Raw genomic sequence first — 56,617 nt, 5'->3', positions numbered from 1 at the left:
GTCGCTTTTATCAACAAGGTATGCGGGCTGCAACCCTTATTCGGTCTATCTCCTAGACCTCTTTGTCACCCCCCCAGAAAAAAAACTCTTTCCAGTAGGGATTGATACTGCCCCATACAGCCAAAAAAACTCAAATTTCCATTGATGCTTCCCCATGGGCTTTACGCCTGAAAGCGTCAGCTTGCGCCGACTTTATTGTATGCAGCCCTAGCCGCGTTTCATCACGCTCACCAATAAGTAACTTTTTTATATTTGTTTACTTGAGGTAAAGCTTTGTCTAGTAAAGCTTTTATCTGTTGCTGCAAGTTATTTTTAAATTCATTAATTGCCGTAGATTTCTGAGAAATACTGCGAGGTCTTGGAATTTTTAATTTACTTTTTAATTCCCCTCTAACTAAAGAATATACAGCCGGGTAACTACTGGCTATTCCTTTAATCAACAATAGCCAAAGATGAACTTCTTTATAACTCTTAAATCCTTCGGGATCTCTCAACTCTTGTTGCAAGGTCGGTGCTATTTCAACTGAGAACTTTTTTGGGCGACCGAAAACCTGCCTATTTTTTAACAAATTTTCCAGACCGCCCTTTCTATATTGGGAGAGCCAGCGATGAATCGTTGCCTCACTTTTACCTAAAACTGCGGATACTTCCCGCACAGTTTCTACTTGTTTTGACTGAAATAAATAAAGCATTTGGACTTTATTATAAGCTAGGATTCTTTTTTGTTTTTTGAGTATTTCTCGCAAATTTTCTCCAGATTCAGTAATCTTTATATGAGGACGACCAGACATTGTAATTCTCTCCTTTACTTTTTACACAAGTCTATCACATCTTTAAAAAAATGGTATTACCCTGTTCCACAACGATTCAAACGTCTTAGAACTATGATCTCCTAATACCCATCCTAAAATTCCTGGTTGAAAGTGGTCAACCGCTGTCGACAACCAGATTTTGTCTGTTTTTTTTTACATAAGTTTGTAATTCATCGAGTTCACCAACTTCTGGAATCACTTCAGGGTCATAAACATCTGGTAACAGTTTTCCAACTTGTTTTACCCAATTGATTACCGTGGTATGATGAACTCCCTTAACTCGTTCTATCGCCCGTAAACCCATACCATTGACGTACATTTTTAGGCAATCACGTTTGATGCTCTCGCTATAACCTCGATGGGGTTCATACTGATTAATGAATTGACGACCACATTGGACACAAATGTGATTTTGTTTTCCTTTCTTCTTGCCGTTTTTACGGATATGGGTTGATTTACATTCTGGGCAGTGCATAAATTATCCCTCCTATTCATACTCTAACTCAGCAACGCCCGAATTTTTTCCCCCTGCAGTAATTTTATGACCATTACCGGGAGGCCCGCCCAAGTAAGGCTTGAAAGTCTCAAGTTTCGGCTTGCCTCGAAAACCATAAGCGGTCGGGTGTTGCGACTAATACTGAATAGAACACAAGATCCACTAATCTTCAAGCCATCAAGCTTGATGGCTTGGATTACCTTCTGACCGAGGTCATAGCTGTAGGGTTTGAAGATGGGTTTTGCGATCGCACGGCAATTGGGACTACTTACAGTTTATGCCATAACCGCCAAGGCGGTTGCTATAATTGCTGGCTAAAATTCAATTATTTGCGAGTACATCAGCTAATTGGGCGTTAATTTAAGATAGGCTTTGCTCGAGTTCAATGGAAATGTTTAATGATTGTTTGAGTGAGTAAGAGCGATCGTACTCTCACATCGCCACCAGTTCGTCTAACTTGTCATGAGCCTCAGAAAAATTTGGGTTTAAATAAACCGCCCTGCGGTAACACAAGATCGCCCGCTCCTGCTTACCTTGCTGTAACAGAGTATGGCCAAGGTTAAAGTATTCCTCTGCCGTTGTTTTGGGTTCCAAAATCACGGCTGCATAACAACACTCGACAGCTTCATCTGGCTTGCCAATTTGCGAAAAAACCTTAGCCAAGTTGCGGTAAACACCAGCAAAATTCGGTTGAACCGCGATCGCCTTTTGGTAACAGGCGATCGCCTCTTGCCACTGTTGCTGCTGTGCGTGAATAGTCCCCAGGTTGGCTAAAGCTTGAGCAAAATCAGGTTGAACTTCCAGAGCGCGAATGTACCAACTCTTTGCCTCATCCAGTTTACCCTGAGCTTGCAAGACATTACCCAAAGTCTTGTACGCCGGAGCAAATTTGGGTTTAATCTTTAATACTTGCTCGCAAACTGCGATCGCATCTTCTAACTTTCCTTGAACCAAATACAACTCTGCTAGTTGATTTAACGGAGCAGCAGCACCCTCCATCTCTTGCAGTTGAGTCTTAACTTCGATTAGCTGAGACTTAGTTTGTTCGAGTTCTTCCTGAGTTTTGTGGTATTGAATCTGCCTGAGTTCAAGTTCTTCTTTAATTGGTTGCAGTTCTTCTTGAACTTGTTGCAGTTTAGTTGTAAATTGCTCAAATCCCCCTGCATTTTGGTGAATTTTTGTCTGAGATTGCGCTAATTCTTCGCGAGTCTCCTCTACCTGATGATCGAACTGTTCGTCTTCTGCTGTTTTGACCAAAATTCCTGCATCTAGCTCTTCAATTTTTTCGTAAGTGAATTGCCAAATTTCCGTGTTTAGCCAATAAAAACCATTACCAAACAGCAGAGAACTCGCAGGTGCTGTTTTACTCCTGATCTCTTCTGCTTGAGTGGGTTTTGGCCCGTGAAAATGGATAATTTTTGCTTCCGGACTAAAATCCCAGTAGGATTTCCAATTTAGCTGGATATCCAACCTATCCCACTTGTCTTTGAAAAATAAGTTATAGGCTCCTTGGTCATAAGCTAGCTGTAATATTTGATCCATGTTTCCGTCAATAAAATCGTCAAATTCTTTCTGGATTTTTTGAAGATTTTTGACATTCATGTACAGCACACCACTATTTAAGTATTCCCAGTTGGTGGGTTCGTGCTCGGGGGCGGCAGCAAAATATTCACAGGTTATACCCTGCAAATAATCCACCACATCGCCAAAAAACATGACATCGCAGTCAGTATAAAAAACATACTCATCCGGGATATTGTAAATTTCTACAATTGTGGGAATTTCAATTCTCAAAAATGCACCGCAAGCTACGGTTGAACACCAAGGATATTGAGTTTGCAGTTTCTCATAATGAGGTGTTCTGTAGTAAATAATCTTAACACCATTCTTTTGCAGCCAATCTGTTAATTCATTGTCTGCGCCATCATAAATGCAATATGGTTCTAGCGAAGTATTTTGTAGAGCAGTATAAACTGCTACTTTAATCATTTGCGAATAAATTTCAAAACCAGGACTAGCTTCATTAATTGCAAAAAACCATTTCATCCGGTACTTTTGTTTCTGATTGCCGAGAGGGAAATGATATACCACTTCCTGCAATCGAACCAGTCCTAACTTGACGCGAGTTTCATCGGCTAAAACTGCTTGGATTAACACCTGAGATTCCCCCTGCTTCCCTGAAATTTCCAGCTGAGCTTTGTAAGCGCTACGTGCTGCTAGGGGTACTCCTGGAAAAGCACTGGCTACATCCGATCGATACCCGCCAACGGGGGTTGTACAGACAGTTTCGCCATTATAAATAAACTCAACTGCCACAGCTCGATCCTTCTTGCCCAAAACCCAACCCGACATCAAAATTTTACTCTTATCTACTTTACCGAGCGCGGGCGAATCTATATTAAATGCCTGCAGCCATTCCAAAGCTTCAGGGTAAGCCGGTGCAACATCCACAACAGCCGCAATTTTCAGTTGCAGGGGATTTGATTCGTTTTCTAAATATTGATTAGCTGTCACTAAACCGTACCCGCTTTCATCTTCTTCCCAAGTTCCCGATCCGTGCCAGTATAGCGGTTCGCTATCCCAAGGATCGAAAGGAATTAATTTTTTCGACGGCAAGTGAGGGCGGAAGAAAAACTTGCACCGTTCATTTAGCATTGATGCTGCCACAGAAAAGGTACTGTTTGAAATAGCCAAAACATCGCACTGGCTCAATATATAAAAGTCTGGATAGAAAGGAGCCTCTGGCATTTCTACACCCAAATCTTTGACAGTTACCGGGTAATAATCGGCAAAATCATCTACAACCTCTTCAAGTTCATCGCTGGCAATAAACAGTACCGGCTCTTCCAAAGTTTCCCACAACCCCTGCAACCATTTTTTGTAGCAACTATTGGGAGCAATAAACATAAATTCGGCATAAGGCCCCCAGTAATCGCCGCGCCGCAAATGCAAGCCAACAATAGTTTTTCCGCGTTGTCGGAGGCTGCTGACTGCTGCTGCTACCTTCGCTTCTACTTCTGGCATTGGTTGGAAGAGCGATCGAAATAACTCTTTGTGTGGCGCGTAATACTTAGTGGGTATCTGATAGGTTGGGCCGCCAAATTCTACATTGCCCAAAGGTGCTTCTGCATTAATTATTCCCAATCCCGAATCATGAACGACAGGCAACCTTTTAGAAATAGGTGGCTCACTGTGTCCGAACAAATATTGTCCGATCCACTGTGACGTCTCCACCCGAATATTTTGCTGTTGTTCATGAATTTTAAGCATCGCATACAAAAATATTTGATTGCCAAACCGCGCCCTACTAAGGATAGACATAGTAACGAGCGGCTTTTTCACATAAAAACCATCGCCCCAAGATGGGTGGGGAGTTGTGGTAGCTACCCGCTCGAAACCGTGCCTGTCTAAAAACTCATCTAAATCATGAACGAGCGCGCAACCTTCATAGAGTTCTTGGTAATTAACTTCCGTATTAATCGCATCTACATATTGCAGCCAATTGGTTGCTCCTTGCAAAGCCAAAAGTTCTGCACCTTGAATATCGATGTTTAAGATATTAAAGTCAGCCGGGTTTAAGTCCAATTCTTGCAGCAGCGTATCCAGAGTTTTTGAAGGCACTGTTACTTGATGTGTTTCCACGATATCGGGATAGATATCCTGATGATGCTTCAGCGGCAAAATTGAACTGCTTTGATCGTAAGAAGTAACGTGCAAATTAATAGTACCGTTGCGATCACTAATCGCGCAATTCACCGCTTGCGCGTTCTGGTACCCAGCTAAATTAGCTTGCAAGCGTTCAAAAACAGCGGGATTAGCCTCTACAAAGAGTATCTTTTGCGCTCCAATTGCTTGGTAATATCCCACTTCCGTACCTTCATGAGCACCTACATGAATAATGCCTTTAGGAGTAATTGAATGCTGGTTGCAAAGTTGCGGTACATCCAAAAGTCTAGGAGGTTCTCCCAACACATTAGCTCGGAAGCGCTCGTTGACTGCTAAGAAGTTGCTCCATTCAAAAACTTCATATTCGGGCTGAAAATTAGGTCTGTATTGTAAGCCCTGTGGCAAAATCTTAAAAATCGAGTACCGATACTTTTGCAGATACTCACACACTTCTTTTAAAGTGATATTGGCCTCGCGATAAGTTGTACCGTATTCAAATTGAATGTAATCGATTTGGCCATATTTCAGTAAATCGCTTGCACCGTACAATACATCTAATTCTGCGCCTTCAACATCAATTTTTAGAAAATTAATCCGCTTGATACCCAAACGCTGACAGTAACGATCAACAGTTGTAGTGAAAACCGTACACTTTTGGGGAGGCTGAATCCAACCTTGACTCTCCATCCAACAACTACGATAAAACGTACTCAAGGTGGAATGATCGTCGTACTGATAAAAAGTCTTAATTTCTTCTCGACTCCCCGCAGCCATATTTTGGGCTAGGATTTTTACATTATTTTCTCCCCTTAAGCTATCTACCAAATTTTTATGAACATGAGCCAAAGGTTCAAAAATGTGCATTTCTGCTACATCTTGGTGTCGTGTCAAAACCTCTTTTGCCCATTCACCGATATTAGCACCCAAATCGAAAACGATATCCCCTGATTTAATGTATTGGGCAACTACTTGGCTTTCTCCCGGCAACAGATGAGAACTCGTTGAACTAATATGGTCTTGAATCCAGTACGGTATAATCATCGGTTGTGGCTCTACTATTTCTGGCTGTGCTTCTACTGCGGGCTTACTCTCTATTCCCGTCCTTAAAGAAATAGGACGTTGATTTATATTTCCGTACCAATTATCTTTACCTTCACCGCACATATATTGCCAATCTGCATCAGCAATCAGATGAGCAAAAGGAGCGATGATGTCTGTCAAAATTAACGACCAGTTATTACTTTTTGAAAATCTGACCAAATAAGATTCAATGCCTTGCCGATGGCAATAATAAGTATTCGGGAGCGTCAACATTTTAGAACCCGTCGCTAACTGCCGGAAACCAAATGTGTGAGTGTCTAGCGCCCCGGAAGATTCAGAATAACCTCCCCCTCTCAGCCAGCTTTCTTTGGTAAACAGATAGTTGCCGCTCGCTCCCGGCACGTCGTGCCGCGAGAAAAAGTCCGCTAAAGTAATTTGGTCTTGATAAATCCATTTATTAATAATATTTTCCTGGGATCCTTCAAAGAAATGAATTTCTTGGAATGCAGCTACATCTGCACCGGAATTCACTAAAAACTCTTTTAATTTTGGGATACTTCCTGGAACTAAAATATTATCTGAATCCAAGCAGAACAGCAAAGGATGCCTGGCATTTTGGACGGCAGTATTTCTCGCTGCTCCGCCCCCTTTGTTAGTTTCGTGACGGAAAATATTGATAAATGGATACTTAATTTTGAGTTTTTCCAGTATGCCTTCCGTATTATCCGTAGAGCAGTCATTAACAATAATTAACTCATCCCCCTGTTCACAATTTCCATTTAATATCGAATCAACGGACTCTTCGATAGTTTCTTCGCAGTTGTAAGCAGGGATAAAAAAGCTAATATTAGTGGGTTGCTTTTCTACCCACCAGACACTTTCTCCTGGGGTATGAACTTGACTTTGAAATCTTCTAAAAAACTCATCAACAGCCTGCTTTATGCCGGGAAAATCTGCACGGTCGTAGCCACATCCGCCAATAACAGCACCGCTTTTAACTTTGCCGTACCAGTTGCATAGCTGGTTCCACAAACCTTGATAGGAAAGTTCGTCAATGTAGGCGACATCGAAAGCTTGTCCTGTTGGTGTTCCTGTATTTAACTTTTTGTTTTCAACGATTGTGCAAAACAGATTGTAGGCGTTTTCCTGCCAACCGGGAATTTCTTGACTGATATTCACCGATTGCTTTTCTACCCACCAAACGCCTTCCCCTTCCGCGTGAACTTGGAAGTTTAACGGTGTGAAGAACTCATCAATAGCTTGTTTTACCCCCGGAAAAGCAGGATGCTCGTAATCGTGTCCGCCAATAATACCGCCTATTTTAACTTTAGGATACCAAATGCAAAGATCGTCCCAAACACCTTTGTATGAATGATCGGCATCGATGTAAACAAAATCGACCTCTCCAACTATTTCATTAATAGCTTCTCTCGATAATTTGCGGATGTGCTGGTATCTTTCGCCGAAAACAGTAAATCTTTGCTGAATGTAATTGTACAGGGCATCAAATTCTTCTTGAGGAAGATTCATTGGGTCTTCGTAACCTTCCATGTGAAGGTAGGGGTCTACTCCATATAATTTTTCTACAGATGTATGTTGCAGAAGAGATTCTGAATGACCTCCAAAAGCCACTCCTATTTCTACCCCGATTTTTAGGTTTTTATTGGCTATAGCTTTGCCAAATAATGGGTAAGCTAGTCCCCACACTGCTTCCGCCTCTTTTGCGTGTCGGTCGATTTTATCTAAAAATGAAACCATATTAGTGCTTCCCGCATAGGTTCTGAGTGATGCCAAATATTCCAAAATATATTTGCACCATTTCTGATAACATAACTTTTCTTGATAAATTTTTTCTGCTCTTTGACCCATTTCTAAGAGTTCAGATGTATTTAAAGAATCTAGCAGACTATTTAAATTGGTTGCCGAGCTAGTAAATAAACTAATTTCGTGCCAATTGATAAACTCCTTAAACGGTCTTGTGTCGATATCACTAAGCATTAAGGGTGCTACCCCCAGTTGCATTGCTTCAAAAAACCGAAAAGAGCTACCCCCATATCCTCTAGGGCAGAGTGCAACATAAGACTCTAGAGTTTTCTCGACAAATAATTCTGTGCTGCCACTAGCCATACACAGATCGTTTCGATATTTGATGGTATCAAACATCTCTTGTCGGATACTGTGATTGGGAAGAAGACCAATAAAGGTACTTAGGTACTTTTTCGATGGTTTAACTTCAGGAATTCTATGCAATGAGCAAAGTAAAGGAATATCTACACCCGTTTCTGTTCTGCGAGAGGATAGAAAATTTATTGTTGCTCCTAAATTTACCAAAGGCCCATCATCATATTGACAGATTGTAAATGTTTTGCTGTCAGACAATATCGAAAGATTAACTGATAGTTGAAGATCAGACAAATCAGTTTTTTCAAAATGATGATTGATGTAATATCTTGTCCAATAAACTGGTAAATAATGCCAGTCGGCTTCGTTGGGATTGTCTGTGACAAGGTGAGGATTACTGTGAAGATATTGGAAAAAATCTTGCTCTACACCGTAGTCGCTGTTATGAGCAGGATGGACTATCCGTGCAGAGCCAGGCTGAAATCGACTGTCAATAGGTAAAATGTATATCTTCATAACTATTTCACTAGGTCGGCAAAAATATTTCCGTTTTCAGGTCTGTCATTGGGATCGGGACGGTATTCAAGAGGAACTAAAGGAGATAGACTTTGATTTCTACCATTGAATAGCACTTTTGAATAACCAACCATTAAAGCCAACTCTTGTAGCAAACACGGAGTTAAAACATTTAAGTGCTGGTGAGTTTCCCATTCACCAATATATACCCCTTTGATTCCTTTTGTAAAGTCTGAATAATCGCGCATTGATGAAATAAGATTGGGAGTATTGACTCGGTGTACTCCTCCTTTTTTCAACACTCGCCAAGCTTCTGCTAAGAGAATGACCTGAGATTTCTGATCGATATGTTCAATAAAATCTTCGTGGAAAATTACCTCAACCGAATTATCAGCAAAGGGGAGACCGGTTCTTAAATCCATAGCCAAGAAATCTGAGCTATCACCCCGCATCTCTTCTGGATAATACTTGTCTGTGTAGTGCTTCAAGTGGTGGTGATAAGGTTGGTAATTTAAATCCATATTTCTCCAACCTTTCAGAACTCTGGGCCCGCAGCCCAAATGTAGCTTTAAGACTTGACCTGCTGTGTCTGGCGGGGTAGAATGTAGTTGTTCTAATTGCACTTTAACCTCCATCTAATTTCTCTTATTTGGCAACTTGATGTAGCAAACCCCAAAAATAGACCGATCGCCCCTTCTTACTACCTCCCTCATTCCCACATCTTCCAAGGATCTCTCCATTATTCCACAGCTCGTTCAAATACTTATATTCCCAGTAAGTATCCATCGCGACAAAGAAACCGCCGTGGCGGTAAGCCATCACTTGCCCCTCCGCAGCCAAACGAACTGTCCCCAAACCCCCAGTTAATATAACTACTTGCATTGTTTGATATAATTTATCCTATCGCTTTAGCACAGCCTAAATCCCTCCATAATTTATTGGTGATAAACTGACTTCAGGACTAGAATCAACAAGCATTTTCACTGTTACTGCGTTCAGACACTCCAGTCTTAATTCATACTTAGGTTGCCAATCTTGAGCTTTTAATGTCCTCATTCTCACAGGATAAAAGCGCAGAGGTTCTACAAACTAGCTTTCAAATATACGCTCAATTACTTAATCTAAGCTTGATGAGCTTGGAGCGACACCTTCCTTCATTTTGTCATAATCGCGATCGTGACTAATCACCCCTTTGTTAGTATAAGCTATCCACTCGCCTCGATTTTTTTTATCACGGTGATTAGGATGATACCACTCATTAGCCGTGGGAGATTATGCCTCCATATTTTCACCCCATACTTTTCCCTCAAACCATCCTCGCTTCCACCATCATCCGCACCACATCGGGCATCTTATACTTCGCCTCCCACCCTAACTTTTGCTTCGCCTTACCCGGATTTCCCCTCCCAACTGCAATCTCCGTCGGTCTGTAAAGACTCGCATCGGTTACTAAATGTTCCTGCCAATCCAAACCTGCAGCAACAAACGCTGTCTGCACAAACTCCTCCAAAGGATAACTTACACCCGTTGCAATTACATAATCGTCCGGTTCTTCCTGCTGTAACATCAAATACATAGCCTCCACATATTCCGGCGCCCAACCCCAGTCCCGCTGCACTGAAATATTACCTAAATGCAGTTTTTCCGAACTACCCGCAGCAATTCGGCACACCACAGATACTATTTTTTGGGTAACAAACCTCTCCGGCCGCAGCGACGACTCGTGATTGAACAAAATACCAGAACACGCAAACAAATTGTAAGCTTCCCGATAATTCGCTACTTCCCAAAATGCCGTTGCTTTCGCCACTGCGTAAGGACTTCTGGGGCGAAAAGGCGTATTTTCATCGGCTGGATTGCCTCGGGTATCCCCAAAACATTCGCTGGAACTGGCGTTGTAAAGTTTGATTTTTCCGCCTGTAAACCGAATTGCTTCTAACAAATTCAATGTGCCTGTGGCAATGCTTTCGAGGGTTTCTACGGGCTGTTCAAAAGACAGACCGACGGAACTTTGACCTGCTAGATTGTACACCTCATCTGGCTCTATTTTGGCAAGCACTTGCAAAACGCTACGAAAATCGTTGAGAGACATGGATTCTAGTTTTACTCTGTCTCGAATGCCCAAACGGGCCAGGTTTCCGAAACTCGACATTTGGGCGTCCCTGGATGTGCCGCAAACTTCATAACCTCGATCGAGTAACAGTTTAGCTAAATAAGCTCCGTCCTGACCTGATATACCACTAATTAACGCTTTTTTCATACCACATTTTGCTTCCAAAACTCTACCGTAGCTGTTGCTATTTTTTCAGGTTTTTAACTTTTATAGTCGGAATTTTTATTTTTTTAATATTTGGGATTTTCCGAGAACTTAACCACAGCAATTTTAAGCGCTTACTACAAACACACAACAAATTTATCATTCAGCAGACCCGAAAGCCCGATCGAAGTATTATTGCATAAACTTCGATAGCTGGGAGTAGCAGCATAAGGATATCGTAGGGACACGGCACTGCCATGCCCCTACCATCTTTCATTTTGTACTCGCCAACTATCGCGACTGCCAAAAGTCTCTACCGCTCGAAAACAGAAATAACCAGTCAGCTAGAAATCGACTCAAAAGTACAAAATATTAGCCTTTTTTACCTTCTGCCGAATGACTAAAGCCTTCTGCCTTCGGATACTAGGCTTCCCAACGTTCGGCGACCAATTCAGCCAAGTCCACAACCCGCTGACTGTAGCCCCACTCATTGTCGTACCAAGCCAACAGCTTCACCATGTCGCCATCCATCACCAGCGTCAAGCTGGAATCCAGAATCGAAGAAGCATCACTTCCGCGATAGTCGCATGAAACTAAAGGCAAATCGTTGTACTCCAAAATCCCTTTCATGGAGCCAGAGGCAGCTTCTTTGAACACTTGATTTACTTGCTCGGTAAAAGTCTTTTTCTCTACCTGAGCCACAAAATCAACTACCGACACATTCGGAGTCGGCACGCGCATGGCGATACCGTTTAACTTGCCCTTCAATTCCGGAATCACCAAAGCCACAGCTTGGGCTGCTCCGGTAGAAGTCGGCACAATATTCATTGCTGCAGCCCGCGCCCGCCGCAAGTCGCGGTGGCTGGCATCCAGCAAGCGCTGGTCGCCAGTATAGCTGTGGGTAGTGGTCATCATGCCTTTGACGATGCCAAAATTTTCGTGCAGCACTTTCAGTACAGGAGCCAGACAGTTGGTAGTACAGCTAGCATTGCTGATGACTGTGTAGTCACTGTGCTTGTAGTTGTGGTGGTTGACTCCCATCACATAAGTGCCAACTTCAGAACCCTTGCCGGGAGCGGTAATTAGCACTTTTTTAGCGCCGGCAGTGATATGCTTCGATGCACCAGCTTGGTCAACGAAGACGCCGGTCGATTCAATAATCAGATCAATACCCCAATCTTTCCAAGGCAAGTTTAGCGGGTTGCGATCGCTCACGCATTTAACTGTCTTGCCGTTGAGAGTAATGGAATTTTCATCCGCACTGATGTCCACATTCTTCAACGTTCCCATCATGGAATCGTATCTCAGCAAGTGAGCATTACTTCTGGGATCGGAAGTGTCATTAATAGCTACCAACTCTAGCTGGCTGTTTTCTCTGCCCAGCCAGCAGCGCGCAAAACTGCGCCCGATACGTCCAAAACCATTGATCGCGACTCTAATCACCTTGTACCTCCTAACGATGGCAGCCTCTAGCTCAGGCTTAAATTTTGAAAAAATTTAAGAATTGACTTATGAGACAAGATCATATCGCAAAGGTCGATCCTTTCTAACTTTTTGTGTCGATCAAAAAAGCTTGAACTTTTCTAGAAGGCTGAAATTGCAAGGCCGAAGGCATTAGGCTTTCTGCCGCTGGTTACTGGTAAAGCTGATGGGCTGCAATATAAGTCCCGACAACTTCCGGGACTAGGTACCGGAGGTCGATCCTTTCGGCGCAGCAGCGGCGGATGTGGCTCGACGAAATCTCGATCGCAGGCATGGACAGCACCTCCCAGCGAATCTCCACGTCCAAAAGAGCCATTTGTTCGGCAACTCGTCGGCCCACAGCATTTGCCTGAACCTGCATCCTGTCCCCTGCGGAAGCGAGGGGTTTTCCACCAGGACAATCTCCCCACTCGGACAGTTCCCCAACCTCCCCGCTTTCTGCAGTCTCTCGATCTCCCTGAGTCGGACGTGGGGCCACCAACCAGTCGCACAACCCGGCAATTTCGCAGCACCGGTGCCATTTGGGGAGAGTAATGAGTGCGTCACTACCAATAATCCAGTACCAGCGATGATCGCCTGGATACAATTTTTGCAAATACAGCAGGGTGTCGATCGCAAAAGAACTGTCGGAGGGATTTGCCGACTGCGGCGAAATTAGGAAGTCGGGGCGATCGGCGATCGCCAGAGCGAGCATTTCCCGCCGCTGCTCAAAACTTGCCAAATCCGGGCGCCACTTGTGAGGAGGAGAGCGATCCGGTACCCAAATGACTCGATCGAGAGCAAATTGACTCGCAGCCGTCTCGGCTACCAACACGTGACCCCAGTGAACCGGATCGAAAGTCCCCCCCAAAATCGCTATTTTCCCCATATTTCTCCAAAATCAGGATTAATACAGACATCGCGCCAATTTTATGTTTATACACTTTTAACCATAAGCTCGTTTATTAGAAAACCCTCGCTTCACATTGGGGACAAACCCTTGGACGACCCTAGTTTCGACGATCGTCCCGGACGCTAAAACCGATTTTGTTAACCCCCTTAATTCGTTCAAACCCTCAGAACCGAGTTCAAAAACCCGGTTCTGAGGGTCGGAGTGCTTCCGGGACTCGGTGATTAACCTTGCCAATATTAATCCCAACTTGTTTTGATTGCGCGATCGACCCCCTGAGCATTCGTTGGTTGGCGGGTCAAAAAGTTTTGACAGTAGATATTTTTTAGCGCAGTGGTAAAAACTTTTAGGGCTGCCAAGAGGGTTCATCGGCTTCTCGATCGAGCCCATGATTTGGTTGGCTCAATGGCTATTCGACTATTCCGACTAACTACATAACTTATATATACAATATAGTAAAAATATATACTATAGCTCCGCTCGTGTCAATCTCTGACTTGGGCGAGAAAATGACAGTAAAGGTAGATTTATGACTGTAAAAGGAGCGAAATTTGGTCATACGTGGTAGTGTTTGTAAATCCTTATGGGTTTTACCCTCAATCTTGGTAGAAAGGTTGTGGGGCTTTTGCTACCGTATCCGAGCACAGCAGGCGGATAGAAATAGAAAGAATGCAGGAGTATGCAAGCACCCAAAATTAGTCTGTTGGGCCAGACCCCAGACCGCGTTTTCTGTTACCTGCTATTTTCGAGCTGTGACTGTTCCGGAAAACTACTCGGTACTAAGTCATATAGGATACAAGACAAACATCTCTACAAGTCCCGCAAATCTAGGGACGCGCAGAGAATTTTGTACAAAATCTCTAGCGAACTGTATCCTGAAAAAACAATTCTTGATATGATATCGCGTGTTATTGGCGTGGTGTGGTGTGTGAGGAGCGAAGATGCCGAGTTCTGTTGATTTCAGCGGTAGACCATTTCATTTCATCGGCATTGGTGGGATTGGGATGTCAGCCCTAGCCTACATTCTAGCTAAACGCAAGTTGCCTGTGTACGGCTCCGACATTAAATCGAGTCACATAACCGAGCGCTTGCAAGGAATGGGAGCTCATATTTTTTGGAGTCAAGACGCCAGCAATTTTGAACTATTTCAAACGGCCCTCAACGGTAGCAGTCCCGACCGCGGGCAACAGGAAAAAACCGTATCCTCGGCAGTCGCGGGTACGGTAGGGACTTCTGTTGCGACAGCCAAAGCTCTCCAATTGAACGGCAACGGTTCAAGCGCCCAAGCAATTCCGGGATTGCCTCAAGTAGTATGTTCGACGGCTATTCACCCAGCAAATGCTGAATATCGAGCTGCTCTAGATTTAGGCTGTCCGATTTTTCATCGATCGGATGTGTTGGCAGCCTTAATTCAAGATTACCAAAGCATAGCGGTAGCCGGGACTCACGGCAAAACTACTACTAGCAGCTTAATCGGCTTCATGCTGATGGCTGCGGGCCTAGACCCGACGATCGTAGTAGGAGGCGAGGTAAATGCTTGGGAAGGCAATGCCCGTTTGGGAGAAGGCCCCTACTTAGTTGCCGAGGCTGATGAATCGGACGGTTCTCTCGTCAAGCTGGTTGCCAAAATTGGCATAGTGACGAATGTAGAACTGGATCATCCAGACCATTACGATACTTTGGACCAAGTAATAGACACATTTAAGGTGTTTGCCCAAAACTGTCAAACCTTGGTGGGCTGCATTGACGACCAAATCGTCAAAGACTGCCTTCAGCCTCATGTCAGTTATAGCTTGCAGCCGGACAGCGGTGCTGACTACACGGTTTCGGGCGTGGAGTACGGAGCAGAAAGCACCAAGGCACGGATTTGGGAGCGAGGAACTTTCCTAGGGGAAATCGAGTTGAAGTTGCTGGGCACACACAATCTCAGCAATGCACTAGCTGCGGTAGCAGTGGGCCGATTGTTGGGGTTAGAGTTTTCGGCGATTGCCAAAGCGATTGCTGGCTTTGAAGGAGCTCGCCGCCGTTTTGAGGTGCGGGGTTTTCACAATGACATCCTGTTTGTGGACGACTACGCCCACCATCCTAGCGAAATTCGCGTTACCTTGGCGGCCGCTCGCTTGCGTATCGAAGGTAGCGAAAAAAATCCCAAATCCCGAAGAGTGGTTGCAATTTTTCAACCCCACCGTTACAGCCGGACTCTGACATTTTTGCCACAATTTGCTCAATCTTTTGGGGATGCTGATTTGGTTGTGGCTTGCGATATTTATAGTGCTGGGGAACCAAATTTAGGAGAGATTAGCGGGCAGCAGGTTGCTGATTTGATTGCTAAAGAAGGGCGACAGGTTGAGTTTGCGCCTTCCCTGGAGTCAGTCACTAAGTTTTTAACCCAAAATCTGCAAGCGGGGGATTTGGCTCTGTTTTTGGGCGCTGGTAATCTGAATCAGATTATTCCAGAGGTTATGGCTTTTTATCAACAAGCCGATCGCCCCGATTAGCTCGCCAACTGAGTAGAGTCGATCGACATTATGGCGTTGCACGTTGTGCCGAAACTTCTGTCGGGCGGCTCGCTCAAAGCGGCCACATAAGTTAGCTAAATGGATTTTCAACCACGTCTTTGAGCGAAGGTATTTTTAAGGATTTTCAAGATGGTGACTATCTCGAATGACTCCTCTGTTAAGGACAATCGGCGAGTGTATTCTCCTATTTCTTTGCGGGGAACTGATTGCAAGATTAATTCCCAAGTTTCGCTGGCGGGCCTGACTTCCTTCCGAGTCGGTGGCCCTGCTGAGTGGTACGTTGCTCCCCGCAGTATGGAGGCTTTGCAAGCGAGTTTTGCCTGGGCACACGATGAAGGAGTGCCGGTGACTCTGCTGGGTGCGGGTTCTAATTTGTTGGTGAGCGATCGGGGTTTGTCCGGTTTGGTCGTCGCCACTCGCTACCTGAAACAGGTGAATTTTAATGCAGAAACAGGTCAAGTGACAGCGGGGGCGGGAGAGTCAATTCCCCGCCTCGCTTGGTTGGCCGCTAAACGGGGCTGGAAAGGTCTAGAATGGGCAGTCGGCATACCGGGTACAGTGGGAGGGGCTGTGGTGATGAATGCAGGCGCTCACAGAGGCTGTACTGCTGATATTCTAGTCAACGCTCGCGTCCTATCCCCTGGTGGTAAGGTGGAAATTCTGACTCCCCAAGAGTTGGAGTACCGCTACCGGACTTCGGTGCTGCAAGGGGGCGATCGGCTGGTGACGGAAGCGACTTTCCAGTTACAGCCGGGATTCGACCGATCGCAAGTAATGGCAGAAACTAATGACCATTTCAGTCAGCGGCGGACAACTCAACCTTACCACTTACCGAGCTGTGGCTCAGTCTTCCGCAACCCCGGCCCCAAGACGGCAGGTTGGTTCATCGAACAAGCGGGACTGAAGGGATATCAGATCGGTGGCGCACAAGTGGCTCAGCGCCATGCTAATTTTATTCTTAACTGCGGGTCGGCAACGGCCAATGATATTTTTCAAGTGATCCGCCACGTTCAACAGCAAGTCGAGCAGCGGTGGTCGCTGTTGTTGGAGCCAGAAGTTAGAATACTGGGAGAGTTTCCCTTCTAAGGCATCATTGAAGTAATACGGAAACGGCAGACTGCCAGCCCACACACCATCACAAAGTAGTTATGACAAAATCAGGACAAGGATTTGGCTTCGGCCTTGGAAAAATGAAAGAACTGACTGAAGCTTTCAAAAAAGCTCAGCAGGTTCAAGAAGGAGCTAAAAAGCTCCAAGAAGAGTTGGATGTAATGGAAATTGAGGGAACTGCCGGCGGCGGCTTGGTCAAGGTTTTTCTCAGCGGCAACCAAGAACCCCGCCGCGTGGAAATCTCACCGGATGCCCTCGGTGAAGGTGCTGATGTGGTTTCTGAACTCGTCACGGTGGCGATGCAGGATGCTTACGCTAAGTCCACGATGACGATGCGGGAGAAAATGGAAGAACTCACCGGTGGACTAAATCTCCCCGGTTTCGGTTAATCATGAGTCATCAGTCATGAGTCATCAGTCATTAGTGGTTAGCTATCTGTGTTTAAAAAGGAATCTATAGCTAATGACTGATTGATTTCTATCAAGCACGAAAATTTTGGAAAAAGGGGAAAGGAAAAATTTTCTTTCTTCTTTCCCATTAAAAATTACCAATTACTAATTATCAATTAAATGTCTTATAAATTATTGTTTGTCTGCCTCGGAAACATCTGCCGATCGCCCTCAGCAGAAAATATTATGAATCACTTAATTAAAGAAGCTGGTTTGAGCGATCGTATCACCTGCGATTCGGCCGGAACTGCTAGCTATCACATTGGCAGCCCCCCTGACAGGCGGATGGCATTGGCGGCGAGAAAGCGAGACATTGAATTGCTAGGCGAAGCCCGCCAATTTGCCAGGAAAGATTTTGAAAATTTTGATTTGATTCTAGCCATGGACCTGGAAAATTATCGCAATATTCTTGCCCTGGATGCGGCTGGAAAGTATAAAGATAAAGTGCGACTGATGTGCGATTTTTGCCAGAAATACGACCTTAAAGAAGTGCCTGATCCTTACTACGGTGGCCCGGAGGGATTTGATCGAGTAATTGATTTGCTGCTGGACGCTTCAGAGGGTTTGTTAGAGTACGTTGTCAGTCGGAAAAATTTAACCGTTGGCGGTCAGCAATCAATTTAAATTAAAAAAGTGCCTTTTTCCGGCCGAATATTAGCAATGCTGTAGGGGGGACAACGCTAACAAAGCTCGTAATTAGGGATATGACAGTTGTTCCAGATCCCGCTCCCAAAATGATACTGGGTGACACCCAAAAAGTTAAACTTGTCAATACAAAATGGGGAGAATTGATACTCAAAGCAGCAATTGGCAGCAAAATAGATGGATACCAAGGCATTAGCCAAGGTGTAGCAAACAAAAACAAAGTCAGAGTCGTCCATCCAATATCTGATACCAAATTAATTTCCGAGTCTTTTTTGCGGAATAATGATTTAATCAACGTCCCTGCATAGTAAAAAATCCAGCTTAAATAGGCAAAATATTTTAGGAATGATAGAATACTTTCCCTAGTTTCAACACTTACATTGGGCCAAAAATTCATCAATAAATTGATCGCATGGTGAAAAGATCGAGCAGTCGCCCCGGCGGTTCCCGGATTTAAAAGACTTCTCCAAGCTGAAACTGTTGGCATAAATGTATAAGTTATCACCGCGATAATTAATAAAGAAAGCAAGACGGATGCTGCTAAATCTCTCCACCGACGCTGCTTGCAGAGGAAAGCAAAAACTAAGGGAAACCAAATTATAGGTAAGGTTTTTACTAGAAAACCCACCCAAATTGCTAAAATTGCAAAAACATAACGTTGGTAATAAATACATCCTATTAAAACTATCAATGTATTAGCCAGAAGAACGTCAAGGTGAGCATTAGCTACTTGCTCGTTCAATAGCATGGGATTGACTAAATAGGCCATTGTTATGAGGTTACGGTTTTCAGCCTTTGTTAGCAACCGCCAAATTAAGTAGCCATTGAGCGTGTGTACCAACACGCAGATTATTTTAAAAATATAAACTCCCAGTAAAGGGCTAATTGGTACCGCCAGTGCTGATAGGGCAAAAAAGAATAAAGAAACTGGGCCGTAGGTAGAAGTTTGCAACCATTGGAAGAAGGGAGATACGTTAGAAATGAAGGTATCGGGATTATTCAGATAAGGATTAATTTTATGTAAGCTCATTGCTCCGTAATGCAAGTACATATAAATGTCACTGCTTAGGGGATAAGCTATGAGGGCAAGTGCCAGAAAGGGGATTGCATACTTGCAAATATCTAGAAAGCTGGAACTTGTCTGTTTTTTTTTAATTAACCAGATAATATATGTAACTGTTGCTATCAAGTAGGAACCGTTAATTAGAACTCGGATGAGGCTGAAACCGCTGGTAGGGAAATCGTTATAGTTGTCTCCACCCTGTAAAACGCTGTAATACTTGCTGATTCCCATTGATGTCATGGCAATACAGAAAATTATGGAAGCTGCTAATGCTGCAGCATATAGAATTTTCTGATTTTTTAAGTAATTGTTGACCATGATGTTATTTATTCAGCGTGGTAAGTGCAGGTAATTTTCTTGCCCAGAGCGTTGGCGGTTATCTGACTAAATGGTGTTCCATCGCAAAACGAACGAGTTCTGCACGGTTGTTGCTTTCTGTTTTTCTGAACAAGCTGCTGACGTGCTTTTCGACGGTTCGGGGGCTGAGGTGGAGCCGATCGCCTATTTGAATATTAGAAAGACCTTCTGTCAGCAAATCTAGCACTTCTCGCTCTCGCTGAGTCAAACTCGGAGCATTTTGGCTTGGAGATGCGCGATCGTCCGTTTCTGGCTTTTGAGTGAAAAAATCCGCTTCAGGCTGGCCATTGGCTCTGCTGCGTGCCTCTGTTGGCGTCGGTTCTGGTTTTGGGGAATGAGACGGTGCCTGAGCGATTAGAGCGTAGCGATCGAGCAAAGAGCGAATTACCGCCCCCAACTCTGGGAGTTCAAAAGGCTTAGCCAGATAATTGTCGCACCCCATCTGATAGCCGCGAATCCGTTCCTCCGTGCTCGTGCGTTCCGTCAAAAAAATCACCGGCAGCAAGCGAAAAGCGGGACGAGTCCGAACTCGCCGCACGAATTCGTAGCCATCCATCTCCGGCATTGTAATGTCGGTAACAATCAAGTGGGGCTGAAATTCCTCTACCAAACCTAAAGCTTCTTTGCCATTCTCAGCAGGGATTACAGAGTATCCGGTAATTTCCAGATAATCGGTAATCGACAAGCGAGTCGCGAAATCGTCGTCAGCAACCAGAATCGTCAAGGGCATGAGGGGAATTTAAAAATTAAACCTTAAAAATTAAAAGTGACTAATTTCACTTTTAATTTTTAATTCTACTGTTTAATTCTGTTTATAACTTGCTGTTAAAGTAGCAGGCTGCCCTAATGTTCCCTCGAAAGCTACGCCGCGCCCGTTGGCTGCCAAATGCCGCAGAGTTTTGTAAATTGTCTCAATTTGCTCTGGCTTTCCTGTTTTTTTGGCTATTTCTGCGACAGAAAGAGGTTTTTGGGCGTCTTTTAGCACTTGCAGTACCCGTTGCTGCAAGTCCAATACAGCAGCGGCCGCTTTTTTGCCGGCTTCGACGCCCGGTTGGTGATAAGCATTGACATTCACCAAGGAACCGTAAAAACCTACGGCTCTTTCGTAGAGGGCGATTAATGCTCCTACTGTCCTAGGGTTGACTTGGGGAATGGTGACAGTAATGGAATCTCGGTGATTTTCGTACAAGGCTTGTCGAGTTCCCTGCAACAAACCAGACAAATAATCTCCGGAAGTGACGCCGGTTTCTACTTCTGGGGAAATACCTTGCCTGTCTTCCAACACTTCGATAAATGTTAGGAAGAAATTCGGCACGCCGTCTCGCAGTTGCTGGACGTAGGCGTGTTGGTCGGTGCTGCCTTTGTTGCCGTAAACTGCGATTCCTTGATGAACTGTGTTGCCGTCTAAATCTTCCTGTTTGCCGATCGATTCCATGACTAATTGCTGCAAGTAGCGGCTGAACAATAGTAGTGAATCTTTATACGGCAAAACTACCATATCTTTTTCGCCCCGTCCGTTGCAGGCAAAATACCAACTCATGGCTAAAAGGGCGGCGGGATTGTTTTTAACGTCGGGAATTCTGGTAGCTTCGTCCATGACTTTAGCGCCGTCGAGCATCGCCAGAATGTCGATGCCTTGCAAAGCTGCTGGCAAAAGTCCTACTGCTGAGAGTTCCGAAGTGCGACCTCCCACCCAGTCTGCCATCGGGAAGCTGCCAATCCAGCCTTCGGATTTGGCTAAGTTGTCTAGTTTGCTGTCTGTTCCAGTGATCGCAACTGCCTGTTTGGCGAAGTCGAGTTTTTGGGCGGCGAAGGCTTTTTGAACTTCAATCATGCCGTTGCGGGGCTCGGGGGTGCCGCCGGATTTGGAGATAGTAATTACTAGGGTGCTGGCGAGTTTGTCTTTGATTTTGTTGAGAATTCGATCGATCCCAGCGGGATCTGTGTTGTCGATAAAATGAATTGCTAGGGGCGGAATGTCTGGGGATAAAGCTTCGGAGACAAATTGGGGGCCCAAGGCGGAACCACCGATGCCGATCGAAATTATGTCGGTAAATTGCGGAGCAAAGGGCGGTTTAATATCGCGGTTTTGAACTTTTTTGACAAATGTTTCGACTTGTGCTATGCCTTCGACTATTTCTTGTTTTAATTCTGGAGTGGGAGCTAAATCGGGGTTTCGCAACCAGTAGTGGCCCACCATGCGGTTTTCGTCGGGATTGGCGATCGCACCTGCTTCTAAAGCTGCCATGTCTTTGAAAGCTTTGTCAAATTTGGGCTTCAGTGCTGCTGCGAAAGCGTCGTCGAATCCCATGCGGCTGATATCGAGGTAAAGTCCCAATCCCTCGTTATAGTAAAGCCAGTCTTGATAACGTTGCCAGAGTGCTGCGGCGTCCATAGGAATTCTCTACAATTTTTTTAATGTTCGATTGGCGTCGTCAGGAATCCACCAATTGTAGTTTAAAACGATCTGATGTACGGCTTTTGCAGAATCCCAATAAATTTAAGCATTAGTCGTCTGAAGGCAGCCGGAGCGGAAGGCAGCCAAAGCATTCGGCAGAATTAAACACGAAAAATAGGACTGGCGCAACACTCTTAGTAGGTAGATACCTCATTAATGGTCACAGCCCATAGATAGATCGAAGAGGCAAAGAGATTTAAGTGTAGCCGGTGTTGGCGTTTGGGCCCTGGTTTAACAATATTCAAATGCGGGCGATCGGACTCGGTAAAATACGCTTTGCGGTCAGGTTAAATATACTTTTAGCTGTCACTCAATAATCGGCTAAAAGTATATTTAACAACGGTCAACTATCTGAAGTGTAGTATAATATACAGATATTAGAATTAAAGTGCGATCGACTATGCTTGCTCTATCTCCCGAATTAAAAGAAAGGTTAGCAACTCCGCTCAAAATCGGCGATTTTGAAGTTAAAAGTCGCGTCCTGCAATCGCCCTTATCCGGCGTTACCGATTTGGTATTTCGCCGCCTGGTGCGCCGCTACGCGCCGGATTCGATGATGTACACGGAAATGGTGAACGCTACGGGTTTGCACTACGTGAAGCAACTGCCGAGAATTATGGAAGTTGACCCGAACGAGCGCCCGATTAGCATTCAATTGTTTGACTGCCGGCCGGATTTCTTGGCAGAAGCGGCCCAGAAAGCAGTGGCAGAAGGAGCGGATACTGTTGATATTAATATGGGCTGTCCGGTTAACAAAATTACTAAAAACGGCGGCGGTTCTTCCCTGCTGCGAGACCCGGAAACGGCCGAGGCAATTGTGCGGGCTGTTGTGGAAGCGGTAGATGTTCCTGTCACGGTTAAAACTAGGATCGGTTGGACTGACAAAGAAATTAATATTTTGGAATTTGCCAAGCGGATGGAAGATGCGGGAGCAAAAATGATTACCGTGCACGGCCGCACTCGATCGCAAGGTTACACTGGCCCGGCAAAATGGGAGTGGATTCGTCGAGTTAAAGAAGTTTTATCGATTCCAGTTATTGCCAACGGGGATATTTTTTCAGTGGAAGCAGCGATGCGATGTCTGGAAGAAACCGGCGCCGATGGAGTGATGTGTTCGCGGGGAACTTTGGGCTATCCTTTTTTGGTTGGAGAAGTTGATTATTTCTTGAAAACTGGTGTGGAAAAGATAGCTCCGACACCAATTGAACGTCTCGAATGTGCTAAGGAACATTTGCGGGCTTTGTGGGAATATAAAGGTGAAAGTGGTGTCTGCCAAGCGCGCAAGCACTTAACCTGGTATGCTAAGGGTTTCCCCGGCGCTGGGGAATTGCGGGGCGTGTTGGCTGTGGTAGAAACAGTTGAACAAGGTTGCGATTCGATCGATCGCGCGATCGAGCAATTGCCCGCATAAACCTTACCCGCAGATGTCAACTAGGGATTAGAGAAACAAAACCTGCCTCTGCGGGCTAAGATTTAAGACAAAGTTAAAAATTTGTGTGTGGGGGAAAGCATGGATTCCTTAAAAGGGCGAGATTTATTAAGTCTGGCAGATTTAAGCATTGACGAATTAAATTATTTGCTGGATCTAGCAACCAGTTTAAAATCGGGAATGGTCAAGCTGAAACGCAATAAAGTTCTCGGCTTGTTATTTTCCAAAGCTTCTACGCGAACGCGGGTAAGTTTTACGGTAGCAATGTATAAATTGGGAGGGCAAGTAATTGACCTTAATCCCAACGTTACACAAGTCAGCCGCGGCGAACCTTTGGTAGATACAGCCAGGGTTTTAGACAGATATTTAGACATTTTGGCGATTCGGACTTTCGAGCAAAAGGACTTAGCAACTTTTGCCAACTATGCGAAAATTCCTGTGATAAATGCACTGACCGATGACGAACACCCATGTCAAGTGCTGGCGGATTTAATGACAGTAAAAGAGTGTTTTGGCAAGTTGGAAGGGGTAACTTTGACTTATTTGGGCGATGGCAATAATATGGCTAATTCGCTGATGTTGGGCTGTGCAATGACGGGAATGAATGTCAGAATTGCTTGCCCTCAAGATTTCCAGCCGAATGCTGAGATAGTGGAAAAAGCTAAGAATATTGCTAATGGAAAAACAGAAGTTACTGTGACGGCGGATGCAGAAGCTGCAGTGAAGAATGCTCAAGTGATTTATACTGATGTTTGGGCGAGTATGGGACAGGAAGAGGAAGCAAAAATCAGGATTCCTTTGTTTGAACCCTATCAGGTAAATGAACAATTGCTGAAGTTAGCAGATAAGAATGCAATTGTATTGCACTGTTTGCCCGCACACCGGGATGAAGAGATTACCGATGCAGTGATTGAAGGCAGTCAATCGCGCGTTTGGGATCAGGCAGAAAATCGGATGCACGCGCAGCAAGCTTTGCTCGCAAGCATTCTAGAAAGCGATTAGGAATTAGCTAAAAATTAGTCTGTCGGGGGATAAAATCGACCTGCTCGCTACTTTTGGCAGACCGCTTCCGTTATCATTTCATTTGAACCAGGATTATTTGCAGCCAGCCTGTAATTATCCGTTTCAACCATGATTAATAGCAATCTCTTAAGTAAAAGAAATGAATCACATCACTACGACAGACTTACTCGAAAATCTCAAATGGCGATATGCCACCAAACAGTTCGATCCAGCCAAAACAATCGCTCCAGAAATCTGGACAGCTTTAGAAGATGCGTTAGTGTTAACACCATCTTCTTATGGGCTTCAACCTTGGAAATTTCTGATTATTACCAGCTCGGAACTTAAAGAACAGCTCAAGCCCCTCTCCTGGAATCAGTCACAGGTTACTGATTGCTCTCATTATGTGGTGTTCGCGATTAAAAAGCATCTCAGTGCCGAGGATGTCGATCGCTTTATAGCTCGGACTGTCGAGCTGCGGGGCGGGACTGTAGAGGCAATGGCAGGATATCGGAGTCTAATCGTCAGTGACTTGGTTGATGGTGGCCGCAGTTTTAATATCAATGACTGGTCAACGCGCCAAACTTATATTGCACTGGGCAACTTTATGACCAGTGCTGCATTGCTTGGTGTTGACACCTGTCCAATGGAAGGAATTGAACCTGTCAATTACGATCGCGTGTTGGGTCTTTCTGCAAAAGGCTTTACTACCGTCGTAGCTTGTGCGGCTGGCTATCGCTCTGAAGCAGATAAGTATGCTTCACTCGCAAAAGTAAGATTCCCTAAGTCAGAAATCTTAGAAACTTTATAGAACCCATTTGGTATCTTCTTGAGCGAACTATCTGCTTTTGAGGGGATCGTTTTACCAGAGGATTTAATACCAGAGTCAGGACTTTAAGCTAACAGGCATCAAACCAGATACAACCTAGATACCTCAAAGGCTTGTGAGACAACAAAAAGATCCTAAATGGGTTCTATAAACCCGGGATACGCTGTAAGTCGATCGCAATAGCGCACCTCGGCGCACCCTAAAAAGATATTAAGAGGCTCCGAAATTTACTTTTGTGACTTCACCTGCGACAACATTAACAGTTTGTTGAATCTGACTTCCATCAACTTTCAACTGATAAGTTCCCGGAGAAAGCTCGATCGCCCCAAACCATCCCTTACCATCCGCGCGCAGTTGACGCACCTGGCCAGCAGCATCGATCGACTGCAATGTCAAACTGGCACCGTCGCAAGTTTGAGCGCACCGCTGCAAATTTCCGGCGATCGCACCTGTAGTCGGTCGCGACTTCCAAGGCATATCGGGAACCGCTGCTGCTGTCGCCCACACAGGCTGAGTTTCATAGGTTTTGCCCGTCGCAGCATCAACGTATTGACTCGGCTGCGAAAGCGCGGTGTAAAACAAGTCGTTGCTTTGGGGAACGTATTTCCAAGGCTGGCGGGGCAAATCACCGCTACCGCCCGATCGCAGTTCCACATTCGTGTAAATATTGCTGCTAGCGTAGGAATAGAGCACCGTACCTGCGACGTGATTTCCTTTCGCAGACGGCTGTTCGGCGCGACGAATCTGGCCTAGAGTGTCTTCGATGTAGTTGAGGTAATTGCCGGGGCCGATCGCAATTTGGCGGTTGTACTGGTGGTCTTTGGCGTACTCGATCCAGTTGTCGTAAGCGAGTTTTTGCGATCGTTTGTACTCGCGCTGGTAAGTCATCGGCATCGCCATGTCTACGATCCCTTCTTCCAGCCAAGCGCGCCAATCTTGCAATACTTCTTTGTAAGGCTGCGTTTGATACCACCCTGCATCGTTTGTTGGGCCGTCTCCCCAGGCGATCGTGGCGGCAGTAATTTTAACACGCGGTTTAATCGCAAGGCTTTCTACATAAAGCTTCCGCACTAAATTTGTCACCTGTTCGCGCCGCCACTGCATCCAGGCGGGATCGGTGGGTGCGGGTTTGCCCGATCGACCTGTTTGCTGATTGAAACGGGCGATCGCAGTCGGATTGTAGCCCCAAGTCGGCCCGCCGTAGCGCACATAATCCAACTGTACGCCGTCCACATCGTAGCGCTTCAGCAAGTCCAAATAGACGGAAACAGTATAATCTACGGCGTCTGGATGACCGGGATCGAGATAGCCTTGGGCTTCCCCACCGTAAGTCAGCATTGCCCAATTGTCGCTGCCGGGGGCCGAAGGCCCGTGTTGTTGCCAAACGTGACCAGCGGGAAGTTTGGTGCCCGAAACCACCGGCAGCGTCACCATCCAAGCGTGTACTTCAATGCCTGCAGCGTGGGCTTTGTCAATTAAATCTTGCAGGGGATCGAAACCCGCCGGAACGTTGGGATCGAGGGTGCGGGGTTCGATCGCACTGGTGTAAAAAGCATCGCCACGGCGGCGGACTTGGGCGACGATGGCGTTGGCATTTGCCCGCTGCGCGTCTGCGATCAATTTTGTGACTTCTTGAGGGGTTTTGAAGCCGGGGTTGAAGGCGTCCACCCAGAAGGCGCGAAATTCGGCGGTTTGGGTTTGCGGGGGCATAGTTGCGGTCGCCCGGGATGGGAAGTTGGAGAACCAACCAGGAGTCAGCAGAAAACTAATTGTTAAGCCAATCAGGAACAAGCTTGACAAAAAGAATGTTTTGGTATTTCGCATCAGAAATGTGTGTGAGAGCGTTGAACTGTCCTTTACGGACTTTTGGTTTGAGCGTCCGCTTGACATTTTCGCACAATGGTGAAAGTTTGGGCGAAAATACACTGAACTGGCGATCGCACTTTTTGAACAAATGATAGTACCGCACTTTCAAACGCTAGCCCTTCCGGGTAACAGCTACTCAACTGCAAGCAATTTACTCGATCGAGTAGATAGCTGGCGCCAAGAAGCAACCCGGAAGTTGCAGCAAAGCCAGAGAGGAGAAAAGGGACAATTTTTAACACCTGCCTCAGTCGCAAGTTTGATGGCGGGAATGTTTGAATTTAACTGTCCCGATATATTGCTTTTAGATGCCGGTGCTGGTATTGGTTCCCTGCTAGCAGCAGTTGTTTGCGAGCTTTGTCAGCGCCCAAACAAACCGCGTAGTCTGCACGTTACAGGTTATGAAATTGACCTTATTTTGATTGAATACCTCAAGCAAACCTTAGAATTGTGCAGTATTGAATGTCAGCGTTTTGGGATATCTTTTACCTGTGAGGTTCGCGAAATTGATTTTATTCAAGACAGCGCCGATATGTTGCAGCCCAATCTATTTACACAGCCAGTAAAACGGGAATTTACCCATGCAATTATCAATCCTCCCTATGCCAAGATAGACGCTAAATCCCAAGCCCGAATCTTGCTGCGTTCTATAGGACTAGAAACCAGTAATCTCTACGCTGGCTTCACAGTGGCTGCAGCTCACCTGCTCAAACCAAACGGTGAATTAGTGTCGATTACTCCCCGCAGCTTTTGCAACGGTTTATACTTTCGAGATTTCCGCAAAGTATTCCTTCAAATGATGGCTTTGCGCCAAGTACACATCTTTGAATCCCGACAGTTGCCATTTCGCGATGATGCAGTGCTGCAAGAAACTATTATTGTGCGCGCCACCAAACAAATAGAACAGCCAGATACTGTACTAATTACCTCAAGCAGCAGCGTGGGCGACGACCTGGTTTTGTCTCACCAACTGCCCTATACCGCCCTAATTAATCCCAAAGATTCCGAGCAATTTATTCTGATTTTACCGGATTCTGTCAGCCAGAAAGTAGTCGAGCAAATGGCTCAATTTACTTGCACCTTAGAGGAAGTAGGCTTAACAGTTTCTACGGGAAAAGTTGTAGATTTTCGTGTTCGCTCTGACTTGCGGCTAAAACCTGAGAACGGTACAGTTCCGCTGATTTATCCCGCACACTTCTGGGCTGGCGGTGTTGAATATCCCACCGCAACGAGAAAGCATCAAGCTTTAGCTGTCACGGAAAAAACTGCTGCACTCCTCGTACCTAACGAACATTATGTTTTGAGCAAGCGCTTCTCGTCAAAGGAAGAGAAAAAGCGAATTGTTGCAGTTGTCTGGGATGCAAATAAAATTAATAGTTCTAGCGTTGGTTTTGAGAACCATTTGAATTACTTTCACCAACAGGGACGCGGATTAGACCTCACCCTGGCGCGGGGATTGGCTGTTTATCTAAATTCGAGTTTGGTAGATGCGTTTTTCCGACTGTTCAACGGACACACTCAAGTTAATGCTACGGATTTACGCAATTTGAAGTATCCTAATCTAGAGCAATTACTTTTACTTGGCGCTCAAATAGGAGAAATATTTCCTACACAGCGGGAGCTCGATCTACTTGTCGAGACACAACTGCTTAACGCGACCAATCCGTTAGAAAATAGCCCAATCACAATCAAAAACCGTATTGATGAATCTCTAGAAATACTTGCAGCGCTGGGTTTTCCAAAAGGTCAACTTAACGAACGTTCCGCCTTAACCCTTCTGGCTTTGCTTGACCTCAAGCCAAAGGATGCTTGGGAATTGGCAAAATCTCCACTTCGGGGAATCACACCAATTATGGAATTTATGGAGCAGGAGTACAGTAAAAAATATGCACCAAATACGCGGGAAACTGTGCGCCGCCAAACGGTGCATCAGTTTCTAGATGCAGGTTTAATTGTTGTTAATCCTGACAGTCCCGAACGTCCGGTGAATAGTCCAAAAACTGCATATCAGATAGAAGAAAGTGCTTTGGAATTGCTGCGAACTTATGAGACTTCTGACTGGGAAAAGAATGTTCGCGCTTACCTCGTTCATTTTAACGGAGAAAAATTATTGCAGGCTAATTCACAAAATAAAAATACTTTTAAGTATGAATGATGCTAAAATACACTATTTATATGGCTGCCGCTGGCATCGGAATGGCATATACTGTGATGCCAGGGGTTGAATTGACCGGAATTGTCGATCGCACTCAGTAAATCAAATAAGTAACTAGGTAAAATATCTCTGCAATGGAAAAAAAGCATAACGCTGGATTGTGGGTATCAGTATTATACTTCGCTCAAGGTCTCCCTTACACCGTCGTTAATTTAATGTCGGTGATTTTTTTGAAAGGTATGGGAACCAGCAACGAACTCATCGGCTTGACAAGTCTTTTGTCTTTTCCCTGGGTATTAAAAGGTTTGTGGGGGCCCGTAGTGGATTTGTATTCCACCAAACGCAAATGGATTTTAGCAACCGAAATCATTTGTGCTTTTCTGTTTGCTTTCCTAGCTTTTGGCGTATTAACGCCGGCACCGATTATTATATCGCTTGTTATCTTTACCGCGATCGCCTTTGTGTCAGCTACTCACGACATCGCCATTGACGGATTTTATTTAAACACTCTCAATAAAGACCAGCAAGCCTTGTTTGTCGGGGTTCGCAACACGGCTTATAGAGGTGCTGTCATTGCCGGTAGCGGTGTATTGGTGTTCTTAGCGGGGAAACTGGCAGAACAGCATTTAGTGACCGGAAATACAGGCGACACCAAAATATATCAAAACATTCCACTGTCACTTTTCGGTTCGGATTTTAGCGTGTCTGCGCTTAACTACGGATGGGCGACAGCCTTTGGTATTTGTGCGATTATATTTGTGCTGATATATCTCTTTCAGCGGTGGTATCTTCCCTATCCTAGAAATTACGCTCTGGAATCCGGCGCCCCCCAACAAACAACAAGCTTTATCGAAGCATTTAAAACATATTTTAAGCAAGATAAAATTGGTTGGATTGTTACTTATGTCTTAATTTTTAGGTTAGGCGATGCCTTGACGTTTAAAATGGCTCCGCCATTTTTAATGGATAAAGTGGAGAAAGGAGGATTAGCAGTTTCTACATCGGACATGGGTCTGTTATCGGGTACGATCGGGGTAATGTTTCTGTTAATTGGAGGGTTGCTGGGCGGCTATTTAATTGCTAAACAAGGATTGAAAAAATGGATGTGGCCGACGGCAATTCTGCAAAATTCAACTAACGTGCTGTATTGGCTGTTGGCGATAAATCAACCGGGGATTGAATGGGCTTATGCCGTAAATTCGATCGAGCAATTTACTTACGGACTTGGCGTAGCTGCCTATACAGTGTTCTTGATGCGGACTGTCCGCCCTGAATACGAAGCATCTCACTATGCAATTACAACGGCTTTTATGGCCGCAGGAGTGCTGATTCCGGGCGTTTTTAGCGGCTACTTGCAGGCGAATCTCGGCTATCAAAATTATTTCTTGATGAGCGCGCTGGCTGTGATTCCCGGTATGCTAACCATTTTCTTTCTGCCCTTAGAAGATGAGAAAAAATTAGCATCCATGCCCAGGCCTGGACTGGACGATTTCGATTAATATCAAGTGCGATCGCTATAATTATCAGATCCGGGTGGGGCGGGTTTACCCGCGTTGCACAATTTAAGGATGATTCTTGTGGGGTGTCCCGCCTGCTGTGAAAATACACGTCTTCGGGCGGGACGCCCATCCCACAAAACAATCAAAATCATCCCGCAATTATGCAACGCCGGTTTAGCAATGTCTGCACTACTTTTTCGAGATTTCGGTAAACCCGCCCCTGCTGGAATATTGAGGTTTTTAATCATCTAACGAGTATAAATTCTGTGTGCTTGCGTTCATAAGATAAAATAAGGACACAACAATGTTGTGTCCCTACCGCTACCGAATATCTGTATTGCCAGCCGCCAACTAAATCGCAATAAAATCACTAGCTGTTAGCGGACTACTGGGAATGCCAGTAATACTGGCAAGAACTTCGCCGTTACTGGCCACTTCAATCGTCGTTATAAAATCGCCTGGAGTAACTGTCAGTTGGTTGAACCTCAAACCTCCGCTCAAACCGATTAAATCTTGACCCTTTTGAAAGTCTATAAATGTATCTGTACCGGCGCCTACTCCTAACACCAATACGTCGCGTCCAGCGCCACTAATTAAGAGATCCGCACCCTTTCCTCCAATCAGCGTATCGTTTCCTTCTCCACCACTCAAATTGTCATCCCCTTTGCCACCGAATAGCTGGTCGTTGCCGACGCCACCGCTGATAATATCGTTGTCTTTGCTGCCCGTGAGAGTGTCGTTTCCCCCATTGCCAATGATAATATCGTCCCCTGCAAAACCTGAGGCTGTATTGTTGGCCTCGTCGCCTACTAAATTATTAATTGCGGACGGATCGAGAGCAGTTTTCATTGCCACAACGTTTCCTAAAAAGGAGCTTCCCGGAGCGGTTCTTAATTGCTCTAAACTGCTGCGCGATAGCAGCGATTTTCCCAAGGCAGGCAGTGCAAAGTCTAAGCCAGCTAACAGCTCTAAATAATCCGAATCTGTGAAAGTGAAATTAGGGCGGTTCAACTGGTCTACAGAGATTTCTGTCTGAGTCAAGCCGGGAGGAGGAGCAGTTAACAAACCGCTTTGGGTGTGCTTGTCCAAGACCAATAGCGGGTTGATAATCGGGTTAGTAAATGTTTGAAGAACTACTTTTCCCGGGATGAAAGCTTCTCCTCCCAAACTAACAAAATCGCCGCTAACTATGTAGTGAGTTACATTTTTTCCGGCGCCGACTTTCTGCTTAAATGTATTGACTGTGCTCTGAGCAACTCCGGGAGAATTGAAGGTGACAATATCTCCGATAGTAGAGGTAAATTCGGTGGCCGCGAGTTGCGTTATGGCGCCGCCCAAGCTGTGTCCGAGAAGATCTGGTGCCAAGCGCCTGGGGTTTTTTGCTGTATCTTGACTGATTTGTGTCAGCCAATTTCCTAAGGCTTGTTTGTTGGCTTCAAATTGGTTAAAACCGACGCCGCGCTTGTCTGCGTTGGCAAGATCGTCTACGGGCGAGTCGGTGCCGCGAAATACTAAAACGGGCGGTTTGTCTGGGGTGGTGGAAATTAAGCCGATCGCGTGAAATCCAGTCGCGGGATCGTCAAACGTGCGATCGATTTGGTAGCCAGCAGCGCTCAAACCTGTTTGAACTAAAGTTTGAGACTGGGGGTTGTTATCTATGTAAACAAGTTGCTTAGCTATAGTTTCGTAAGCGGCGGGGGAGGAGGGCATATTTTTTTATTTCCTGTCGTTAGATTGGGAATTAGTGTTTAAGCTACTTAATTTATTTTACTGTAAACTCCGGTTATTAACCATATTAATTGGTCATATTTCGTTGCTTTGTAGGGGCAGATTTAGCAGACATTTTTTCTGAATAAAAACAATTTTGCTACAAAACCTACCCCGGTTTCGCGCCACCAAAACTACAAATTTTTCTCGCCCTAAAGCTATACAAAATCTACCCGCGTAATATCGCTGGCAACTACGCCTCTGAGAGTAGCAAGAATTTCCCCAGTAACCGGGATAGTAATTAATGCTCCGTCACCACCTTGGGTTACTCTAATTTGAGGAAAAGTTAGACCCCGCGACAGTGTAATTAAATCTTGACTATCTTGAAAATCTACAATCACATCGGCTCCGCCACCTGATTCCAATACAAAGCGATCGCGCCCCGCGCCGCCCATTAAAAAATCGTTGCCAAACTCGCCGGAAATCAAATCATTTCCGTCGCCACCGTCCAAATAATCGTTATCTCTGCCACCGTACAAGAAGTCGTCGCCATCACCACCGGTGATGCTGTCATTACCTCGATTGCCTCTGAGAGTATCGTTACCGCGATTGCCGATAACTGTATCCTCTCCAGGGCCGCCAGTAGCAGTATTGTTGCGATCGTCCCCTGATAGATAATTCGGTTGTAAGGGAGCTAAACCGTATTGCATTTGTCTGATTAACTGCACAAAAGAAAATTCTGGTGCTGTTCTCAAACTCTCTGCACCCGCTCTGGTTCGGATTGGGATTGACACATTGGCCAGGGGAAAATTTAGGGCAGCGATAAATTCGTTAAAATCCGAGTCGTTGTTATAAGTAAATTCGGGACTGTTTAATTGTTCTACAGAAATTTGCCTCTGCAAAAAACCCGCGGGCGGAGTAGTTAACAAATTTTCAGTTCGATGTTTTGCCAAAACAGTTAAGGGATTAATACTCGGGTCAGTAAAACTTTGGATAAATACTTTACCCGGAATAAATGCTTCCCCAAACAAGCTGACTACATCTCCGCTGACAATGTAGTGAGTGACATTTTTGTTGCCTGCCCTGCTGAGATTTCTCCGAAAACTGGTGAATGTACTCGCTGACACTCCCGGAGAGTTGAAAGTAAAGATATCGCCGGTCAGAGATGTGTATTCGGTTGCTACAATTTGAGCGACTGCTCCGCCCCAACTGTGCCCGATGACATCGGGCAATAATTTGTTGGGGTTTTTACCTGTATCTTGACCGATTTCTGTTAGCCAGTTTTTGATATTATCTTTGTTCTTTTCAAATTCCGGTAAACCAATGTCTCGGGAGTCGGAAAAGATAGCGTCGCCGTCGATGAAGTCTGTACCTTTAAATACGAGGGCTGGCGGGTTTTCGGGATTGGATGAACCGAACCCGATCGCATAAAAGTTTGTTTCTGGGTCGTCGAATATGCGATCGATATAGTAGCCATTAGTATCTAGGAAACGCGAAACTTCATTTTGTGCGTTAGGTTTTTGATTTAAAAAAACAATTGACTTAGCCAGAGCTTCATAAACAGCAGGCGAGGCACTCATAAGATTAGATTTTGTGGTTGTTGGTATTTGCGATCGCTCTCTTCTTGAGCTAAGTGTCCAATAGCAGCCATTATAGCTGACCATATTTTATGGTACACTTGATAATATCAACTCAAGAATCAAGTTTTTGCGGTTATGGTTATCATTCGTCAATACATTGCTCCATTTATAGCGATATTAGTATTTTTCGTGGCTCTGGTAGCAGTCAGCGCTCGCATCTTTTTGCCGGCTGACATGGCTGCCCCGGCACCGATTGAGGAAGCGATCCCCCAAAAGCAAGCGGCAGTAGTGAATCCAATTTTCTTGGGACTAAATTATTCCGCTTTGCGTGTCCGGTGAGCTGATGTCTGCTCAACTAATACCGGGCTACGGGCTGCGCTCAGGATCGGGACTCGATCGGGCAAAACTGGTAAAGTTTATGCACCGGACTTACCGAGAGCTTTACCCGGATGGGGAATTGGAACATTTGGCTCAAACTGTCGAGCAGTATTTTTCTAACCAGACGCCGGTTTGGTGGGTAGAGTGCCAGAAAAACAGCCAGGAAGAGGCAGAAATTTTGCCGGCGCTTCCCTCGCAGCATCTCAATCCCCAATCTCAAGTCCAAAATCTGACATCGGTTGTCGGATGTTTGTGGTTGGGAAATGCGATTGACCAAACCACCGGAGAACGCTACGCTCACATTTTTTTGCTGTACGTAGCACCGGAACATCGCCGTCGGGGGATCGGTGCAGCTTTAGTTATTCATGCTGAAAATTGGGCGCGGGAAAGGGGCGATAGGCAAATTGGTTTGCAAGTATTTCTGAGCAATCAGCCTGCGGTGAATCTCTATCAAAAATTAGGCTATCAAAGTCATTCCGTCTCGATGCTCAAGTCTCTTTAAAAAATAAAAGGTAATGTTTGTAGTAAGGACGAAGAGTTTTGATAGACAAAGAAGCTGAAAACTTTGTGACTTTATGGGCACTTAAGTCTTGACTGCGAACTTTATGGAGGACTGAAGTCCTCACTATGAACCACATGAGGACTTCAGTCCTCCCTCGGAATACTTTTATTGGTATTATCCTAGTTGCTGTTGACCGTTGTCTGAGTTGCTGAGGAGCATCCTCAGTACGGTAAAGTTTTTTTATGCACAATAACGACTACTCCAACGCCCTTGATACTGACACGGAACTGGAAAGCCCTTTGGATCAAATTTATGAATCCGAACCCCCGCTGCCAGATCCCGAGGAAATGCTGCCTTTGCTGGAATCCCCAGAACCTCAGCACCGGATGATTGCGGCGCGGGCTTTTTGCGAACTGCAGGACGATCGAGCAATTTCGCATTTAATTAATTTGTTGAGAGACGGTTGCCCCTTGGTGCGGGTGAGCGCAGCTTATGCGTTGGGGCGAAATCCGAGTCCCGATGCTGTGGAACCGCTGATTCTTCAGCTTAACTGCGACTGGAACGGTTACGTTCGCAAAGGGGTAGTTTGGGCCCTGGGAAATTGCAGCGACCACCGCACTTTGCCATCTTTAATTGATGCTCTGAAAACTGATATTTCGGCGGTGCGTTTGTGGGCGGCGAGTTCTCTGGGTCAAATGGCAAAAGTTGGTTACTCTGTGGTGATTGCTGCGATTCCGCCGTTGATTGAAGCGCTGCGGGGAGATTCTGTATCTGCTGTGCGAAGTAATTCCGCTTGGGCGATCGGGCAACTGGCCCGCGAATTGCCGAATAATATAGTGTACGCTGGGGCGATCGACGGTCTGATTGAAGCTTTAGAAGAAGATGAAGATATGGGCGTGCGGGAAGATGCTAAATCTTCACTCTTGCGAGTCGGCGACCCGCGCGGATTGCAGATAATTGAAGACTTAGAAATGGAAGGACTTTTGTGATTTAAACGCCCCCATTACTAATTACCCTTTACTAATTATGCCTTTCATCAGTGCTAAAACAGATTTTGGTTTCAAAAAAATCTTTGGTTCGCCCCAGAGCAAAGACATTTTGATTAGCTTCCTCAATGCTATGCTCTATGACGCACAGCCAACCATTGAAGATTTAGAAATTATTGACCCTTACGCCGCGCCGAGCGTTACTGGATTAAAAGACACTTACCTGGATGTTAAAGCCAAAATTACAGGCAACAAAACTGTGATTATCGAAATGCAGGTAATAAATGTAGAAGCTTTTACTAAACGGGTAGTGTACAATGCCGCCAAGACCTACGCAACTCAACTCAGACCCAGGGAAGGATACTCTAAATTAAATCCTCTGATTGCTTTAACAATTACCGATTTTATTCTATTTGAAAATACCGAAAAGTTTCTCACTCATTTTGTCTTTAAAGAACTCGAAGAAAACTTCGAGTATTATAACAGAGAAATAGAATTAGTGTTTGTCGAACTGCCCAAGTTTAACAAAGAACTGGAACAAGTCGAAAACCTAATTCAAAGCTGGATTTATTTTATCAAAAATGCTCCCTTCTTCGAGGAAATTCCCGAAAAATTTGCATCAATGCCCGAAATTCAAACAGCTTTTTCAATCGCCAGCAGAACTAATTTAACCCTTAAGGAATTAGAGGAATTGGAAAAGCGGGAAATGTTTTTTGAAGACCAACGCGGTGCTATTATTAAAAGCCGCCAAGAAGGCATAATTGAGGGGGAAACAGCATTAATCTTACGTCAAATCGCGCGGCGCACTGGCGAAATCCCACCAGAAATTAAAACTCGCATCCAGCAGTTATCTCTCGAACAACTACAGGATTTAGGAGAAATCTTGTTAGATTTTACCAGTCAAGAGGATTTGATAGCTTGGTTGGACTCGGCTTCAGCCTGAATTTATAACTTTTGCACTCCTGATACTAAATCCAGCTTTAATACCCCCTTCATTCTTTATTCGCCGCAGGCTGCGTGTGTTTGTTTAGTAGCGGTTTCAACCGCCTAGTTTCTAATCTAATAGGTCGGGTTCCCGGCGTACTATCATGTCATAAAGCGGTTGAAAGCTAAACCATCCCATCCGGTGAGACCCTACTTGCTGCTGTGTAAAACGCGCACATTCTGGCTTGATGAGAATTGGTTTTCCCGCTGCTTCGGCCATTAACTGCGCTTGACAAGAACGTTCCATTGAAATAAACCACCAAGCTGCTTCATCTACTGTTTGACCTACTGTTAACAGTCCGTGATTTTGTAAGATAAGGGCTTTTTTCTCACCTAAAGTTTTGGCGATGCGTTTAGCTTCTTCGATTTCCAAAACAACTCCGGTGTAATCGTCAAATAAAGCTTGGTCTTCATAAAAAGAACAAGCATCTTGCGTCAGCGGGTCAAGCAGGCGGCCCAAACTCGACCAACTTTTGCCGTAGGGAGAATGAGCGTGGGCTGCTGCGATTACGTCGGGGCGGGCGCTGTGGACTTGGGAATGAATGGCAAAAGCTGCTTCGTTTACGGGTTTATTTCCTTCAACAACTTCACCTTTGTGGTTGACTAAAATTAGGTCGCTGACTCGAATTAAACTAAAGTGCATTCCAAAAGAATTGACCCAAAAATGGTCTAGGTGTTCGGGGTCGCGGACGGTGATATGTCCGGCCACTCCTTCGCTGAATCCGAAGCGGGCAAATAATCGGAATGCGGCAGCTAAACGCTGTTTGCGGTGGCGACGTTCTTCTTCAACTGAGTTGAATGTTGGGGGTTGAAAAGTGACTTTTGGGATTTTTATGGCAACCATATATTTTATTAGTGAAAAGACAGGAGGCACCTCCTCGGAATCGGCATTCCCAGTCTCTGACTGGGAATGAGATAAAACGAGATCAACGAGATAACTGGACTTGCCAATTGTAGGCTAGGCATCTTGGCTGCCTTACTAAAGTGCGATTTCACTGAGGCGCAAACCTGCAATGTTTTTGCAGTCAAAGGTAGCGTTGTTGCCGGGGAGACGTTCTATTAATTCGATGATTTGTCCGGCGGGGTTTTGCAGAAACCACTGGGTTAATGAGCCGGAGTCTAAAGGATGCTCTGATAGCGGTTTAAAGTTTTTGTTTTGCCATATTTTAGCAGCATTCTGCACGTTTTCGACTCGAATAGCGACGTGGTGAACTGCTTCTAATCCTCTTTCTTGCTGGAAGCGGTCTGTTTGGTCGCCGGCTGCGTGGGGCGCATCTAATACTACTAAGCCGCCTGCTGGCATTAATAAGGTCATTAAATGCAGCCACAAGTCGGAGGGAACATTAATGTTTTCCGCACAAAATTTGAGCGGGAACAAGTCGGGGCCTTCAACTGTTTTGGCGCCGAAAGGGCGGAAAGATGCGGCGTAGTTTTCGAGTTCGGTTCGGGTGGGAAATGTGATGACAAAGTGGTCGATTGAAACTGCTTCGCCGTACAGGTTTGTCTCAAAAATCCAGTTGGTTAAAAATTCAGGATTTGTAAATTTTGGGTTAAGTTCCACCAAGCCATTTTTTTCTATCAAAGGTGAGCCAAGATGGCTGTCAGTGTGGTTCGGGAATTTTATGGTTTTCAGCTTAACGTTTTTCATGTGTTTGACCCCGATGTGGAAGGAGGCAAAACTGCGAATTTCTTCTACAGGCTCAACAGCAATCACATTTGGTGCCTCTTAATTCAAAAATAACACAAAATTTAATAATTGCCCGTCTAAATCGAGTTCATTTGCCGATCGCGTTCCCGGCCAACCACGCTGTAGTCCAGGCACTTTGGAAGTTGAAACCGCCCGTCACGCCGTCGATATCCAAGATTTCGCCCGCAAAGAAAAGTCCGGGACAGCGGCGGCTTTCCATTGTCTTAAAATCGACTTCTTTGAGGTTGACACCGCCGCAGGTGACGAACTCTTCTTTAAATGCGCCTTTTCCGGCAATCTGATATTCGCCTTGAACGAGTTCTTGCAGGAGGCGATCGAGGGTTTTGTTAGATAAGTCTGCCCAGCGTTTTTGCTCATCAATGCCGCTCGAACTTGTCAAACGTTCCCACAGGCGGCGTGGCATCGGAAACGGACAGCTAGAAACAATCAATCGGTGCGACAACTGCGACTTAACCGCTAGCAGTTGCTGCCGCAAAACTTCCGCATTGTACTGGGGAAGCCAATTAATTAGCACAGATGTTTTATAATGGTGATCGTGCAAAAATCTCGCACCCCAAGCCGAAAGTTTGAGTACAGCAGGGCCGCTTAAACCCCAATGAGTAATTAGCAAAGGCCCGCTTTGTTCTAATTTAGCTCCCGGCAATTTCACCTTAGCATTAGGAACAGAAATTCCGGCTAAATCTTTGATTCTGCTGTCGGAAATATTAAAAGTAAATAGAGAAGGAACAGGCTGTTCTAGAGTATTACCTAACTCTTTTGCCCACTTATAACCCGACGGATTGCTGCCTGTAGCGAGAAGAATGCGATCGCACTTCAATTTCTCCCCGGATTTCAACTCAATTTCAAAACTAGGGGCGGTGTCTCCGTGTTCGCCCTCTGCCGTATTTCTTGTTAGTTTCTTTACAGAAACTACTGCATCGCCAGTGCGAATTTTTACGCCTGCATCCTCAGCAGCGCGGATCAAACAGTTAACAATAGTCCCCGAATCGTCTGTGATCGGAAACATTCGCCCGTCTTCTTCTGTTTTCAACTTCACGCCGTGACCGGCAAACCATTCTACAGTATCGCGGGGTTGAAATCGAGTAAAAGCACCGCGCAGAGCTTTCCCACCTCTGGGGTAATTCTGCACTAAAACACCAGGGTCAAAACAAGCGTGAGTAACGTTGCAGCGCCCGCCACCAGAGATGCGAACTTTTGCCAGGAGTTGCCGGCCAGCTTCTAGTAAAGTGACGCGGGCTTGCGGGTAGGTTTTGGCACAGGTAATTGCACTAAAAAAACCAGCAGCACCGCCGCCGATAACTGTAATTTTGAGCATTCGATCGGACAAATTCTTTCTCGCTTATTCTGCTGGTTCAAAATCGGATTTTGCTGCCCCACAAGTGGGACAAACCCAATCGTCGGGGATCTCTTCAAAGGGTGTACCGGGTGCTATGCCTCCGTCGGGGTCGCCTTCTGCTGGATCGTAGACGTAATTGCAAACTGTACAAACGTATTTTTGCATTTGCTTAACTCAATTTTATATTGTAAGCCTATAGATTGTACTTGACAACGCAACCTAATGCAATACCAATTTCAAACCGTAATGCGACTTTCGGCAATTCCCAACTTATTAAAAATTAAGTTTTTAATAATTCTCAATTCTAAAACTTAATTAAGTCTTGCACAATTCTAAAATCTCAAATCTAAAATCTAAAATCGTCAAAGCCTCCAGAACCGCAGTTCTAGAGGCTGGATTTTATTTTTTATTAGTTTACTGCGATTGCAAGACTAGACTTTCGCTAAAGGCTTAGTCCAAACGCCGTTTTCATCTTCTTCGTACTGCTGGTGAATGGCGTCCCAAGCGGTGTGTTCGGCTTGGATCGAGTCGTTGCTTTCATCAAATGCGGCGTTGTATGATTCCATAAAGGTTTTTTGAGCAGCTTCCGACAGGTGCGATCGCACTTCTGGAGACAAATCTGCCGGACTATTGCAGCGACCTTTGACGGCGCGCGGGAGGGTCATCTCGCTAACTGAAACTTCTTCGCCGCCTGCACTTTCTAGCAAGAGTTGAAATTCGCCCGATTTATCTGCGGGGACTTCTGCCATGACGAGAAATTCGCCTGCTTCAACGCGCGTTTGATAGATAGCTGCTTTGTCTTCGGGCATTCCCAAAGCGACTAAAGCGGAAACTAGACCCGCACCGGCCGAACCTGCGATCGCGCCGCTAGCTGCACCCAACAGTACAGCACCCAGCGGGCCCGCCGAGACTACTGCACCGACAAAGGGAATAAACAGCACGCCGACGCCAGTTAGCAAACCCAAAAAAGAACCGAATAAGGAACCAAAAATCGCCCCGCTTCGCAGACCGCCTAAAATCACATTTTTTTTAGTAAGAAAGCCGGCAATTCTAGTTTTAGACTGAAAGTTTTTTCCCATGACTGAGATGTGCTCGCGGGAAACTCCGCGATCGAGCAACCGCCGAATTACGCCGTCTAATTGTTCTTCTTCCTTAAATACGGCTGAAACTGTTCGTTCGGCTAAATATTCCTCGGTCATTGTTCCTCCTTGATGATTGGTCGCTTAGTTTTGATAGTGTTCAGTATAGGAAGACACGGTAGGGCAAGCGCATCGACCGGGAGATAGAGGTCAATTTACCGGATATACTTTGAGGATCTATCAAAAGACTTAATGATTTTTTGTTGTGGCTATAGCTCATCTTTTACTAACAGTTATTCAGCTCTACTATAAGCTCCCAACTATTCCTATCCTCTTCTATTGTAACGGCTTAAGTTTAATCGTATATGCAGATTCCAAGCGCTCCCACTCAGCGTTTTCTGCGGGTATATCCGCGTCAATTTTGTCTTGGTTCGCATAATATTAGGCTAGTGCACCATAAAGGGGTGTTAAAGTGAAGTGCGGTTTTTCATCAATGATTTGTTCTGGAGTCAGCTCAGCATTAAAATCAATAGCAATATTTTCTAGGGTAATTCGGGTTGTGGCGATGCGGCGGCGGCCACCGCAAGTTCCCGGCGTGGTGACAATTAGCGTTCCAATCTCAACGGTAGTTGTCATATTTACCTAGATTGAGTTAACTTTACTCTATTGTAACGCAGCTTCATTTCTACCCGATCGCATTTATCAAGGTTAATCAATGCCATTAGCACCCCTGTTTCCTGTCGTTCATCCCATCCTCAAATCTGCTTTTCCCAGATGTCTGTGGACGGGAGATATCAACAGCCGAGAAATTGCCCTCACATTTGACGACGGGCCGCACCGTCAGCACACACCTCAACTGTTAAAAATTTTAGATAAATACGACATCAAAGCTAGTTTTTTCTGGCTAGGTTTTTGCGTTGACCGCCATCCAGAAACCGCTAAAGAAGTGTACGATCGGGGACACTGGGTCGGCCTCCACGGCTATCAGCATATATCGTTTCCCAAACTCAAAACCCACGAACTCAAACAAAGTTTAGAAGACACGCAGAAAGCAATTGCCAAAGCTTGCGATTTAGACCCAAAATTAATCCTGGACGTGCGACCGCCCAACGGCATTTTTACGCCACGAACATTAGAGTTATTGCAACAGTGGGAATATCGCCCTGTAATGTGGAGTGTCGTCCCGGAAGATTGGGTGCGGCCGGGGGTTAAGAAAGTTATTAGTCGCATCGTGCAGCAAACTGAAAACGGATCTATTATTGTACTGCACGACGGCTATTGCGGCGGCGAAGATGTTGCAGCTTCGGCGGATAAAATAATTCCATTGCTGTTGTATAAAGGTTACAAATTCGTGACAGTCGATCGACTGTGGGAACAGGCTAACATTCAGATAACAGGAAATTAAGTTAATGAAAAAAACACTGTTTATTACATCTCTTTGTTTGGCGAGCGCCGGATGGGCGATCGAGCTTTCTCCTGCTTCTCTAAGTGCAGAAACTCCCCTTGTAGTGCAGCAGCCAGCCCCTGGCTTATCCGCGCCTGCGCCAAACTCGAAAACCCCGCAAGTGGAACTGCTAAATCCGGGAGTGGAACCACGACAGCAACTGCGTCTGAAACCAGCTATCGATGTCAAAGAAACAACTGTGATGACCGTAAAAATGGATATGGACATATCCGCATCCGGTCAGTCTTCGGCTGCGGCTAAAATTCCAGTATCGGTGATGACTTTCGAGACCAAAGTCACTAAAATCGCTCCCAACGGCGATATTTACTACGAGTTTGCTTACACTAATGCAGATATCGTCGGTGATACTGGAAATACCCAGCCCGCCGCCCTAAATGCCATGCGTTCCGCACTCAAAAACATGGTGGGAGTGAAAGGCTCTTTCATCATGGACAATCGCGGTTTTCATAAAGGAGGCGACATTATTTTGCCCGAAGGAGCTGACAATAACGTCAAACAAATGGTTCGACAAATGTCTAACTCTATAGAGCAACTTGCCTCGCCGCTGCCTGCCGAAGCTGTCGGAAAAGGAGCAAAATGGCGCGTTTCTTCTTCCTCTAATTTCAGTGGTATTAATGTGAAGGACATTGCTACCTATGAATTGGCTAGCTGGCAAGATGGAGTTGCCTCTATGAATGTAAGTATAGAGCAGCAAGCAAACCCCCAAAATATTAGCTCTCCCCAACTGCCTCCGGGAACTACCTTAACCCTAAAATCTTTTGCTTCTCAGGGTCGGGGAACAGCCACAATGCGCTTGGATAGATTAATTCCTTTTCGCTCTACTGTGTCTATTAGTTCAAATAGCGAAATGAGTGCTAAAACTGCTGGCAGTTCCCAAGAATCAACAATCAAAACAAAAATGGCGATGGAGATGACTTTAGAGTCGAAGTAAGCTTTATTATAGGAACTCGAAAAATTAGGGACACGGCACTGCCGTGTCCTTAGTCGTCGGTAAAAATTTAATAAATGGTATTAAATCCGGTTAATATACCTGATAGTATATAAATTTTCCGAAAGTTTCGATCGCCAATTTGTAAGTAGAGGAGTCTGTTCTATGATTCGATCGCACAGATGGCAAGCTATCATCGCTTTAGTGGTAGCGCTGGGGATAATCATCGGAAATTTAATGTTTCCGGGCCGAAATGTAGCGCCGGCATTTGCTCAAGCCAAATTTAAGGATGTTAACAACCATTGGGCGCAAGCTTGCATAGAGGAGTTAGCGCAGAAAAAAATCATCAGTGGCTACTACGAAGACGGCACTTTTCGCCCGAATCGCCCAGTTAGCCGCGCTGAGTTTGCGGCGATGGTTCGCATGGCTTTTCCCGATGCCAAAACAGTCCGCGCTCCGATCGACTTTGCAGATATTCCTACAACTTACTGGGGTTTTAAAGCAATTCGAGAAGCTTATCAGACGGGTTTTATGTCTGGATACAGTGGCAGTATCTTTAACCCGACTTTGAATATTACCCGCTGGCAGGCTTTGGTAGCTTTAACCAGCGGCTTGAAATATACACCTACGGGGTCGGCGGCTGAGGTTTTGGAGGCGACTTTTGAAGATGCGCCGCAAATTCCCGAACTGGCAAGAAATGCGATCGCCGCCGCCGCCGAAAAACAACTTGTGGTCAATTATCCCGCCGTTAAACAGTTAGAACCTACACGCAATGTTACTCGCGCCGAAGTCGCAACTTTTTTCTGTCAGGCGCTCGCCAAACCCGGCCAAACTGCCTTAGTTCCTGCCGAATATATCGCCCAAGTTCCGGCGAATATCGGCCCGCCCAGAACCACAGAAATCTCGGAAGCGGGAAAAGTTCGGGCGGAGGTTTCTTTCGTAAAAGAAGCAGAAAATGCTAAAAATCTCCGCATCAGAATTATCCGCGACGGTAAAAGTTTATTAGAAGAACCTGTGTTGATTCCGACTCGTTCTCTAGCAGATAATCCCGACAATAGAGCCAGCGAAGAAATATCAGAAGGACGTTTTTTATCGCTGCGAATCCGTGATTTGGACGGCGACAAGGAACCGGAAGTGCTGGCAGATTTAGTGTCAATCAAAAGCGGCGTCCGCTGCTGCAATTATTCGTTTATTTACCGCTACGACTCGGCAGCTAACAAATACACTCATGTCAAGCATTTCTGGGGCAATGTGAGTTACGAAATAGTGGATTTTGGCAAAAATGATATCCCAGAGTTTAAGAGTCAGGACGGCAGATTTTCCGAGGCTTTTACAAATTACGCTGATTCTCGCTTGCCGCTGCAAATTTGGCAGTACCGCCAAGGTAAAATGCAAGATGTTAGCAAAGAGTATCCGGTGGAAGTATACACGAATTCTGCTGAGCTTTGGCTGGAATCTAACAAGCGTTTGAGTGAAAATGGGGAGGTGAAGGGGGTTTTGGCGGCCTTCATGGCGAACAAGTATGTTATGGGGCAGGAGGCGGAAGGTTGGCAGTTGTTGGAGAGGGTTTATCAAGGACGCGATCGCACTCAATTCTTTGGGAAGTTGCGGGAGTTTTTGGTGAGTACGGGTTATGCTAGTAAGTAGATTTGCAGGTTTTTAACCGCAGATGAACGCGGATAAACGCTGATAATATCTGTAGGGGCGGGTTTTACGAATAATATCTAATTCCTACTAACAATATTACTAAACCCGCCCCCATACAACAGATAACCCACGTCAACTATTCATCAAATTTATCGTCACCTATTAATTTGTTTAAATAAAGTAAATTACTAACAACTTATGAAGAAATACCAAAAATTGTTGCTTTTTGAAGCGCCAAGCTAAAATAAATATAAAATATCAGACATTACATCACTTAAAATGGTATATCCACCTGCACCTTGGAATCTGCAAGGTTATGCTGTTCAGACTTTACAATTGGTAGATGTGGCACGAGTGCGCCCCTTGGTTCCCTCGGAGTTAGAAATTGTCTCTTTATTGCCCGGAAAAACCCTAGGTGGCATTTATATATCCTCCTACGGGTTGGGTTCGGTGATGGAGTACAATGAGTTAATTGTAGTTAGCGCGATCGCCAATTATGCTGGAAAATGGGGCGCTTGGATTTCCCACATCTACGTAGACAATCCTAACTCCGTAGCCGGCGGGCGCGAAATTTGGGGACTTCCTAAAGAATTAGCTCAATTTAGTTGGGAAGGCAGCGATTCGGTAAAGGCGGCACCGCTAGGCTACCGCGTCACAGTTCGCCAAGAAAACCGTCAACTGTGCAGCCTCAATTACAGCCAGCAAAGTTTAGCCTTACCGCTGCCTTTTAGCGGAAATGTTTTCAGCGCTGACCGCAGCAATTTGCTGTTGTTTAAAGGAGGATTACAGTCTCGCATCGGTTTGATTAAAGGCGAATTAGAAGTGGCAGAAGAAAGTCCTTTTGCCAGTTTAAACTTAGGGCAGCCCTTGCTAACAGTTGCCTGCGAAGATCTGCGTTTAACAGTCGGTGCGCCGGAAGTTGTGGGAAACAGATCCCTTGAACTCAGTTATTAGCTGTAAAGTGCGGGTATTGGCCGTCAACCTAAAAAAACAGAACAGCCAGAAACCGGGTTTCTTGAAGAAGCCCGGTTTCTGGCGTGGCGTATTAGTTTGAGCTACTTACTAATCTTTTTGAGGACTTACGCATCAAACGGCTAAAAACCGGGTTTCTTCCTAAATGCGTCGTTGCCACACCGAATATTCTCCGAAAAACCGGGTTTTTTTTCGTAAGTCCTATTTTTAAATGCCAGCGCCCGGAGCGGCTTCAGCACCCATTACTAAAACTGTACCGCGAAGGAAATCAATTTGTTGCTGAAAGTCCATCGCCTGAACCTTTCCTAATAAAGCTTTTCCGGCTTCGGGAAGTTCATAGTCGGGAGGCATGGGTATAATAGTTCCTTCGTCCATTCCTACTGCTAAGAAATACCAAAAAGCCAGCTTGGTTTCAGGACTCATTGACCCGTACATCCGGCTGATTTCAGTATTGGCTTTTGAGGCAATGTCGCGCATTACTTGTAGTTGTTCTTCGTGGGGCAGCGGTTTGACTTGATCGAACAAACCCTGAGCGATGTCCGAACCGGAAGCACCGGGAGCGGCTGGTGTTATTGACTTGCCCATTTCGGTGTAAACAAACCACAGCAAACCTAATTGGTCGTCTACACTCAAGCTCTGAATATCTGCTTTTCCTTGGTCGTAAGCACCGGAAGTAGTAAATGTCATTCAAGCCTCCAAAATAATATGTATTGCTCAGCTTTCTTATTTAGAAAACTTCTTTTTGCTACTTAGTTAAAGTACCTAATAAATACTGATGCTAGAATCTTGCTTAAGGCAGATATGATCCCGGACATAAGTTCGTCGAGGAAACTGACCAAGATTTGGGAAATTTGCAACCAAAGGATGAGGCAAATTTGACAAGATTGTTGTGAGGGGTGCTCCAGATTAGCATTGTTTAGCCGATCGACGATCGCCTATAATCGCAACACACCTGTATAGAGGTGGCTGTTATGTCGATCGCAACTGCAAAACGCTTCACGGTAGCGCAATATCACCGCTTGACAGAACTGGGATTTTTTGCTGAGAACGATCGAGTTGAGTTAATCAAGGGAGAACTTGTAAACATTGCTGCTAAAGGTACCGCCCACTTTGAATTATAAAAAACTTTGATATCATTCCAAAGAAAATAGGCCGGCAAACAGCCGGCCTAGAATCAGGAGAACTTTATTTCAAACTCGTTGAAAATCTAGCTAAACAAACCAGAAATACCGTTGACTGCTATTGCTCCAGCCAAAGCCGAAACCACCACAGAAGTCAGAGCCGTACCGAACAGCCACCAAGCAGCAGTTGCGGCGGCTTCGCGCGCATCTTCTGCTTGCTGCTTGGCCTTGTTTTTGAGCTGTTTGATGCGTTTTTTGGCTTCAGATTGCAGGCGTTCCGAGCGCAATAAAACGCTGTCCCGGGCTCCTTCCATTTGGTCAACAATTCGGTGCGCGTCAGTCTCGGAAATATCGGAACGAGAACTCAGCAGGGCAACTAAAGTACCGCGATCGAACTCACCTAAACGCTCTTTAATCGCGTCAAATCCGGCCTGCGGGTCGTCAAACACTTTGCGTAAGTCCCGCTTGATGCCTTCGTAGTTTAGCTCGGGTCGCTCCAGCGAATTGAGGTAATCCCGGATTTTCCCGAAAATACCATCCATTGCTGACTGAAACTTGTCCTGAACCATTTGAACTTGTTCGACAATTTGGTTGCGGACAGATTCAATTTGGTCGGCAATTCTGTTAGCTTCCTCTTCCGAGATGTCTTCCCGCTGCGACAGCAATGCTACCAGAGTCGATCGATCGAAGTGCTTCAGGCGATCGCCCAAACTTTGCATCCCCATGGACGGCTCGCTAAACAGCAACTGCAAATCGCGTTTGATGCTTTCAGGATTGAGTTCTTCCTTGTCCGTATTCCGCAAGTAATTTTCCAAACTTCCTTGAAAATCGCGGACTGTTTTTTGAGCGCGAGAAGCCAAGCGGCGGGGCGATTTCACGATGCTGCGAATCGAATCTTGCACGCGATCGATCGTCCGCTCGATCTGTTCTTCGCTCAAATCTTCCCGCTGCGACAGCAACTTGACTAAAGTTTCGCGATCGACCTGAGAAAGTCTGTCCCGAAGTGCCAAAGCACCCTCTTTCGGATTTTCAAACAATTTGGTCAAATCCCGATTGATGCCTTCTGGATCGAGTTCTTCCAGGTTTGTATTCCGCAGGTACTCGCCAATTTTTGCAGTAACTTCCTCGTACTGCTCCCTAGCTCTATCTGCCACTATTTGCGGCGCGTGGATAATGTTGTCGCGCACAGATTCGATCCGGTCGATCGCCTGATTGATCTGTTCTTCGCTGAGGTCTTGGCGCTGTGACAGCAACTGCACCAGCGTATCGCGGTCGAATTGAGACAAGCGTTCTCTCAGCGCTTTTAATCCGGCTTCTGGGTCGTTTAACAGCGTTTGAAACTCGCGCTCGATCGCTTCGGGATTGAGTTCTTCCTTATTAGTATTGCGGAGATAGTCTTCTACCTTTTGCCGCAATTCTTGCGCTTTCGATTTCGCTTGCTCTTGCAATTCTTGAGCTCTCGAAATCACGCGATCGCGCGAACTTTCGAGCCGCCCGATTAACTGATCGGCTTCCTCTGGACTGAAATCTTCCCGCTGACCCAACAACTGTACCAAAGTATCGCGGTTAAACTGCGATAGGCGATCGCGCAAAGCCTCAAAACCAGCATCCCGATCTTCCAAAAGCGCTTGGAAATCCCGCTCGATACCTTCAGGATTCAATTCTTCCTTGCCAGTCGATCGCAAATAATTCTCAATCCGACTCCGCAAATCTTGAGACTGTTCTTCACCAGCAGCAGCTTGCACAATTTCCAACACTTCTTGGCGCACACCTTCAAGCTGTTGGGCAATTTCCGTCACCTGTTCAGGAGCAAACCCCTCACGGCGGCTGAGAATCCCTACAAAATAATCGGGATTAAACAGCTCTAACTGGCGCAAAACAGCCCCAGGAGAAGCTTCCGGGTCGTAAATCACATCCCTAAATTCCTGCTTGATGGTCTCCCGGTTGAGATGCCAAGGTTGGGCATTCATCAAGTAGTTTTCCACATCAGCCTTAGCTGTATTGAAAGGCAGCGCAGGCACTTTGTCGCCCACCTTAGAAGCCAAAGATTTAGCTTGTTCCGTCCCTTTGGCTGTCAGTTGCTGCAACTGACCAGTGATTTTTTCAACATCCAAATCCGACAAATCCGTCCGCGACAAAACAGTGTTCACAAGAGATCCCACTCCCAACTGCATCGCTCGCTTCATGCCGCTGCTGGAGCCCGATTTGTTTTCCCTACTTTCCAGAATTTGAGATAACTTGGCGTTGAGTTCGTCAGACTTCAGCAAATCGGGAGCCGCAAACTTGAGAAAATCAACCAACTCTAAATTCGGGTCTTTCTGCTCTTGCTGCTTGCCGAAAGTTTGCTTCCAAACGCCTTCGAGTTGGTCAGCAACTTGAGTTATTTCCTCTTGAGAAAAGTCTGTGCGACTCTTAACTAAATCCACAAAAGTCTGGCGGTTAACATTCTTCAGAACGTCGCTTCCGGCAAGAGATTTGATATCTGCATCGCCCAGCAACTTTTCAAATTGACCGCGAATTTCCTTAACATCTAGTTTGGGTAACTGCAAAGAACCCACATAATCTTGCAGTGTTTCGCGAATGCTATCCGGGTCTACTGCCGAACTCAATTCGCGGCGGACAGCGGCCACAGATGCCTCTACAGTATTGACCATTTGGTCGTTAGCCATCTTGCCGCCGATCGCTGCACCGGCAGTACCCATCAGACCTTGAACGCCTGAAAAAGCAGTTTTTATCAAGGAACCGATCATAGAACCGACGGCGCTAGAACCGAGCCACACCAGGGTTAAAAAGTACGCAGCCCAGATTACCACACCAATAATTGCCGCTCCGTCTACGCTGGCAATTGAAGTTAGTTTGACTGCGAGAAAACAAGCCAAAAATAAAGCCAGGTTAACTGTGACTAAAATCCAACCCCCGACTAAACCTTCGATTTTCCGAACTTTTTTGCCTAAACTTTCGGACTCATCATCATCGTCATCGTCGGGTAAAGCCTCGTCCCAATTTGATATTTTGGCGGCGATCGAGAAATTTGTTAACAGGAATTGGAAGCCGAAAGCCATAATGACTCCGGCAATTAATGCCACGAAAAACTGCGGGCTTAAAAACATCAGCCCTCCGATATCGGGATGGTCAAATGGCACATCCATTTCTACAGGCATTTGTACAGGCATTTGTACAGGCATTTCTACTGGCATTTCTACTGGCATTTCTACTGGCATTTGGCCCCTATCGAGTTTTGGAGTGTACAGCGACATTAATAACTCGCTTTGAAACATAATTTACCTCCTTAATTTTTATGCCTAACTCGGCATATCGAAAATTGCCCCCAACTTTTTTCTAGGGGTGTTTGTAATCTTTAGATGAGGTTTTGTTTGGGTTCGGCTTTATCTTACGGAAGCCCTTCTTAGTGACATTGGGATGAGTGATAACTCAGTTCTATAGTGATCTCATCCTTACTGCTTATTATGGCTGTGGAAGCTAAAAAATAAATCCGTCTAAAGTCAGAAATTACTTTTTAAGGGACTGGTAGCAGCAGAGTCCGCATAAAAGTGGCAAGTTTGAGGCGGGGGCAATCCCCACCAATTATCAATAGTAGTAAAGTGCGATGTGATGCACTCTACATATCGTATAGTGCGCTACTTAGTTGAGGATTCCGTTTGATTTTTAGGCTCAAAACGATCTAGTAATTCCGAGGGAGGGATCTGCATAAGCAGTCGGTTGCGATCGAGCTTTTCTAAGTGTAATTGCAGGCAATTCAACAAACATGATATCGGGTGCGCCGCAGCCTAGGCTACGAATTTTTGCCACAGCATTTACCCTCACAGTTGCGGATGCTGCGAATACAGCCGTACTCCTCGAAACGTTGACTGTGTTTGCGAACAGTAGGATATGCCAGTAAATATAAGGGAATTCCGATTATTTTGTAAAACAATCGACCAGCAGCATGAACAATATCCCAAATTTCGCTTAAATTAGGTTCTCGAACAAATTCTCCTATTTCATCTTTTAATGCAAGCCACTGAGATTGCACCGTAGGAGAGTGACAATTATCAAATACTTCCATACCTTTTTCATAGTTTTGCCAAATTTTATTCATATATTTAATCAAATCGGGCTTAGTTCTGATAATATCAGAAGTTGATCTAAAATTACACTCATCCGGTATTTTAAGGAAATCAGCCATGCGACTCTCTCAAATGCTTTTTGTCACCCTGCGCGAAGACCCGGCAGAAGCAGAAATTCCCAGTCACAAATTATTACTCCGTGCCGGATACATCCGGCGCATCGGTAGCGGAATTTACGCTTATCTACCTTTAATGTGGCGAGTTCTCAAAAAAGTATCTCAAATTGTGCGCGAAGAAATGGACGCTACCGGCGCTCAAGAATGTCTCCTCCCGCAATTGCAACCGGCCGATTTGTGGCGGGAATCCGGCCGCTGGGATACCTATACTCAAGCTGAAGGTATTATGTTTGCAATGACAGACAGGCAGCAGCGAGAATTGGGACTGGGCCCAACGCACGAAGAAGTAATTACTACAATTGCTAAAGATATGATTCGTTCCTATCGGCAATTGCCTGTACATCTATATCAAATTCAAACTAAGTTTCGCGATGAAATTCGCCCGCGTTTCGGGTTGATGCGCGGTCGCGAATTCATTATGAAAGATGGCTATTCTTTCCACACTAACGAAGAAAGCCTGAAAAAAACTTATCAGGATATGGCTCAAGCTTATAGCAATATGCTGCGCCGATCTGGCTTGCAATTCCGAGCAGTAGATGCTGATTCGGGAGCAATTGGCGGTTCTGGTTCTCAAGAGTTTATGGTGCTGGCAGAAGCGGGAGAAGATGAAGTTCTTTATACTGAAGATGGTCAGTATGCAGCTAATGTGGAAAAGGCTGTATCGATGCCTGCTGATGTGGAACCGTCGCCCTTTTCAACGTTTGAAAAGCGGGAAACGCCAGGAACTGAAACAATTGATAAACTTTGCAAGTTTTTGAAATGTTCTCCGACGCAAGTTGTCAAAAATGTGCTTTACCAGGCAGTTTACGATAATGGCATGACTGTTTTGGTATTGGTAAGCATTCGCGGCGACCAAGATGTGAATCAGGTAAAGTTGCTCAATGAATTGACGAAGTTAGCGGGCAATTATCAAGCTAAAACTGTTTTATTTTTGACTGTTCCGGATGCGGAAGCTCAGCGGAAATGGGCTGCTAAATCTTTACCTCTCGGTTATATGGCTCCGGATGTTGCTGATGATTATATCGCTGGAAGCAAGGAGGTAAACTCTAAGTTTTTGCGTTTAGTCGATCGCACCGCAGTTGACCTGACAAACTTTGTCACCGGTTCAAACGAATCAGGATATCACGTTGTCGGGGCCAATTGGAACAAAGAATTTGCCCTGCCAGCAACGGTTGTAAGTGTCAGAACCGCCAAAAAGGGCGATCGGGCAGCGCACAACCCCGAACAAACCTTGCAAAGCGCCAGAGGCATCGAAGTCGGCCACATCTTCCAATTAGGCACAAAATACTCCCAAGCAATGGGCGCCACCTACACCAGCGAACAAGGCGAAGAAATGCCCTTTGTTATGGGCTGCTACGGCGTCGGCGTGTCGCGGCTAGCTCAATCGGCCGTAGAACAATCCTACGACAAAGACGGGATAATTTGGCCAGTGGCGATCGCGCCGTATCACGCCATCATTAGCATCCCCAATATTTCCGACGCCCAACAAGTAGAAGTCGCCGAAAAACTCTATGCACAACTCAACCAATCTGGCATTGAAACCCTACTCGATGACCGCGACGAACGGGCCGGAGTTAAATTCAAAGATGCCGATTTAATCGGCATTCCCTATCGGATTGTTCCGGGTCGTTCGCTGAAAGCAGGCAAAGTTGAAGTCGTGGAAAGAGCAACTCACAAATCACAGGAAATTCTCATTGATGAAGTAAATTCTACTTTAAAACAGTGGATTGAAGCCGCCATCAACTAAGCCTTTATAATTGGTAAGGTGCGCGCACCCCGCACCTACATTTAGGATCGCAAGGTGCGCGCTGTACACCCTACATTAGCTCCCCTCTTGGGAGCATCTCAATGAAAGCACCCCCGCTAGAAATTGGAGTTTGGAGGCAGGATGCAGGAAGAAAGAAGGAGCCAGAAGAAGTATTGTTACAAATATGAAATGCTCTTCCCTCTTCCCACTTCCTGACATCCGTTACATCCGTTACAGAATCCGTTGCCGAACTTCCCTCTTCCTTCTTCCCTTTTCCTTGAGATGTGAAATTATCTAAAACTTAAAACTCGGTATGAATCTGAACCTAAATCAGTTTCTGCGATTCCCTCAATCCCGAATTGGGCGGTACTTAGCTCAAGTAGCTGTCGTTGCTGTCGCTTACGCCGTGGGGGCGAGGCTAGCAATTTCAATTGAAGGTGTTAGTCCCTTTGCTTCCTCGGTGTGGCCGCCTGCTGGAATTGCCCAAGCTGGACTTTTATTGTGTGGGAAAAAAGTCTGGCCTGCCATAGTTTTGGGTACATTTCTGCTAAATTTTGTTAACCCACATGAGCAGATATTCACGGTTTGGCTGGGAGGAAACGCCGGGGCTATTCTGCAAGCTGTTGTTGCAGTAACTGCCCTGGGCTGGATGGGGTTTCGTCCATCTCTCGAACGCTTGAAAGATGTAGTTAATCTAATCTTGTTTGGCGGTCTAATTTGTACTCAAATCAGTTGCACTATTGGCGCGTTTTCCCTATATTTAGCGGGCAAAGTAGATTGGGCAGAATATTGGTCTGTTCGATGGGATTGGTGGTTGGGAGACACAATGGGAGTTTTAATTTTAACTCCCTTAATCCTAATATTTTTTCGCCCTAAAGTAACCGCCGAACGTTTAAAAAGACAAACAGACCGCAAGCAAAGATATTTAATTTGGCGAGGAGTATGGTTAATATTATTAATTAGCGTGAGCTGGCTTGTCTTTGTCTCGAAAAATGACGCTTCTATTTCTCGTTATCCCCTGGAATATTTGCCGTTTCCTTTTATAATTTGGTCTGCGCTCCAATTCGGTCAACGAGCCGCTGTCTTAGCATCGTTCATTGTCTCAAGCATCGCAATTATGGGCAGTTCTCATGGAGGGGGGCCGTTCATAACCAAAGCCGACAATATCACTCAGGCTATCTTATTTTTGCAAGCTTTTATGGCTGTAGTTACAATTACCTCGCTGTTATTGGCAGCGACAGTAGCTGAACGCGCTGAGGCAGAAAATTCCCTGCGAGAAAGCGAAATTAAATATCGAGAATTGGTGGAAAATGCTAGCAGCATTATTCTGAAATTGGATGCTAAGGGCAATATTACTTTTTTTAACGAATTTGCGGAAATATTCTTTGGCTACACTCAGGAAGAAATCATTGGTAAAAATGCAATGGGAACAATTATTCCCCAGACAGACCTCGAAGGGAAGAACTTAGAGTTGGTTTATAGTCAAATTTTACAAAATCCCGATCGCTTTACCAGCTATGAAAATGAAAACCTCCGGCGCAATGGCGATCGCGTTTGGGTATCTTGGGCAAATAAACCCCTGCTTGGTTCAGCAGGAGAAATCCTGGAAATCCTCTGCATCGGCACAGATATCACCGATCGCCGCAAAGCTCAAATAGCGCTGCAAAAGCTAAATGAAAAGCTGGAAATCCGAGTTGAAGAGCGGACAAATGCCCTGAAACAAAGCGAACTTCAGCTACAGAAACAGAAATCGGCATTAATTGATTTAGCCAAAAATAAAGCGCTGAATCAAGGCGACTTAACAAAAGCGCTTCAACAAATAACTGAAACTGCTAGCCGTACTCTGGAAGTTGCCCGATCGAGCGTCTGGCTGTACGATCGCACTAAATCCAAGATGGAGTGCCTAGATTTGTTCGATCGCACTCTCAACCAGCACTCACACGGTTTGGAATTAGCAGCAGCAGACTATCCTGTCTATTTTCAAGCACTAGGAGAAGAACGCGCAATTGCTGCCTTTGACGCGCAAAAAGATTTTAGAACTAGAGAATTTGCAGAATCTTACCTAATTCCCTTGGGCATCACTTCTATGCTAGATACGCCGATTCAAATAGGCGCAGAAACAGCAGGAGTTATTTGTTTGGAACACGTAGGAAATCCCCGTTATTGGACTATTGAAGAACAAAGTTTTGCTATTTCTCTAGCAGACTCTGTAACTTTCGCAGTGGAAGCGCGAGAACGCCAGCGGGCTGAAGAAGCGCTGCGGCAAGCTGAAGAAAAATACCGCAGCATTTTTGAAAATGCGATCGTCGGCATTTTTCAAACTACCCCAGATGGACAATATCTCAGCGCCAATCCTGCTTTGGTTCGCATTTACGGTTACAGTTCGGGCGAGGAATTGGTGGGTACACTAACTGATATTAGCCAACAGCTTTATGTTGACCCCGAGCGCCGCGCCGAAGTTGTCCGCTTAATAGAAGAACAAGGCAAAGTATCGGATTTTGAATCTCAAATTTACCGCCGAGATGGCAGCATAATTTGGATTTCAGAAAATACTTATACCGTGCGCGATTCCTACGGGAATTTGCTTTATTACGAAGGTACTGTTCAAGACATCACAACTCGTAAACAAGCTGAGGCAGCTTTGCGCTTAGAACAAGAAAAATCCGACCGTCTCCTACTAAACGTTTTACCACAACCCATCGCCGACAGATTAAAACAAGACCAAAGCATCATCGCCGATACTTTTGCCGAAGTAACAGTATTATTTGCAGATATAGTCGGTTTTACCCAAATTAGTTCCCAAATTTCTCCACGAGAATTAGTTTCCTTGCTTAACGACATTTTTTCCACATTCGATCGCCTAGCAGAAAAGCACGGATTGGAAAAAATTAAGACGATTGGCGACGCTTACATGGTAGTTGGAGGGCTGCCGATGCCCCGCAGCGATCATGCAGAGGCGATCGCCCAAATGGCCCTCGATATGCAGCAGGCAATTATTGACTTCAGCAATACCCACAATCAAGATTTCAGCATCAGAATTGGCATTAACACCGGCCCTGTCGTCGCCGGAGTAATCGGTATTAAAAAATTTATTTACGATTTGTGGGGAGACACCGTTAACACCGCTTCGCGCATGGAATCCCACGGCTTGCCGGGGCGCATTCAAGTCACGTCTGCAATTTATGATATATTGCAGGACAAGTATGTATTTGAAAGTCGCGGCGCGATCGAAGTCAAAGGCAAAAGCCAGATGAACACTTATTTTCTTACCGGTATCAAGTTATAGCATCAAGAATAATGAAGAAGGAAGAAGCAATATAAGAAGTCATATTTCAGGATTAAGAATTTTCTAATCTTCGGGCGCGGTTGCTATCGTTAGTTAAAAATCTAACTCTCACTATGATTCCCAAAAAAATTCAGTTTCTGCGATTTCCTGAATCTAGGAATTGGCAATACTTAGCACGAGTAGCTGCCATTGCTTTTGCTTACGCTGTGGGAGCAAAAATAGCTGTTTCAATCCCCGGCGTAAATACATTAGGTACGTGTGTCTGGCCACCCGCAGGAATTGCACAAGCT

45 protein-coding genes and 2 pseudogenes (1 of these 47 only partly in view) are annotated in these 56,617 nt (G+C 45.4%); 21 read left to right on the top strand and 26 right to left on the bottom strand.

What is annotated here, in order from left to right:
* Positions 1-227: 227 nt before the first annotated feature.
* The 10 genes and pseudogenes from QUB33_RS05335 to QUB33_RS05285 form a co-directional block, all read right to left on the bottom strand.
* Entirely contained in the window at positions 228-791 is a 564-nt protein-coding gene (locus QUB33_RS05335; protein ID WP_333348258.1) for a helix-turn-helix domain-containing protein, read from the bottom strand.
* Positions 792-848: 57 nt separating this feature from the next.
* Positions 849-1,287 (bottom strand): annotated as a pseudogene (locus QUB33_RS05330) (IS1 family transposase); the annotation flags it as partial.
* Positions 1,288-1,740: 453 nt separating this feature from the next.
* Positions 1,741-8,652: an FkbM family methyltransferase gene (locus tag QUB33_RS05320; protein WP_333348255.1), complete on the bottom strand. Its 6,912-nt coding sequence runs from the start codon at positions 8,650-8,652 to the stop codon at positions 1,741-1,743.
* 2 nt (positions 8,653-8,654) lie between these two features.
* Positions 8,655-9,173 (bottom strand): class I SAM-dependent methyltransferase, encoded by a 519-nt coding sequence (locus tag QUB33_RS05315; protein ID WP_333348252.1) that lies wholly within the window; start codon positions 9,171-9,173, stop codon positions 8,655-8,657.
* A gap of 124 nt (positions 9,174-9,297) precedes the next feature.
* Complete coding sequence (locus QUB33_RS05310; RefSeq protein ID WP_333348249.1) at positions 9,298-9,534, bottom strand: hypothetical protein; 237 nt, start codon at positions 9,532-9,534, stop codon at positions 9,298-9,300.
* A gap of 234 nt (positions 9,535-9,768) precedes the next feature.
* Positions 9,769-9,864: pseudogene (locus QUB33_RS05305) on the bottom strand (hypothetical protein); the annotation flags it as partial.
* Between the two features lie 94 nt (positions 9,865-9,958).
* Entirely contained in the window at positions 9,959-10,912 is a 954-nt protein-coding gene (locus QUB33_RS05300) for a GDP-mannose 4,6-dehydratase (protein WP_333263284.1), read from the bottom strand.
* 420 nt (positions 10,913-11,332) lie between these two features.
* On the bottom strand, positions 11,333-12,352 hold the full coding sequence (locus tag QUB33_RS05295) for a type I glyceraldehyde-3-phosphate dehydrogenase (protein ID WP_190656404.1): 1,020 nt from the start codon (positions 12,350-12,352) through the stop codon (positions 11,333-11,335).
* Positions 12,353-12,542: 190 nt separating this feature from the next.
* On the bottom strand, positions 12,543-13,259 hold the full coding sequence (gene nadD / locus QUB33_RS05290) for a nicotinate (nicotinamide) nucleotide adenylyltransferase (RefSeq protein ID WP_333348245.1): 717 nt from the start codon (positions 13,257-13,259) through the stop codon (positions 12,543-12,545).
* A 57-nt stretch (positions 13,260-13,316) separates the two neighbouring features.
* The gene (locus QUB33_RS05285; RefSeq protein WP_333348242.1) at positions 13,317-13,670 is read right to left on the bottom strand and encodes a hypothetical protein; all 354 of its coding nucleotides are present in this window, start codon (positions 13,668-13,670) and stop codon (positions 13,317-13,319) included.
* Positions 13,671-14,221: 551 nt separating this feature from the next.
* Here QUB33_RS05285 and murC point away from each other — a divergent pair.
* From murC to QUB33_RS05265, 4 genes are all read left to right on the top strand, one after another.
* Positions 14,222-15,778, top strand: a complete 1,557-nt coding sequence (gene murC / locus QUB33_RS05280) for a UDP-N-acetylmuramate--L-alanine ligase (RefSeq protein ID WP_333348239.1) — start codon at positions 14,222-14,224, stop codon at positions 15,776-15,778.
* Between the two features lie 150 nt (positions 15,779-15,928).
* Positions 15,929-16,885 carry a UDP-N-acetylmuramate dehydrogenase gene (murB, locus tag QUB33_RS05275; protein WP_333348236.1) on the top strand — a complete coding sequence of 319 codons (957 nt, stop codon included), beginning with the start codon at positions 15,929-15,931 and terminating at the stop codon, positions 16,883-16,885.
* Between the two features lie 62 nt (positions 16,886-16,947).
* Positions 16,948-17,298, top strand: coding sequence for a YbaB/EbfC family nucleoid-associated protein (locus QUB33_RS05270; RefSeq protein WP_006634273.1), 351 nt, complete (start codon positions 16,948-16,950; stop codon positions 17,296-17,298).
* A gap of 180 nt (positions 17,299-17,478) precedes the next feature.
* Positions 17,479-17,982, top strand: coding sequence for a low molecular weight protein-tyrosine-phosphatase (locus QUB33_RS05265; RefSeq protein ID WP_190739039.1), 504 nt, complete (start codon positions 17,479-17,481; stop codon positions 17,980-17,982).
* Between the two features lies 1 nt (position 17,983).
* Here the strand turns inward: QUB33_RS05265 and QUB33_RS05260 are convergent, their stop codons facing one another.
* From QUB33_RS05260 to QUB33_RS05250, 3 genes are all read right to left on the bottom strand, one after another.
* Positions 17,984-19,384 (bottom strand): hypothetical protein, encoded by a 1,401-nt coding sequence (locus QUB33_RS05260; RefSeq protein WP_333348230.1) that lies wholly within the window; start codon positions 19,382-19,384, stop codon positions 17,984-17,986.
* Between the two features lie 58 nt (positions 19,385-19,442).
* Positions 19,443-20,153, bottom strand: a complete 711-nt coding sequence (locus QUB33_RS05255; protein WP_333348227.1) for a response regulator transcription factor — start codon at positions 20,151-20,153, stop codon at positions 19,443-19,445.
* 72 nt (positions 20,154-20,225) lie between these two features.
* Positions 20,226-21,818: a glucose-6-phosphate isomerase gene (locus tag QUB33_RS05250; RefSeq protein ID WP_333348224.1), complete on the bottom strand. Its 1,593-nt coding sequence runs from the start codon at positions 21,816-21,818 to the stop codon at positions 20,226-20,228.
* A gap of 463 nt (positions 21,819-22,281) precedes the next feature.
* Between QUB33_RS05250 and dusB the strand changes: the two genes are divergently transcribed.
* The 3 genes from dusB to QUB33_RS05235 all read left to right on the top strand — a co-directional run bounded on the left by dusB (position 22,282) and on the right by QUB33_RS05235 (position 25,123).
* The gene (gene dusB, locus QUB33_RS05245) at positions 22,282-23,292 is read left to right on the top strand and encodes a tRNA dihydrouridine synthase DusB (RefSeq protein ID WP_242724764.1); all 1,011 of its coding nucleotides are present in this window, start codon (positions 22,282-22,284) and stop codon (positions 23,290-23,292) included.
* 99 nt (positions 23,293-23,391) lie between these two features.
* Positions 23,392-24,312 (top strand): ornithine carbamoyltransferase, encoded by a 921-nt coding sequence (argF, locus tag QUB33_RS05240; RefSeq protein ID WP_333348221.1) that lies wholly within the window; start codon positions 23,392-23,394, stop codon positions 24,310-24,312.
* Positions 24,313-24,472: 160 nt separating this feature from the next.
* Complete coding sequence (locus QUB33_RS05235) at positions 24,473-25,123, top strand: NAD(P)H-dependent oxidoreductase (RefSeq protein ID WP_333348218.1); 651 nt, start codon at positions 24,473-24,475, stop codon at positions 25,121-25,123.
* Positions 25,124-25,351: 228 nt separating this feature from the next.
* Here QUB33_RS05235 and QUB33_RS05230 read toward each other — a convergent pair whose 3' ends face one another.
* Positions 25,352-26,965, bottom strand: coding sequence for a family 10 glycosylhydrolase (locus QUB33_RS05230; protein ID WP_333348215.1), 1,614 nt, complete (start codon positions 26,963-26,965; stop codon positions 25,352-25,354).
* A 130-nt stretch (positions 26,966-27,095) separates the two neighbouring features.
* On the opposite strand from QUB33_RS05230, the gene QUB33_RS05225 reads away from it, so the two are divergent.
* A complete protein-coding gene (locus QUB33_RS05225) occupies positions 27,096-29,159 on the top strand; it encodes an Eco57I restriction-modification methylase domain-containing protein (protein WP_333348212.1) in 2,064 nt (687 codons plus the stop codon).
* A 134-nt stretch (positions 29,160-29,293) separates the two neighbouring features.
* Complete coding sequence (locus tag QUB33_RS05220; protein ID WP_333348209.1) at positions 29,294-30,658, top strand: MFS transporter; 1,365 nt, start codon at positions 29,294-29,296, stop codon at positions 30,656-30,658.
* Positions 30,659-31,009: 351 nt separating this feature from the next.
* On the opposite strand, the gene QUB33_RS05215 is transcribed toward QUB33_RS05220, so the two are convergent.
* A complete protein-coding gene (locus QUB33_RS05215; protein WP_333348206.1) occupies positions 31,010-32,368 on the bottom strand; it encodes a calcium-binding protein in 1,359 nt (452 codons plus the stop codon).
* A gap of 215 nt (positions 32,369-32,583) precedes the next feature.
* Positions 32,584-33,945: a calcium-binding protein gene (locus QUB33_RS05210; protein WP_333348203.1), complete on the bottom strand. Its 1,362-nt coding sequence runs from the start codon at positions 33,943-33,945 to the stop codon at positions 32,584-32,586.
* A gap of 135 nt (positions 33,946-34,080) precedes the next feature.
* On the opposite strand from QUB33_RS05210, the gene QUB33_RS05205 reads away from it, so the two are divergent.
* The 4 genes from QUB33_RS05205 to QUB33_RS05190 all read left to right on the top strand — a co-directional run bounded on the left by QUB33_RS05205 (position 34,081) and on the right by QUB33_RS05190 (position 36,754).
* Positions 34,081-34,284 (top strand): hypothetical protein, encoded by a 204-nt coding sequence (locus tag QUB33_RS05205; RefSeq protein WP_333348200.1) that lies wholly within the window; start codon positions 34,081-34,083, stop codon positions 34,282-34,284.
* Positions 34,285-34,288: 4 nt separating this feature from the next.
* Positions 34,289-34,825, top strand: coding sequence for a GNAT family N-acetyltransferase (locus QUB33_RS05200; protein ID WP_333348196.1), 537 nt, complete (start codon positions 34,289-34,291; stop codon positions 34,823-34,825).
* A 242-nt stretch (positions 34,826-35,067) separates the two neighbouring features.
* Positions 35,068-35,814: a HEAT repeat domain-containing protein gene (locus QUB33_RS05195; RefSeq protein ID WP_333348192.1), complete on the top strand. Its 747-nt coding sequence runs from the start codon at positions 35,068-35,070 to the stop codon at positions 35,812-35,814.
* A 37-nt stretch (positions 35,815-35,851) separates the two neighbouring features.
* The gene (locus QUB33_RS05190; RefSeq protein WP_333348188.1) at positions 35,852-36,754 is read left to right on the top strand and encodes an Rpn family recombination-promoting nuclease/putative transposase; all 903 of its coding nucleotides are present in this window, start codon (positions 35,852-35,854) and stop codon (positions 36,752-36,754) included.
* A gap of 111 nt (positions 36,755-36,865) precedes the next feature.
* Here the strand turns inward: QUB33_RS05190 and QUB33_RS05185 are convergent, their stop codons facing one another.
* The 6 genes from QUB33_RS05185 to QUB33_RS05160 all read right to left on the bottom strand — a co-directional run bounded on the left by QUB33_RS05185 (position 36,866) and on the right by QUB33_RS05160 (position 41,554).
* On the bottom strand, positions 36,866-37,639 hold the full coding sequence (locus QUB33_RS05185; RefSeq protein WP_333348185.1) for a class II aldolase/adducin family protein: 774 nt from the start codon (positions 37,637-37,639) through the stop codon (positions 36,866-36,868).
* Between the two features lie 135 nt (positions 37,640-37,774).
* Entirely contained in the window at positions 37,775-38,509 is a 735-nt protein-coding gene (locus tag QUB33_RS05180) for a hypothetical protein (protein ID WP_333348182.1), read from the bottom strand.
* Positions 38,510-38,570: 61 nt separating this feature from the next.
* Positions 38,571-39,818, bottom strand: coding sequence for an NAD(P)/FAD-dependent oxidoreductase (locus tag QUB33_RS05175; protein ID WP_333348179.1), 1,248 nt, complete (start codon positions 39,816-39,818; stop codon positions 38,571-38,573).
* A gap of 24 nt (positions 39,819-39,842) precedes the next feature.
* Positions 39,843-40,004 (bottom strand): rubredoxin, encoded by a 162-nt coding sequence (gene rd / locus QUB33_RS05170; RefSeq protein WP_333348176.1) that lies wholly within the window; start codon positions 40,002-40,004, stop codon positions 39,843-39,845.
* Between the two features lie 266 nt (positions 40,005-40,270).
* A complete protein-coding gene (locus QUB33_RS05165) occupies positions 40,271-41,038 on the bottom strand; it encodes a ChaB family protein (RefSeq protein WP_333348173.1) in 768 nt (255 codons plus the stop codon).
* A gap of 321 nt (positions 41,039-41,359) precedes the next feature.
* A complete protein-coding gene (locus tag QUB33_RS05160; protein ID WP_333348170.1) occupies positions 41,360-41,554 on the bottom strand; it encodes a DUF433 domain-containing protein in 195 nt (64 codons plus the stop codon).
* A gap of 79 nt (positions 41,555-41,633) precedes the next feature.
* Between QUB33_RS05160 and QUB33_RS05155 the strand changes: the two genes are divergently transcribed.
* The 4 genes from QUB33_RS05155 to QUB33_RS05140 all read left to right on the top strand — a co-directional run bounded on the left by QUB33_RS05155 (position 41,634) and on the right by QUB33_RS05140 (position 45,912).
* Complete coding sequence (locus QUB33_RS05155; RefSeq protein WP_333348167.1) at positions 41,634-42,323, top strand: polysaccharide deacetylase family protein; 690 nt, start codon at positions 41,634-41,636, stop codon at positions 42,321-42,323.
* Positions 42,324-42,327: 4 nt separating this feature from the next.
* Positions 42,328-43,314 carry a DUF6263 family protein gene (locus tag QUB33_RS05150; protein ID WP_333348164.1) on the top strand — a complete coding sequence of 329 codons (987 nt, stop codon included), beginning with the start codon at positions 42,328-42,330 and terminating at the stop codon, positions 43,312-43,314.
* Between the two features lie 162 nt (positions 43,315-43,476).
* Complete coding sequence (locus QUB33_RS05145; RefSeq protein WP_333348161.1) at positions 43,477-44,958, top strand: S-layer homology domain-containing protein; 1,482 nt, start codon at positions 43,477-43,479, stop codon at positions 44,956-44,958.
* A gap of 279 nt (positions 44,959-45,237) precedes the next feature.
* The gene (locus QUB33_RS05140; protein ID WP_333348158.1) at positions 45,238-45,912 is read left to right on the top strand and encodes an acetoacetate decarboxylase family protein; all 675 of its coding nucleotides are present in this window, start codon (positions 45,238-45,240) and stop codon (positions 45,910-45,912) included.
* Positions 45,913-46,137: 225 nt separating this feature from the next.
* Here QUB33_RS05140 and QUB33_RS05135 read toward each other — a convergent pair whose 3' ends face one another.
* Entirely contained in the window at positions 46,138-46,617 is a 480-nt protein-coding gene (locus QUB33_RS05135) for an orange carotenoid protein N-terminal domain-containing protein (protein WP_333348154.1), read from the bottom strand.
* 284 nt (positions 46,618-46,901) lie between these two features.
* Between QUB33_RS05135 and QUB33_RS05130 the strand changes: the two genes are divergently transcribed.
* Positions 46,902-47,051, top strand: a complete 150-nt coding sequence (locus QUB33_RS05130; protein ID WP_333348152.1) for a hypothetical protein — start codon at positions 46,902-46,904, stop codon at positions 47,049-47,051.
* Positions 47,052-47,137: 86 nt separating this feature from the next.
* On the opposite strand, the gene QUB33_RS05125 is transcribed toward QUB33_RS05130, so the two are convergent.
* The 3 genes from QUB33_RS05125 to QUB33_RS05115 all read right to left on the bottom strand — a co-directional run bounded on the left by QUB33_RS05125 (position 47,138) and on the right by QUB33_RS05115 (position 51,150).
* The gene (locus QUB33_RS05125) at positions 47,138-50,329 is read right to left on the bottom strand and encodes an MFS transporter (RefSeq protein WP_333348149.1); all 3,192 of its coding nucleotides are present in this window, start codon (positions 50,327-50,329) and stop codon (positions 47,138-47,140) included.
* A 394-nt stretch (positions 50,330-50,723) separates the two neighbouring features.
* Entirely contained in the window at positions 50,724-50,861 is a 138-nt protein-coding gene (locus QUB33_RS05120) for a hypothetical protein (protein ID WP_333348146.1), read from the bottom strand.
* Positions 50,845-51,150: a hypothetical protein gene (locus tag QUB33_RS05115; RefSeq protein ID WP_333348143.1), complete on the bottom strand. Its 306-nt coding sequence runs from the start codon at positions 51,148-51,150 to the stop codon at positions 50,845-50,847. The genes QUB33_RS05120 and QUB33_RS05115 overlap by 17 nt, the downstream gene beginning before the upstream one ends.
* A gap of 85 nt (positions 51,151-51,235) precedes the next feature.
* On the opposite strand from QUB33_RS05115, the gene proS reads away from it, so the two are divergent.
* The 3 genes from proS to QUB33_RS05100 form a co-directional block, all read left to right on the top strand.
* The gene (gene proS, locus QUB33_RS05110; protein ID WP_333348141.1) at positions 51,236-53,041 is read left to right on the top strand and encodes a proline--tRNA ligase; all 1,806 of its coding nucleotides are present in this window, start codon (positions 51,236-51,238) and stop codon (positions 53,039-53,041) included.
* Between the two features lie 313 nt (positions 53,042-53,354).
* On the top strand, positions 53,355-56,327 hold the full coding sequence (locus QUB33_RS05105) for an adenylate/guanylate cyclase domain-containing protein (RefSeq protein ID WP_333348138.1): 2,973 nt from the start codon (positions 53,355-53,357) through the stop codon (positions 56,325-56,327).
* Between the two features lie 113 nt (positions 56,328-56,440).
* Positions 56,441-56,617 carry the 5' portion of an adenylate/guanylate cyclase domain-containing protein gene (locus QUB33_RS05100; protein ID WP_333348135.1) on the top strand. Its footprint extends 1,890 nt past the window's final position, so the window shows 177 of its 2,067 coding nt (coding positions 1-177); its start codon is at positions 56,441-56,443; its stop codon lies beyond the right edge, outside the window.

It is taken from the genome of Microcoleus sp. B3-A4 (assembly GCF_036705385.1).
Taxonomy (GTDB): Bacteria; Cyanobacteriota; Cyanobacteriia; order Cyanobacteriales; family Microcoleaceae; genus Microcoleus.
Note: the sequence above shows the minus strand (reverse complement) of the source record. Positions and strands in the feature narration are given on the sequence as shown.

Coding starts and splice junctions, on each gene's coding strand:
- QUB33_RS05205 (WP_333348200.1), top strand. CDS start 34,081: ATGGTTATCATTCGTCAATACATTGCTCCATTTATAGCGATATTAGTA.
- QUB33_RS05200 (WP_333348196.1), top strand. CDS start 34,289: ATGTCTGCTCAACTAATACCGGGCTACGGGCTGCGCTCAGGATCGGGA.
- QUB33_RS05265 (WP_190739039.1), top strand. CDS start 17,479: ATGTCTTATAAATTATTGTTTGTCTGCCTCGGAAACATCTGCCGATCG.
- QUB33_RS05315 (WP_333348252.1), bottom strand. CDS start 9,173: ATGGATTTAAATTACCAACCTTATCACCACCACTTGAAGCACTACACA.
- QUB33_RS05300 (WP_333263284.1), bottom strand. CDS start 10,912: ATGAAAAAAGCGTTAATTAGTGGTATATCAGGTCAGGACGGAGCTTAT.
- nadD (WP_333348245.1), bottom strand. CDS start 13,259: ATGGGGAAAATAGCGATTTTGGGGGGGACTTTCGATCCGGTTCACTGG.
- QUB33_RS05310 (WP_333348249.1), bottom strand. CDS start 9,534: ATGCAAGTAGTTATATTAACTGGGGGTTTGGGGACAGTTCGTTTGGCT.
- QUB33_RS05185 (WP_333348185.1), bottom strand. CDS start 37,639: ATGGTTGCCATAAAAATCCCAAAAGTCACTTTTCAACCCCCAACATTC.
- QUB33_RS05260 (WP_333348230.1), bottom strand. CDS start 19,384: ATGGTCAACAATTACTTAAAAAATCAGAAAATTCTATATGCTGCAGCA.
- QUB33_RS05165 (WP_333348173.1), bottom strand. CDS start 41,038: ATGACCGAGGAATATTTAGCCGAACGAACAGTTTCAGCCGTATTTAAG.
- QUB33_RS05230 (WP_333348215.1), bottom strand. CDS start 26,965: ATGCGAAATACCAAAACATTCTTTTTGTCAAGCTTGTTCCTGATTGGC.
- QUB33_RS05105 (WP_333348138.1), top strand. CDS start 53,355: ATGAATCTGAACCTAAATCAGTTTCTGCGATTCCCTCAATCCCGAATT.
- QUB33_RS05150 (WP_333348164.1), top strand. CDS start 42,328: ATGAAAAAAACACTGTTTATTACATCTCTTTGTTTGGCGAGCGCCGGA.
- QUB33_RS05235 (WP_333348218.1), top strand. CDS start 24,473: ATGAATCACATCACTACGACAGACTTACTCGAAAATCTCAAATGGCGA.
- QUB33_RS05160 (WP_333348170.1), bottom strand. CDS start 41,554: ATGACAACTACCGTTGAGATTGGAACGCTAATTGTCACCACGCCGGGA.
- QUB33_RS05115 (WP_333348143.1), bottom strand. CDS start 51,150: ATGAATAAAATTTGGCAAAACTATGAAAAAGGTATGGAAGTATTTGAT.
- argF (WP_333348221.1), top strand. CDS start 23,392: ATGGATTCCTTAAAAGGGCGAGATTTATTAAGTCTGGCAGATTTAAGC.
- QUB33_RS05320 (WP_333348255.1), bottom strand. CDS start 8,652: ATGAAGATATACATTTTACCTATTGACAGTCGATTTCAGCCTGGCTCT.
- QUB33_RS05255 (WP_333348227.1), bottom strand. CDS start 20,153: ATGCCCTTGACGATTCTGGTTGCTGACGACGATTTCGCGACTCGCTTG.
- dusB (WP_242724764.1), top strand. CDS start 22,282: ATGCTTGCTCTATCTCCCGAATTAAAAGAAAGGTTAGCAACTCCGCTC.
- QUB33_RS05135 (WP_333348154.1), bottom strand. CDS start 46,617: ATGACATTTACTACTTCCGGTGCTTACGACCAAGGAAAAGCAGATATT.
- QUB33_RS05270 (WP_006634273.1), top strand. CDS start 16,948: ATGACAAAATCAGGACAAGGATTTGGCTTCGGCCTTGGAAAAATGAAA.
- QUB33_RS05215 (WP_333348206.1), bottom strand. CDS start 32,368: ATGCCCTCCTCCCCCGCCGCTTACGAAACTATAGCTAAGCAACTTGTT.
- QUB33_RS05190 (WP_333348188.1), top strand. CDS start 35,852: ATGCCTTTCATCAGTGCTAAAACAGATTTTGGTTTCAAAAAAATCTTT.
- QUB33_RS05285 (WP_333348242.1), bottom strand. CDS start 13,670: ATGGGCTCGATCGAGAAGCCGATGAACCCTCTTGGCAGCCCTAAAAGT.
- QUB33_RS05145 (WP_333348161.1), top strand. CDS start 43,477: ATGATTCGATCGCACAGATGGCAAGCTATCATCGCTTTAGTGGTAGCG.
- QUB33_RS05125 (WP_333348149.1), bottom strand. CDS start 50,329: ATGTTTCAAAGCGAGTTATTAATGTCGCTGTACACTCCAAAACTCGAT.
- QUB33_RS05220 (WP_333348209.1), top strand. CDS start 29,294: ATGGAAAAAAAGCATAACGCTGGATTGTGGGTATCAGTATTATACTTC.
- QUB33_RS05250 (WP_333348224.1), bottom strand. CDS start 21,818: ATGGACGCCGCAGCACTCTGGCAACGTTATCAAGACTGGCTTTACTAT.
- QUB33_RS05155 (WP_333348167.1), top strand. CDS start 41,634: ATGCCATTAGCACCCCTGTTTCCTGTCGTTCATCCCATCCTCAAATCT.
- QUB33_RS05210 (WP_333348203.1), bottom strand. CDS start 33,945: ATGAGTGCCTCGCCTGCTGTTTATGAAGCTCTGGCTAAGTCAATTGTT.
- murB (WP_333348236.1), top strand. CDS start 15,929: ATGGTGACTATCTCGAATGACTCCTCTGTTAAGGACAATCGGCGAGTG.
- QUB33_RS05175 (WP_333348179.1), bottom strand. CDS start 39,818: ATGCTCAAAATTACAGTTATCGGCGGCGGTGCTGCTGGTTTTTTTAGT.
- QUB33_RS05335 (WP_333348258.1), bottom strand. CDS start 791: ATGTCTGGTCGTCCTCATATAAAGATTACTGAATCTGGAGAAAATTTG.
- QUB33_RS05140 (WP_333348158.1), top strand. CDS start 45,238: ATGGTATATCCACCTGCACCTTGGAATCTGCAAGGTTATGCTGTTCAG.
- QUB33_RS05195 (WP_333348192.1), top strand. CDS start 35,068: ATGCACAATAACGACTACTCCAACGCCCTTGATACTGACACGGAACTG.
- QUB33_RS05130 (WP_333348152.1), top strand. CDS start 46,902: ATGTCGATCGCAACTGCAAAACGCTTCACGGTAGCGCAATATCACCGC.
- proS (WP_333348141.1), top strand. CDS start 51,236: ATGCGACTCTCTCAAATGCTTTTTGTCACCCTGCGCGAAGACCCGGCA.
- QUB33_RS05225 (WP_333348212.1), top strand. CDS start 27,096: ATGATAGTACCGCACTTTCAAACGCTAGCCCTTCCGGGTAACAGCTAC.
- rd (WP_333348176.1), bottom strand. CDS start 40,004: ATGCAAAAATACGTTTGTACAGTTTGCAATTACGTCTACGATCCAGCA.
- murC (WP_333348239.1), top strand. CDS start 14,222: ATGCCGAGTTCTGTTGATTTCAGCGGTAGACCATTTCATTTCATCGGC.